The organism is Halogeometricum pallidum JCM 14848 (assembly GCF_000337095.1).
GTDB classification, from domain to species: domain Archaea; phylum Halobacteriota; class Halobacteria; order Halobacteriales; family Haloferacaceae; genus Halogeometricum; species Halogeometricum pallidum.
The window spans coordinates 1-57,671 of sequence record NZ_AOIV01000040.1 but is presented as its reverse complement, the minus strand read 5'-3'; the positions used below and the strand labels follow the sequence as shown (position 1 = coordinate 57,671).

46 protein-coding genes and 3 pseudogenes (1 of these 49 running past the window's edge) are annotated in these 57,671 nt (G+C 66.5%); 21 read left to right on the top strand and 28 right to left on the bottom strand.

Features of this window, described 5'->3' with window-relative positions:
• Positions 1 to 769, bottom strand: partial view of a Phenylacetic acid catabolic protein gene (locus tag C474_RS16340; protein ID WP_049917117.1) — the 5' portion only. It extends 155 nt beyond the left edge of the window; the window shows 769 of its 924 coding nt (coding positions 1–769); its start codon is at positions 767 to 769; its stop codon lies beyond the left edge, outside the window.
• A gap of 274 nt (positions 770 to 1,043) precedes the next feature.
• Between C474_RS16340 and C474_RS16335 the strand changes: the two genes are divergently transcribed.
• Positions 1,044 to 1,526 carry a GNAT family N-acetyltransferase gene (locus tag C474_RS16335; RefSeq protein WP_008388797.1) on the top strand — a complete coding sequence of 161 codons (483 nt, stop codon included), beginning with the start codon at positions 1,044 to 1,046 and terminating at the stop codon, positions 1,524 to 1,526.
• Positions 1,526 to 1,810, top strand: coding sequence for a 2Fe-2S iron-sulfur cluster-binding protein (locus tag C474_RS16330; RefSeq protein ID WP_049917116.1), 285 nt, complete (start codon positions 1,526 to 1,528; stop codon positions 1,808 to 1,810). Before C474_RS16335 ends, C474_RS16330 begins: the two co-directional genes overlap by 1 nt.
• Before the next feature lie 309 nt (positions 1,811 to 2,119).
• Here C474_RS16330 and C474_RS16325 read toward each other — a convergent pair whose 3' ends face one another.
• The 8 genes from C474_RS16325 to C474_RS16290 all read right to left on the bottom strand — a co-directional run bounded on the left by C474_RS16325 (position 2,120) and on the right by C474_RS16290 (position 10,808).
• Positions 2,120 to 3,073, bottom strand: a complete 954-nt coding sequence (locus tag C474_RS16325) for an MBL fold metallo-hydrolase (RefSeq protein WP_008388793.1) — start codon at positions 3,071 to 3,073, stop codon at positions 2,120 to 2,122.
• Complete coding sequence (locus C474_RS16320; RefSeq protein ID WP_008388790.1) at positions 3,066 to 4,493, bottom strand: UbiD family decarboxylase domain-containing protein; 1,428 nt, start codon at positions 4,491 to 4,493, stop codon at positions 3,066 to 3,068. The genes C474_RS16325 and C474_RS16320 overlap by 8 nt, the downstream gene beginning before the upstream one ends.
• Positions 4,493 to 6,046, bottom strand: coding sequence for a UbiD family decarboxylase (locus C474_RS16315; RefSeq protein WP_008388789.1), 1,554 nt, complete (start codon positions 6,044 to 6,046; stop codon positions 4,493 to 4,495). Before C474_RS16315 ends, C474_RS16320 begins: the two co-directional genes overlap by 1 nt.
• Complete coding sequence (locus C474_RS16310; RefSeq protein ID WP_008388788.1) at positions 6,043 to 6,543, bottom strand: hypothetical protein; 501 nt, start codon at positions 6,541 to 6,543, stop codon at positions 6,043 to 6,045. The genes C474_RS16315 and C474_RS16310 overlap by 4 nt, the downstream gene beginning before the upstream one ends.
• A 172-nt stretch (positions 6,544 to 6,715) precedes the next feature.
• Positions 6,716 to 7,177, bottom strand: a complete 462-nt coding sequence (locus tag C474_RS16305) for a MaoC family dehydratase (RefSeq protein WP_008388785.1) — start codon at positions 7,175 to 7,177, stop codon at positions 6,716 to 6,718.
• Between the two features lie 136 nt (positions 7,178 to 7,313).
• Positions 7,314 to 8,984, bottom strand: coding sequence for an acyl-CoA synthetase (locus C474_RS16300; protein WP_008388783.1), 1,671 nt, complete (start codon positions 8,982 to 8,984; stop codon positions 7,314 to 7,316).
• Positions 8,985 to 9,124: 140 nt separating this feature from the next.
• The gene (locus C474_RS16295; RefSeq protein ID WP_008388782.1) at positions 9,125 to 9,925 is read right to left on the bottom strand and encodes a CoA-transferase subunit beta; all 801 of its coding nucleotides are present in this window, start codon (positions 9,923 to 9,925) and stop codon (positions 9,125 to 9,127) included.
• The gene (locus tag C474_RS16290) at positions 9,915 to 10,808 is read right to left on the bottom strand and encodes a CoA transferase subunit A (protein ID WP_204366102.1); all 894 of its coding nucleotides are present in this window, start codon (positions 10,806 to 10,808) and stop codon (positions 9,915 to 9,917) included. Before C474_RS16290 ends, C474_RS16295 begins: the two co-directional genes overlap by 11 nt.
• Before the next feature lie 216 nt (positions 10,809 to 11,024).
• Here C474_RS16290 and C474_RS16285 point away from each other — a divergent pair, with 216 nt between their 5' ends.
• The 3 genes from C474_RS16285 to C474_RS16275 all read left to right on the top strand — a co-directional run bounded on the left by C474_RS16285 (position 11,025) and on the right by C474_RS16275 (position 14,299).
• The gene (locus C474_RS16285; RefSeq protein WP_008388777.1) at positions 11,025 to 12,314 is read left to right on the top strand and encodes an ABC transporter substrate-binding protein; all 1,290 of its coding nucleotides are present in this window, start codon (positions 11,025 to 11,027) and stop codon (positions 12,312 to 12,314) included.
• Between the two features lie 93 nt (positions 12,315 to 12,407).
• A complete protein-coding gene (locus C474_RS16280; protein ID WP_008388775.1) occupies positions 12,408 to 13,268 on the top strand; it encodes a branched-chain amino acid ABC transporter permease in 861 nt (286 codons plus the stop codon).
• Entirely contained in the window at positions 13,265 to 14,299 is a 1,035-nt protein-coding gene (locus C474_RS16275) for a branched-chain amino acid ABC transporter permease (protein WP_008388774.1), read from the top strand. Before C474_RS16280 ends, C474_RS16275 begins: the two co-directional genes overlap by 4 nt.
• Positions 14,300 to 14,391: 92 nt before the next feature.
• On the opposite strand, the gene C474_RS16270 is transcribed toward C474_RS16275, so the two are convergent.
• From C474_RS16270 to C474_RS16260, 3 genes are all read right to left on the bottom strand, one after another.
• Positions 14,392 to 15,084 carry an ABC transporter ATP-binding protein gene (locus C474_RS16270; protein ID WP_008388772.1) on the bottom strand — a complete coding sequence of 231 codons (693 nt, stop codon included), beginning with the start codon at positions 15,082 to 15,084 and terminating at the stop codon, positions 14,392 to 14,394.
• On the bottom strand, positions 15,081 to 15,806 hold the full coding sequence (locus C474_RS16265; protein ID WP_008388770.1) for an ABC transporter ATP-binding protein: 726 nt from the start codon (positions 15,804 to 15,806) through the stop codon (positions 15,081 to 15,083). The genes C474_RS16270 and C474_RS16265 overlap by 4 nt, the downstream gene beginning before the upstream one ends.
• Positions 15,807 to 15,890: 84 nt before the next feature.
• Positions 15,891 to 17,003, bottom strand: a complete 1,113-nt coding sequence (locus tag C474_RS16260; protein WP_008388768.1) for an NAD(P)-dependent alcohol dehydrogenase — start codon at positions 17,001 to 17,003, stop codon at positions 15,891 to 15,893.
• 147 nt (positions 17,004 to 17,150) lie between these two features.
• Here C474_RS16260 and C474_RS16255 point away from each other — a divergent pair.
• From C474_RS16255 to C474_RS16240, 4 genes and pseudogenes are all read left to right on the top strand, one after another.
• Positions 17,151 to 18,432: pseudogene (locus C474_RS16255) on the top strand (thiolase C-terminal domain-containing protein).
• Positions 18,429 to 19,850 carry a hydroxymethylglutaryl-CoA synthase family protein gene (locus C474_RS16250; RefSeq protein WP_008388767.1) on the top strand — a complete coding sequence of 474 codons (1,422 nt, stop codon included), beginning with the start codon at positions 18,429 to 18,431 and terminating at the stop codon, positions 19,848 to 19,850. The pseudogene C474_RS16255 and the gene C474_RS16250 overlap by 4 nt, the downstream one beginning before the upstream one ends.
• 103 nt (positions 19,851 to 19,953) lie before the next feature.
• Positions 19,954 to 20,844: a 3-hydroxyacyl-CoA dehydrogenase family protein gene (locus tag C474_RS16245; protein ID WP_049917115.1), complete on the top strand. Its 891-nt coding sequence runs from the start codon at positions 19,954 to 19,956 to the stop codon at positions 20,842 to 20,844.
• Positions 20,841 to 21,703: pseudogene (locus C474_RS16240) on the top strand (enoyl-CoA hydratase/isomerase family protein). The gene C474_RS16245 and the pseudogene C474_RS16240 overlap by 4 nt, the downstream one beginning before the upstream one ends.
• 22 nt (positions 21,704 to 21,725) lie before the next feature.
• Here the strand turns inward: C474_RS16240 and C474_RS16235 are convergent.
• Both C474_RS16235 and C474_RS16230 read right to left on the bottom strand, forming a co-directional pair.
• Positions 21,726 to 22,577: an enoyl-CoA hydratase/isomerase family protein gene (locus C474_RS16235; protein ID WP_008388763.1), complete on the bottom strand. Its 852-nt coding sequence runs from the start codon at positions 22,575 to 22,577 to the stop codon at positions 21,726 to 21,728.
• Positions 22,578 to 22,651: 74 nt separating this feature from the next.
• Positions 22,652 to 24,103, bottom strand: a complete 1,452-nt coding sequence (locus C474_RS16230) for an aldehyde dehydrogenase family protein (RefSeq protein ID WP_008388761.1) — start codon at positions 24,101 to 24,103, stop codon at positions 22,652 to 22,654.
• 632 nt (positions 24,104 to 24,735) lie between these two features.
• Here C474_RS16230 and C474_RS16225 point away from each other — a divergent pair.
• The gene (locus C474_RS16225; RefSeq protein WP_008388758.1) at positions 24,736 to 26,088 is read left to right on the top strand and encodes a methyl-accepting chemotaxis protein; all 1,353 of its coding nucleotides are present in this window, start codon (positions 24,736 to 24,738) and stop codon (positions 26,086 to 26,088) included.
• 519 nt (positions 26,089 to 26,607) lie between these two features.
• On the opposite strand, the gene C474_RS16220 is transcribed toward C474_RS16225, so the two are convergent.
• Positions 26,608 to 34,077, bottom strand: coding sequence for a malectin domain-containing carbohydrate-binding protein (locus C474_RS16220; protein ID WP_008388756.1), 7,470 nt, complete (start codon positions 34,075 to 34,077; stop codon positions 26,608 to 26,610).
• Positions 34,078 to 34,549: 472 nt separating this feature from the next.
• Between C474_RS16220 and C474_RS16215 the strand changes: the two genes are divergently transcribed.
• Entirely contained in the window at positions 34,550 to 35,167 is a 618-nt protein-coding gene (locus tag C474_RS16215) for a hypothetical protein (protein WP_152421694.1), read from the top strand.
• A 52-nt stretch (positions 35,168 to 35,219) separates the two neighbouring features.
• On the opposite strand, the gene C474_RS16210 is transcribed toward C474_RS16215, so the two are convergent.
• Positions 35,220 to 35,951, bottom strand: coding sequence for a helix-turn-helix domain-containing protein (locus C474_RS16210; protein ID WP_008388751.1), 732 nt, complete (start codon positions 35,949 to 35,951; stop codon positions 35,220 to 35,222).
• Positions 35,952 to 36,092: 141 nt separating this feature from the next.
• Here C474_RS16210 and C474_RS16205 point away from each other — a divergent pair, with 141 nt between their 5' ends.
• The gene (locus tag C474_RS16205; RefSeq protein WP_049917114.1) at positions 36,093 to 37,103 is read left to right on the top strand and encodes a proline racemase family protein; all 1,011 of its coding nucleotides are present in this window, start codon (positions 36,093 to 36,095) and stop codon (positions 37,101 to 37,103) included.
• Between the two features lie 15 nt (positions 37,104 to 37,118).
• On the opposite strand, the gene C474_RS22200 is transcribed toward C474_RS16205, so the two are convergent.
• A complete protein-coding gene (locus tag C474_RS22200; protein WP_008388748.1) occupies positions 37,119 to 37,421 on the bottom strand; it encodes a MarR family transcriptional regulator in 303 nt (100 codons plus the stop codon).
• A gap of 1 nt (position 37,422) precedes the next feature.
• Positions 37,423 to 37,563, bottom strand: a complete 141-nt coding sequence (locus C474_RS22415) for a hypothetical protein (protein ID WP_160166847.1) — start codon at positions 37,561 to 37,563, stop codon at positions 37,423 to 37,425.
• 204 nt (positions 37,564 to 37,767) lie between these two features.
• On the opposite strand from C474_RS22415, the gene C474_RS16195 reads away from it, so the two are divergent.
• Together C474_RS16195 and C474_RS16190 are read left to right on the top strand one after the other, a co-directional pair.
• Positions 37,768 to 39,231 (top strand): sodium-dependent transporter, encoded by a 1,464-nt coding sequence (locus tag C474_RS16195; RefSeq protein ID WP_008388747.1) that lies wholly within the window; start codon positions 37,768 to 37,770, stop codon positions 39,229 to 39,231.
• A gap of 1 nt (position 39,232) precedes the next feature.
• Complete coding sequence (locus C474_RS16190; protein ID WP_008388745.1) at positions 39,233 to 39,556, top strand: hypothetical protein; 324 nt, start codon at positions 39,233 to 39,235, stop codon at positions 39,554 to 39,556.
• A 21-nt stretch (positions 39,557 to 39,577) separates the two neighbouring features.
• Here the strand turns inward: C474_RS16190 and C474_RS21755 are convergent.
• Positions 39,578 to 39,739 (bottom strand): annotated as a pseudogene (locus C474_RS21755) (Glu/Leu/Phe/Val dehydrogenase dimerization domain-containing protein); the annotation flags it as partial.
• Between the two features lie 348 nt (positions 39,740 to 40,087).
• Between C474_RS21755 and C474_RS16185 the strand changes: the two are divergent.
• Genes C474_RS16185 through C474_RS16165 form a run of 5 tightly spaced genes read left to right on the top strand, consistent with a single transcriptional unit; the run spans position 40,088 to position 45,006 of the window.
• Positions 40,088 to 41,443: an ABC transporter substrate-binding protein gene (locus C474_RS16185; RefSeq protein WP_152421693.1), complete on the top strand. Its 1,356-nt coding sequence runs from the start codon at positions 40,088 to 40,090 to the stop codon at positions 41,441 to 41,443.
• Between the two features lie 3 nt (positions 41,444 to 41,446).
• Positions 41,447 to 42,361, top strand: a complete 915-nt coding sequence (locus C474_RS16180) for a branched-chain amino acid ABC transporter permease (protein WP_008388740.1) — start codon at positions 41,447 to 41,449, stop codon at positions 42,359 to 42,361.
• Entirely contained in the window at positions 42,358 to 43,407 is a 1,050-nt protein-coding gene (locus C474_RS16175; RefSeq protein WP_008388738.1) for a branched-chain amino acid ABC transporter permease, read from the top strand. Before C474_RS16180 ends, C474_RS16175 begins: the two co-directional genes overlap by 4 nt.
• The gene (locus C474_RS16170; RefSeq protein ID WP_008388736.1) at positions 43,404 to 44,159 is read left to right on the top strand and encodes an ABC transporter ATP-binding protein; all 756 of its coding nucleotides are present in this window, start codon (positions 43,404 to 43,406) and stop codon (positions 44,157 to 44,159) included. Before C474_RS16175 ends, C474_RS16170 begins: the two co-directional genes overlap by 4 nt.
• Positions 44,160 to 44,211: 52 nt before the next feature.
• A complete protein-coding gene (locus C474_RS16165) occupies positions 44,212 to 45,006 on the top strand; it encodes an ABC transporter ATP-binding protein (protein WP_008388734.1) in 795 nt (264 codons plus the stop codon).
• Positions 45,007 to 45,066: 60 nt separating this feature from the next.
• Here the strand turns inward: C474_RS16165 and C474_RS16160 are convergent, their stop codons facing one another.
• The 5 genes from C474_RS16160 to C474_RS16140 all read right to left on the bottom strand — a co-directional run bounded on the left by C474_RS16160 (position 45,067) and on the right by C474_RS16140 (position 50,727).
• The gene (locus C474_RS16160; RefSeq protein ID WP_008388732.1) at positions 45,067 to 46,164 is read right to left on the bottom strand and encodes a CNNM domain-containing protein; all 1,098 of its coding nucleotides are present in this window, start codon (positions 46,162 to 46,164) and stop codon (positions 45,067 to 45,069) included.
• Between the two features lie 211 nt (positions 46,165 to 46,375).
• On the bottom strand, positions 46,376 to 47,530 hold the full coding sequence (locus tag C474_RS16155; protein ID WP_008388731.1) for a cobalamin-independent methionine synthase II family protein: 1,155 nt from the start codon (positions 47,528 to 47,530) through the stop codon (positions 46,376 to 46,378).
• Positions 47,531 to 47,917: 387 nt separating this feature from the next.
• On the bottom strand, positions 47,918 to 48,718 hold the full coding sequence (locus C474_RS16150; protein WP_008388729.1) for an SDR family NAD(P)-dependent oxidoreductase: 801 nt from the start codon (positions 48,716 to 48,718) through the stop codon (positions 47,918 to 47,920).
• A gap of 356 nt (positions 48,719 to 49,074) precedes the next feature.
• A complete protein-coding gene (locus C474_RS16145) occupies positions 49,075 to 50,340 on the bottom strand; it encodes an MFS transporter (protein ID WP_008388727.1) in 1,266 nt (421 codons plus the stop codon).
• A 150-nt stretch (positions 50,341 to 50,490) separates the two neighbouring features.
• Positions 50,491 to 50,727: a hypothetical protein gene (locus C474_RS16140; RefSeq protein ID WP_008388725.1), complete on the bottom strand. Its 237-nt coding sequence runs from the start codon at positions 50,725 to 50,727 to the stop codon at positions 50,491 to 50,493.
• 190 nt (positions 50,728 to 50,917) lie between these two features.
• On the opposite strand from C474_RS16140, the gene C474_RS16135 reads away from it, so the two are divergent.
• Positions 50,918 to 51,610, top strand: a complete 693-nt coding sequence (locus tag C474_RS16135; RefSeq protein ID WP_008388723.1) for a rhamnogalacturonan acetylesterase — start codon at positions 50,918 to 50,920, stop codon at positions 51,608 to 51,610.
• A 33-nt stretch (positions 51,611 to 51,643) separates the two neighbouring features.
• Here the strand turns inward: C474_RS16135 and C474_RS16130 are convergent, their stop codons facing one another.
• The gene (locus C474_RS16130; RefSeq protein ID WP_008388721.1) at positions 51,644 to 52,297 is read right to left on the bottom strand and encodes a ribonuclease HI family protein; all 654 of its coding nucleotides are present in this window, start codon (positions 52,295 to 52,297) and stop codon (positions 51,644 to 51,646) included.
• Between the two features lie 643 nt (positions 52,298 to 52,940).
• On the opposite strand from C474_RS16130, the gene C474_RS16125 reads away from it, so the two are divergent.
• The gene (locus C474_RS16125; RefSeq protein ID WP_008388719.1) at positions 52,941 to 53,789 is read left to right on the top strand and encodes a DMT family transporter; all 849 of its coding nucleotides are present in this window, start codon (positions 52,941 to 52,943) and stop codon (positions 53,787 to 53,789) included.
• A 409-nt stretch (positions 53,790 to 54,198) separates the two neighbouring features.
• Here the strand turns inward: C474_RS16125 and C474_RS16120 are convergent, their stop codons facing one another.
• The 3 genes from C474_RS16120 to C474_RS16110 all read right to left on the bottom strand — a co-directional run.
• Positions 54,199 to 54,966, bottom strand: a complete 768-nt coding sequence (locus C474_RS16120; RefSeq protein WP_008388717.1) for an IclR family transcriptional regulator — start codon at positions 54,964 to 54,966, stop codon at positions 54,199 to 54,201.
• Positions 54,967 to 55,132: 166 nt separating this feature from the next.
• Entirely contained in the window at positions 55,133 to 56,239 is a 1,107-nt protein-coding gene (locus C474_RS16115) for a Gfo/Idh/MocA family protein (protein WP_008388715.1), read from the bottom strand.
• Between the two features lie 101 nt (positions 56,240 to 56,340).
• Positions 56,341 to 57,671 (bottom strand): pectate lyase family protein (locus C474_RS16110; protein WP_008388714.1); only part of this gene is annotated, 1,331 nt, incomplete at its 5' end.

Genomic DNA, 57,671 nt, shown 5'->3' with positions numbered 1-57,671 from the left:
TCTCGTACTCGACGACGTACTCGTCGGCTTCCTCGTCGTAGTGGGCGGGCACGTCGATGTCCATCTGGTTGCAGACGGGGACGGCGCTGTCCATCCACTTCTGCCGGAGTTCGTCGTTGCTCAGGCCCTTGATGCGGTAGGCGAGTTGGTCGTCGTGCTTCTTCTTGTCGTCCGGCAGTCCGAACCACTCCAGGGCGATGGGGAACATCCAGTCAACGGCGTCCTGTACCTTCTGTTTCGTCTTGTCGTTCTTGTTGGAGAGGCGGCGCATCCACGTCTCGCCGTGGCGGAGGTGGAACTGCTCTTCCTTCCCGACTTTCGTCAGCGCCCGCTTCCACGGGGCGTAGGAGGTGTTCTCGTGGATGTCCGAGAGCAGGGCGATGCCCGCGCGGTCCCACAGACCGTGGGCGGTCACCAACTCCGCGAAGTTGTCGAGGTGCTGGTCGAAGCCATACGTGTTGCGGAACTCGTGCGGTTCGCGCCCGTGGATGAGGTACTCGCGGTCGTACCCCAGGTCCTCGAGCAGTCGGTACGCGATGTGGCCGTGACCGAGTTCGTCCTGGATGACGCTGATGCAGGAGGCGCGCGCGTTGACGCTCGGCGCGTTCAACGACGGGCCGTAGTAGGCGGGGGCGCTCATCAGTTCGGTGTCCCCGGACACGAGGAGCGTCTGCGTCAGCGCCTTCTTGTAGTCCTCGGTCATCTCCGCCTCGGACTCTATCATCTTCCCGTCTTGCAGCTGCTGCTTTAGCTTCTTATCGGTCACCATGCTCGTGTCTCTCGTTGCCGTNTATCAGTTCGGTGTCCCCGGACACGAGGAGCGTCTGCGTCAGCGCCTTCTTGTAGTCCTCGGTCATCTCCGCCTCGGACTCTATCATCTTCCCGTCTTGCAGCTGCTGCTTTAGCTTCTTGTCGGTCACCATACTCGTGTCTCATCTTCCCGTCCACTCCTATTAATTGTTTGCATCACGCGAGTCTCGAACGACGGACGGCACCCCACCCCTCCGATACACCTTTTTGCTCGCGGGTCCGCATGGGTTGACATGGACGTTGAAATCCGGCGGGCGACCACCGAGGACGGACCGGCCCTGCTCGACCTCTGGCACGGTTTCACCGAGCATCTCTCGGAGTACGACGAGCGGTATCAACACAAAGAGGACGCCGACGACCGGTGGCTCCAGTACTTCGAGAACCAACTCGTCGACTCGAAGTACGGCGCGGTGTTCATCGCCGTTGCGGACGACGACATCGTCGGCGTCATCGAGGCCCGACTCACGGGCGACCACCCCATCTTCCGCCTCTCCGACCACGGCTACATCAACGGCCACTACGTGGCCGAATCGTACCGCGACGAAGGCGTCGGCGACGCCCTCGTCGAGGCCGCCGTCGACTGGTTCGCGGAGTCCGACCGCGATATCTCCTTCTGTCGCGTCGACGTCATCGAAGGGGACGACCAAGGCCGGAAGGCGTACGAACGAATGGGGTTCTCTCCGGTCGAACACGTGTACGAGCGACAGGTGGAATGATGACAGAAACGTACGAGGTGGAATTCGTGAACGAGGGACGCACTATCGAGGTGCCCGCGGATCAGCCGATTCTCGAAGCGGCCGAGGAGGCCGGCCTTGACCTCCCCTATCAGTGCCGGATGGGCGTCTGCGGCGTCTGTAGCGCCATCCGCGTCGTCGACGGCGACGTCGAGCAGACGGAGGGGATGTTCCTCTCCGGGAGCGAGAAAGAGGAGGGGTACGTGCTCACGTGCGTCGCGCGGGCGCGGTCGGACCTGAAACTCGAATCGAACTCCGGTCCGTAACCTCGCTTTCCGTCTTCTTCTCCGCCGGTCTTCGACCCCAACCGAGACGCGTTTCAATTCGCTGTTTACAAATCTGCTTACGGAATCTGCGAACTCGACGGTGAAGATTCATGAACGTTCGGTCCCTCCCTGTCGGGGTGATGTGGTGCGGGGAGCGAAAAAATAACGAACGAATCTAACGATGTAACGGATAACGTTCGCCGGACGCGCTCGACGAGTGGACGGTCGAGATGTTGACAATATTGTAAACGGACGACTGCAGGCGAACTCGGGGTCGGATGGAGCGACTAGCTGAAAACGGGACCGCGGTCACTCGAAGAGCGATGCGGGAACCGCTCCGTCCGAGGAACCGTCGAGAGCGTAGCGTTCGGGGTCGGACCCGACGCGCGAGACGGCGGACTCCGCGGCCAGCGCTCTGAGGTGTGCGGCCGCCTCTCCGGCGCCGAACTTGACGTGGACGCCCCGCATCTCGCCGAACAGGTCGACCGCAATCTCCCACGGCGTCCCCTCGCCCCGCCCGTCCACGCGTTCCGCGACGCGTTCGGCCCGCTCTCGGTGGTGCGCCCGAATCGTCTCGACGCGCTCCGGGAGCGACAGACCCTCGCCGTGGCCCGGGTAGCACTCGCCGTCGTGCCGGAGTAACCGTCGGAGCGTCCGGAGATAGTCGGGGAGGGGATTCTCCGCGCGGGTGTCGCTCCCGCCGACGTTCGGCGTGTACGTCGGCAGGACGGTGTCACCGACGAACAGGGCGCCGTCGCACCTGAAGGCGAGGTGCCCCTCGGTGTGTCCCGGCGTGTGCAGGAGTTCGCCGCCGGCGACGGCGTCGCCGCCCTCGTGGGCGACGACCGGGGTCCGGTCGGGAAGCGCCGAGGGAGCGTCTCGCTTTCGCACCTCCTCGATGCGCTCTGCGGGGACGCCCCACCGAGCGAGCACCGCCGCGTCCCGGCGCGTCCGTCGTCGCCGCGCCTCGCGGTACTCCGCGAGCAACGGCGCGTCCCGCCAGTGCATGTGAATCGTCGCGTCGGCCGCGTCGGCGAGTCGCGGGGCCAGACCGACGTGGTCGGCGTGCCAGTGCGTGAGGACGACGTGCTCCACGTCGGTTGAGGCGAGTCCGGCCGCCTCGATGCCCGCCCGCAACCGCTCGAAGTCGTCGTCGCCGGGCGGCCCGGGGTCGACCACCACGCCGCGGTCCGGGAGCACGTAGGCGCTGTTGGACCCCTCGGGCGAACCCTCGTTGACGGCGATTCGGTGCGGTTCAGTCACCGCTGTCCTCCCCTCCTTCGTCGTCGCTTCGTTCCTCCGCGTCGTCACCGTCGAACCCCAACTCCGCCCACCGCTCTTCGACCGTCCGCCGAACCTCCGGGGGGTACATCAACTCGAAGTTCACCTCCGGCGCGATGAACTCCTCGTCCCAGCGGGGGTCCCACGCGGCGTTGACGAACAGCCTCGACCCCGTCTGTCCGTCCCGCCGGTACGCCGGCGCGGCCGCCGCGGGCGCGGCCGCCTCGCTGAACACCCAGTCGTGCGAGGGATGCGCCTTCACCCAGATGTCGTCCAGCGCCCGCGCGAGGTCTTCGAACGCCGCGTCCGCGTCGAGAACGACGACCTTGTCGAACGACGTGGCGAAGGAGAACAGCGTGTTCGCCAACTGCCACTCGAACCCGGCGTACAGTATCTCGCTCGCGACGAAGCAGACGCCGAGCTGCGCCTCGACCGGCAGGCCGATCCAACTGACCGGCGAGACGCCCCAGTAGCCGTTCACGCGGGCTTGGAGGCGCGCGCCCTCGACGAGGCTCGTCTGGTGGATGTCGTCCCCGAGCGGTTCGCCGACCGGGGCGAGGGGGACGAGCGGGTCCGACCGGGTCGCCACGCGGTCGACCGAGACGGTCACCGCCGCGGCGTCCGCGACGCTCTCCCACGCCGCCCGGGGTCCGGCGGCCGGTTCGTCGGCGGGAGCGACCGTTCCATCGAGGACGACTTCCGCGCTGGCCGGGACGAGGCCGCCGGCGTGCGGCGCGACGGGGACGTCGTCCAGGGCGGCGGCTATCTCCGGCGCGGTCCACGCTCGCCACGGGTGCGTCCGGGCGCACGAGAGGTGCGCGGCCATCAGCGCCGCCGTCGGCACGCCCAGCGCCACCGTGGCCGACCCCGGTTCGACGCGGCTCGCGACGGTGTCCGGGACGTGGAGGCGGAGCGTCGTCCGCCCGCGGACGTCGCCGCGAACGGGCGCCCAGAACTGCCGCCCGTCGACTTCGACCGCGAGCAGCCCTTCGGAGACGAGCGGTCGGTCGCTCGACGACACCGTCGGCAGACAGAGCGCCGAAGCGTCCCGCTCGTGCCCGCTCGCCGCGGCGGCGCGACGCCGCAACGATGGACGCTCCTCCGGAGCGGTCGACAGCACGTCGAGCATCGTCTCGTACGTCGCGTCGCCCGGCAGACCGAGTCCGAGCGCGATTCGGCTCCACGGTAGCCGTCGCCGTCGGACCATCCGGTCGGGGCCGCCCCGCACGCCGCAGGCGAGTCGTCCGACGCCCGGCACGTCCGTCAGCAACATCGCGGGGCCGTTCGACCGCGCGCTCTCGGCCGCGACGGCGAACGCGAGGTCGGGGTCCTCGACCGGTTCGTCGACCGTCAGGAGGTCCTCGGCCGCCGCCAACGCGTCGACGGTCTCTCGGAACTCCATCAGCGCTCGCCCTCCGAGTCCGAAGCGTCAGCCGCGCGGTCCGTCTCCCGCCGGGGCGTCGCCGCGACGCCGGCCGTCGCGAGCAGTTCCCGCGCGCGGTCCCGACTCGACTCGGAGACGACCGGCGGTCGCGCCCCCTCCGAACCGGTCGCGTCGATGTACGCCTTCGCGGTCTTCGCCTTCGAGGTGCCGGTCTGCGCGTCGCCCTTCTCGTCCGGCGTCTGGTAGATGTTCAGCGGGACCTTCGGCATCGTCTCCACGCCGAACTGGTGGAAGTCGGCGTCGGGGTCGGCGTGCAGGGCGATGGCCTCGAACACCTCCCTCGTGTCTAGAGGGTCGACGCAGGCGTCGACGAAGATGAAGAAGTCGATGTGGAGCATCCCCCACGTCGTGAAGATGAAGTTCGCCAGTTCGTGGAGCGTCCCGGGGTCGTCCGTCGCCGTCGCCACCACGTACGCCGTCCGCGGCGTGAACTGCCACGGCACGCAGCGGACCACGTCGAACCCCGCCGCGCGCAGGCCGAGCGTCGCGTCCGGACCGACACAGCCCACCTCCATCGAACTCGTCGTGTTCTCGGTGTAGCCCGCGCCCGTCCCCTCGACGCAGAACGGGATGATGGGCGACTCGCGGTGCGTGATGGCGTCGACCCTGAACGCGGGCATCGACCGTCGGGGGCCGTGCATGTAGCCGAAGTAGTCGCCGAACGGCCCCTCGTCGAGTCGCTCCTCGGGGAGGAGGTGCCCCTCGACGACGAGTTCCGCGTTGGCCGGGACGCGGAGGTCGTTTGTCTCGCACTCGACGAGTTCGACCGGCGCCCCGCGGAGGCCGCCCGCGTACCGCGCCTCGTCGCTCCCGGTCGGAATCCACATCACAGACGTGCACTGAACGGCCGGTTCGGCGCCGACGACGATGGCGGCGGGCATCGGTTCGTCGCGTCGCTCGTACTTGTAGTAGTAGAGGTTCGGCGTCTGCTCGCCCGCGAGCAACAGGACGCTGCTCTGCCGGTCGTCGTGTATCATCATCCGGTGGGTCGACCAGTCGACCCACTCGGAGTCGGGGTCCGGGGCGACCAGCGTGTGGAGGTTCGAGTAGCGCCCGCCGTCGCCCGAGTGGATGTACGGCCACGGCAGCGACAGCAGTCGCGCCTCCTCGCCCGTTCGGACCACCTCCTTGCACGGCGCGGCCTCGGGCGTCGCGTCGACCGTCACCGGGTCGACGGGGTCGGTCAACCGATCCAGCATCGCGTCGTAGTACGCTTCGCTGTCCGCGTCCGCCGGGAGGCCGAGCGCCGTCGCGATGCGGTCCCACGGCCTGCGCTGCGACCCGCGATACGGGTCGCCGACCAACCGCGCGCCGGGGACGTCGCTCCCCCGCACGTGCTCGAACAGCGGTATCGGGCCGTCTCGGTCGCCGGCGCGCATGGCGACGGCGCTCGCTTCGAGGTCCCACGACAACTCCTCGGTCACCCGGACGAGTTCCCCCCGCGCGTCGAGCGCGTCGAGATACGACCGCAGACTGGGTTCGGAAACGACCCGTCGGTCGGATTCGCTCACCGGTCCTCCCCTCGGAATGCGGCCGCGACGGACTCTCGCTCCAGTGCGGTCCGGAGGTCGACGTACTCCTCGACCAGTTCCGGATACTCCCGCGAGAGCTGCGCCGACAGCAGCGACCGGACGGCGTCGGAGAGCGAGTCGTACTCGCCGGCGCGGACGAGATACTGGAGCATCGCCCGCAACTCCTCCGAGCGCGCGTTCATCAGGTCGGACCCGTCGCGCGCCTCGCGGAGACACTCCCGAAGGAGTTCCTCGTCGACGTGCCCTTCGCCTATCTCCGTCTCGATGAAGTCGATGTACCACTGCTCCTGTGTGTTCTCGTGCGGCCCCTTGACGACCGTCAGCGGGACCGCGTCCGAGAGGTCGTCGGGGTCGCGGGAGACCCGCGCCCGCGTCCGGAATATCTCCCGGGATTCCGTGTCCGTCACCTGCAAGGTGATTTCCCCGTCCGTGTCCTCGGGGAGGTACTCTTCGGACGTGGTGTACGTTCGTGCCATGGGCGTTCGAACGACGGTCTCTGCCCATACCGCATAAATGTTCGCACAGAATTTGCAAAACGGACAGCGAAACGGCGAGTCGTTCGAGTTTACACCTCTGTAATCGATGGGGTGACCGATTACGGTTCGGTAACTAATACCAAGAATACCTAAACGAATCCCCGCTACGGACTCACGAGCGAGTCTCGCTGTCCGGTTTCCGAAGGAAGATGTTCGTCGCGCGCCAGTATATCACCTCGTCGCCGTCGCCGTTCGTCCCTTCGACCTCGGATTCGACGTAACCGCGGTCGTCCCGACTGGTCGATTCGGTCTTTCCGAGGATGCGCACCTCGACGTGCACGGTATCGCCCGGGTACACCGGGTTCCGCCAGCGGAGTTCGTCGGGTCCGAACGACCCCAGCGTCGCCGTCTCCGCGAGGAAGCCGTCCACCAGCAGTCGCATACAGGAACTCGCGGTGTGCCACCCGCTGGCGATGATTCCGCCGTACAGCGTCTCCGCCGCCGCGTCCGGGTCGACGTGGATGGGTTGGGGGTCGTACCGCTCGGCGAACGACAGGAGTTCCGTCCGGTCTGCGGTGTACGCGCCGATGTCGTGCGTTTCGTCGACGTCGATGTCCTCGTAGTAGCGTGGCACGAACGGTACGTCTCGCGGCCGCCCGATAAACGCTCGCGTCTGGGACGGCGACGGGGAGCGACGACGGTGACGGAGGACGAGACGGCGGGGCGACAGTACGGGCGGTGTCGGCGGTTTCGGGCGGACTTCGGACCGTTCAGCTCTGCTCTTGTTCGCGGAGTTTGATGCGCTGAATCTTTCCCGTCTCGGTGCGCGGGAGGTTCTCGACGAACTCGACGGCGCGCGGGTATTTGTACGGCGCGAGCGTGTTCTTCACGTGGGTCTGGAACTGCTCAACGAGGTCGTCGCTCGGTTCGTGGCCCGCTTCGAGGACGACGTACGCCTTCACGATCTGTCCGCGTTCCTCGTCCGGCGAACCGATGACGGCCACCTCCGAGACGGCCTCCAGTTCCTGAAGGACGTTCTCCACCTCCGGGCCGGGGATGTTGTACCCCGAGGAGATGATGAGGTCGTCGTGCCGCGATTTGTACTCCAGGCGGCCGTCCTTCCGGTGGACGTAGATATCCCCCGGGAGGCTCCAGCCGTCGACGACGGCCTCCTCCTGTTTGTCCTGCCGGCCCCAGTAGGCGATGCCGGTCGGTCCGCGCACGGCTAACAGCCCTGCCTCCCCGCGCGGCAACTCCTCTTCGGTGTCGGGGTCGATGACCTTGCACTCGTAGCCCGGCACCGGGAACCCGGTCGCGGTGGGGTCTACCTCGTCCGTGTGCCGGTGGCTGATGAAGATGTGGAGCATCTCCGTCGTCCCGATGCCGTCGAGGATGGTCACGCCGAACTCCTCTTTGAACGCGTCGAACGTGCTCGGCGCCAGCGGTTCGCCCGCGCTCATGCCCGCTCGGAGCGACGAGAGGTCGTACTCCTCGGCCGCGTTCGGGTGCGCCGACAGTATCTGGTTGAACGCCGTCGGGACCGTACAGAGGACGGTGATGCCGTGGTCTTCGACCGCCTGCAGGAGGTCCGCGGGTTTCGCGTCCTCAACGAGGCTCGTCGTCGCGCCGAACCGGAGCGGGAAGGTGACGAGGTCGCCGAATCCGTAGGCGAACGGGAGCGGCGGGTTACCGCCGAAGACGTCCTCGCGGGTGGGTTCGAGACAGTAGCGCGCGAACGTGTCCGCGGTCGCCAGCACCTGCCGGTGCGTGTGGATCGCCCCCTTCGGTTCCCCCGTGGTTCCGCTCGTGTACAGCATCAGCGCCAGGTCGTCGCGCTCGGTCTCGTAGGCGTCGAGGTCGTCGTCGGCGCCGTCGAGTAGTCCGTCGTAGTCGCGGTGGTCGTGTTCGACGCCCGCGCCGCGGTCGGCGACGACGACCTCTTCGAGCGTCTCCAACTCCGGCATCGCTTTCTCCACTTCCTCGAGCAGTTCGTCGTAGACTACACAGTGGCTCACGCCGGCGTCGTTGACGATCTTCTTCAGTTCGGCCGCTCGGAGGAGCTTCATCGACGGGAGCGCGACGGCGCCGATCTTCTGGGCGGCCAGACACGCGACGATGGCCTCCGGGCGGTTCGGGAAGCGGACGAGAACGCGACTCCCGGGTTCGACGCCGATATCGGAGAGCGCGTTCCCGAACCGGTTCACCCGCGACTGCAGGTCCGCGTACGAGATGACCCCCTTCTCGAAGCTGATGTCGGGGTTGTCGTCGTACCCGCTGAATCGGATGGCCGGGTCGCCCCCGTGTCCATCCTCGACGTGTCTGTCGACCAGTTCGCTGACCACGTTCACCGTCTCGGGATAGTGAGCCTCGGGAACCGCGTGGATGAGTTCCGGCCCCGTACCCGAGTCTGGAAGCTTCTCCGCTGGAACACGTGCTTGCATCTCAAGACGAATTGCGGGAGCGAGGGATATAGTAGTTCCTACTGATTCTTCGTGTTATAGTCACCCCCGCGAGACGTTCCCTACTGGGCCGCACGGCGTCGTGCGGCCGAACCGCACGCGATCGCGAGGGCGACTGTGGCTCAGTCGTCCGTCCAGAACCCGTCGGGGTCGAACTCGCGGACGAGCGAGAGCGCCTCATCGGTCGGTTCGGCCGTCTCGCCCACCGGGTCGCCCGTCACGTCCTCCCGCGTCCGCAGGTCCCAGGGGAAGTCCGCGGCGACGGCGTCGGCGTCCTCGCCGGGGTGGACGGTGCGCAAGTAGAGTTCGCCGTCGTCGAACCCGAACGTCGCCTTCGAGGTGACCAGCGCCGACGGGCCGCCGCCCGGCACCGACTGCTCCTCGCGCCAGTCGCCGCCCTCGCCGTGTCCGGGGCTGGTGACGTACTCGACGCGTTCGACGAACCGCCGCGGTTCGTGCGCCATGAGGATGACCGTCCGGTCGGACATGCAGGCGATGTCGCAGGCGCCGCCGCTGCCGGGGAGGCGAATCTCCCTGTCGCCGGCGTGGACGCGCGTCGTGTTGAGATTCCCGTAGCGGTCTATCTCGGCGCCGCCGAGAAAGCCCACGTCGATGTCGCCGCGGGCGAGTCGCCCCATCACGTCGAGCATCCCCGTCGTCGAGACGGCCCGGTCGAGGTTCGGGAGGTCGCACATCGTGTGCAGGAAGCCGTCCGCGGGGTCGTCGCGGACGACGCCGCTCTCGAAGACCGACATCGCGTTCGGCGCGTGGGTGCTGACCGCCACCTGGAACGCGATGAGGGGGAGGCGCATCCCGACGAACGCCGTGTCGCCGTCCTCTATCTCGCGGGCGGCCGCGCTCACCATCATCTCGCGGGCGGTGTAACCGCCCGCGCCGCCCGTGCCGTCCGCTTCACTTGCCATAAGTCACCTCCGCGGCCGTCGTCGGCTCCTGCACTGAGAGATCACGTTCCACCTTCTCGCGATACTCCTCCCGACCGTTGACGCCGTACACCCACTCGTCGGCCCACGCGTCGAACCCGTCGGCGTCGCGGGTCGCGTCGGCGTACGCGAGGAAGTACTCGTTGTCGCGGTTGTACCGCCCGGCCACCGGCGAGGGGTGCGCGCCGAACGGTGCCTCGACGACGGCGTCGACCTGTTCGCGGGTGATTCTCGTCCTGCTCGGGTCGCTCTTTATCACGTCGAGGTCGACTACCTCCTCGGTCGTGACGAGGACGTGTTCGGCGGCCCGGACGGCCTGGTACGTGACGCCGGTGTTGCCCCAGAGGTGCGCGTCGCCCGTCGGCGCGGCGCGTTGGACGTGGACGAACGCCCAATCGGGAGCGATGGCGGGGACCTGCACGATACGCTGGCCCTCGAAGGGGTCCTCCGTCACCCGGAACTGCGGTTCCTCGGCGATGTCGCTGCCGAGCAGCGACCGGGTCGGCAGGTAGGGGACGCCCAGCGCCGCCGCCTGCAACGCGAGGGCGACGGAGAAGTTCGAGTGGTTCTCGACCGAGAGGTCGCCCCCCTCGACGGCCCGTCGGAAGTTGTAGCCGCTGCCGGCGCTGACGTTCCCGGCCCACGCCGCCCGGACGCGAGACGCTACACCCGCACCCACGAGTTGGTCGAACAGCACGTCGCTGATGGGACCGACGAGCGTCAAGTCGCCGATTCCCTGCCGCGCGAGTTCGTGACCGGCCGCGAACGGGATGGCGTGTTCCAACGCCAACCCTGCCGCGACGGTGCTCCCGGGGTCGATTCGGCTGATAGCCTCGGCCATGCTGGTCGTCTTGTCCGCTGGCATACGGGAGACACCTCCGCCGCCGAGCATAAATCCACGCCTCCCCGCGCCCGACTGCCGAGTTCGGTCCCGGGTCGCGGTTCGACGCCCGAACGCGTCGTGCGGTCCGCGGCGGGCGAACCGACGCCGGTCGCGTTCGGACGACGTGTTAGCGTCTAATGTTCACAGATGAGAATACACTACAAAGCTATTTATGCTCCGTGAATAATTGTGACACTCATGGTTGAACGAAAACCGTTTCGGCGACGAAGTTTCCTGAAAGCGGGCGGTGTCGCGGGTGTCGGACTCCTCGCGGGGTGCTCGGGCGGCGGGTCGGGGTCCGGCGGCGAGTCCGAGACGAGCGAGGGCGACGACGGCGGAAGCGACGGTGGAACCAGCCAGAGCGGCGGTTCCGGCGGGAGTTCGGGTGATCCGGTCGTCATCGGCTCGCTCCAGCCGCTCTCGGGCTCGTTCACCCCGTGGGGGAACGCCCACCGCGCCGGTCTGGCGTTCGCCGTCCAAGAGGTGAACGACGACGGCGGCGTCTTAGGCGGCCGACAGCTAAAAATCGTAGAGGCGGACACGAAGAGCGACGCCGGGCAGGCCGACTCCATCTTCAGGCGGTTCGTCGAACAGGAGAACGCGGTGGCGACGGTCGGTCCCGTCTCCTCGGACGTGGGTATCCGAACCGCCCGCACCGCCCAGGAACTCGAAGTTCCGATGCTCTTGCACATGTCGGGGACGAACAAGGCCATCACGCCCGACACGACGTACACGTTCCGCGTGGGGCTCCTCCCGGCGGCCACGACGATGCAGGCGCAGGCGAACCTCGTCGCCGACGCGGGTTACTCGAAAGTCGGGGCCATCATCGGCGACTACGCGTGGGGCCGGTCCGTCGAGGCGGGGATTCAACAGCACTTCGACGTGGACGTGAACGTGCAGGCCGCACCGGTCGGCGCGAGCGACTTCAAGTCGTTCATCCGGAAGTACCCGCAGGACCTCGAGATGATGGTCGCGACGGGCCACCCGCCGGGCTCTCTCACCATCGCGAGCCAGATGAACGAACTCGGCTACTCGCCGGAGGTCATCACCGGTCCGAGCTTCCCCCCGGGCGTCATCGCCGGCGCCCTCGGCGACTTGGCCTTCAAGGGCGGGTTCACCCACGTCCACAACACGGACGTCTACAGCGACGAGTTCGCGCAGGTCGCCAAGCGGTTCGGCGAGGCGCAAGGCGAGCAGTTCGACACGCACAGCGCCTACGGGTACGTCTCCGGGAAGATGCTGGCGCAGGCCGTCGAGGACGCCGGGTCCGCGGATCCGACGGCCATCGCAGACGCCGTCCGCAGCATCAAGTTCGATACGCTGTTCGCCAATCCCATCGAGTACACGAAGAACGGCGAACTGAAGAACCAGGTGCAGATATACAGCCAACTGACGTCGGAGGCGCCGTCGTACTTCCCCGACGGGAAGTTCGGCTTCGAGGAGCAGTTCCGAACCGACGCGCTGCCCGCCCTCCCCGCAGACCAGTGACCGCGCGTCTCACGCGGGGAGCCGTCGACGCACCGCTCGACCCCCTCGGTATCGGGGGCGTCGACCGTCCGCTCGGCGCCGCAGGTGTCTCTCATGGTGGCGGTTAGCACGCTTCTCGGCGTCGCCGTCGACGGCCTCGCCTTCGGCGTGTTCCTCGCACTGCTCGGCGTCGGTATCACGCTCGTCTTCGGGCTGGGAGAGGTGCTCAACCTCGCCATCGGCACGTTCGCCGTGATGGCGGTGCTCGTGGCGACGGTCGTCGTCGAGAGCGGGATGGGTCTCATCGTCGCGGCGGCGGTTGCGCTCGCCGCCGTCGCGGCGTTCGGACTGGTCGTCGACCGGACCATCCTCTCGCTCGTCTACCGCTCGGAGGGCGAAGAGCGCATCCTCCTCGGCATCTTCACGACGCTCGGACTGACGGTGTTCCTCGACGGTGTCCTCATCAACTACTTCCCGTCGCGGTACACGCTCCCGCTGAACGTCGGGACCGTCTCGGTCGGCGGCGCGACGCTCACCGGCGGGTCGCTCATCATCATCGCCGTCGGGGTCGTCGTCCTCGCGATTCTGTTCGGGTTCCTCCGCGGGACGTTCCTCGGGAAGGCCACCCGCACGGTGTTCCAGGACGAACGCGGCGCGCGCCTCGTCGGCGTCAACCCGCGGCGCATCCGGACGCTCATCTTCGTCCTCTCGGCCGCCGTCGCGGGCCTCGGCGGTCTGGTGTTCGCGGCCGGGTCGGCCGTCGCCGTGTCGAACGGCTTCCAGTTCACGACGTTCGCGCTCATCATCTCCATCGTGGGCGGCGTCAGGAGCCTCGTCGGCGCCGTCACCGCCGGCGTCCTCCTCGGCCTCGTCAACCAGTTCGCCAACTTCTTCGTGGGGTCGTACATCGCCACCATCATCCTGTTCGTGACGGCCATCGTCGTGCTCCTCGCGCGACCGGAGGCGATATCATGAGTGCCAGACCCTCCCTCGGGACGGAGGCGCGGAACGTCGCCGTCGTGGCGGTGCTGTTCGCGCTCGCCCCGCTGGCGGTGCTCGGCAGCAGTTACTACGAGAGCGTGCTCGCGCACCTGCTGATCGTCGCGCTGTTCGCCGTGGCGCTCAACATCGTCTTCGGCCACACCGACCAACTGTTCCTGTTCGTGGGCGGACTGGCGGGCGTCGGCGCCTACACGACGGCGCTGCTGGCGGACGCGCTGTCCATCTCGGCGTGGGTGACGCTCCCCGTCGCGGCGCTCGTCTGCGGGCTCATCGGCCTCCTCGTCAGCTACGTCTCCGCCAAGCGCAAGTTCACGGTCGTACTCATCTCCATCCTCACGCTGAACCTCCAACTCGTGTTCAGCGAGGTGTTCGTCGGCGCCCGCGACCTCACGGGCGGGTCGACCGGCTTCCCCTACGAGTACTTCGAACTCGGCGTGGTCGCCGACGCCCTCGGCGTCGGGGAGAAACTCGTCCTCTACTACCTCGTGTTGCTCCTCTTGGTGGCGACGCTCGGTCTCTACCTCAAGCTGGTGCACTCGAAGTACGGCGTCGCCTTCGACGCCATCCGCGAGGACGAAATCGCCGCCGAATCAATCGGTATCGACGTGGTCCGCTACAAGACTATCGCGGGGTTCGTCGCCGCGTTCATCATCGGCGTCGTCGGGGCGTTCTTCGCCCGGGAGTCCGGCTACATCCTCCCCGGCGGGTTCACGTTCCTCGCCGTCGACGTCGTCGTCCTCATCGTCCTCGTGGTCGGCGGTCTGCGGACCACGCTCGGCCCCATCGTCGGCGCTATCATCGTCGTCGGCGTTGAGGAGTTCCTGAGTTCCGCACAGAGCCTCCAGTCGTGGCAGTCGGCCATCTTCGGCGCGCTTCTCATCGTGCTGTTCCTCTACTTCCGTCGGGGGGTGGTGCGCTCTGCCCGCGAGGTGCTCGACGACGCCGGCCTCACCGGCGAACGGGGGGGCGGCGGAACCGAAGCCGACGCCGACGGCGGCCGATAGGCCGTCGAGGCGGCACCGTTCACTTCGCTCTCTGCACTCTCTTTTACGGCTCGAAGAAGGCACAAACGGAACCCGTCCGAACGCCGCCCGTCTCAGAGGTACGCTTCCTTCACGTGCTCGGACTCCAACAGCGCCGGGCCGCTGTCCTCCGTGACGAACTCCCCGTTCTCCAGGAGGTAGGCTCGGTCGGCGAGTCGGAGCGCTTTGTGGACGTGCTGTTCGACCAACAGCACGGTCACCTCCTCGCTTATCTCGTCTATCTTCTCGAACACCCGGTTGGTTATCTGCGGGGCGAGCCCCTCGGAGGGTTCGTCGAGGGCCAGAATCTTCGGTCTGGCCATCAGTCCGCGGCCGATGGCGAGCATCTGCTGTTGGCCGCCGCTCATCGACTCGGCGCGCTGGTCCTCGCGCTCTTCGAGGATGGGGAAGAGCTCGAACACCTCGCGCATCGTCTCTTCGAGGGTGTCGCGACGCGTGTACGCGCCCATCTCCAGGTTTTCCCGGACGGTCATATCGCCGAAGAGGTTCCGCTCCTCGGAGACGTGGACGAACCCGCGCTTGACGACCTCGGAGGGGTCGAGCGTCGCCACGTCCGCGCCCCACGCGGTCACGGTGCCGTCGTCGACGGGGTGGAGTCCGGACATGACGCGCAGGAGCGTCGACTTCCCGGCGCCGTTCGGGCCGACGATGGAGACGACGCGGTCCTCCTCGGAGATGTGAAACGACAGGTCCCACAGCACCTGAATGGACCCGTAGGAGACGTCTATCTCATCGACTTCGATCATGCTTCGTCCCCCAGGTAGGCCTCGACGACCGATTCGTCGTTGCGTATCTCTTCCGGCGTCCCCTCGGCCAACTTCCGACCGCTGTTCAGCACGATGACGCGGTCGGCGACGCTCATCACGGCGTCCATAATGTGCTCGATCCAGAAGACGGAGATGTCGCGTTCGTCTCTAAGACGGCGAATCGTGTCGGTGAGGTCGTCTATCTCGCCCGGCGTGAGTCCGCTCGCTATCTCGTCCAACAGGAGTAATCGGGGGCGAGACGCCAGCGCCCGCGCCAGTTCGAGCTGTTTTTTCTGCGCGATTGGGAGGTTCCCGGTCGACAGGTCGGCCTTGTCGGAGAGGCCGATGAACGCCAACGCGTCGCGGGCGCGCTCTTCGGCCTCCTCCCGGGAGATGGACTCCTCGGTGCCGAACAGCGCGCCCGTCAGCACGTTCTCCAACACGGTCATCTCGTCGAACACGCGGACGATCTGGAACGTCCGGACCAATCCCCTCCGAGCGATGTCGTGCGTCTCCAACGCGACGATGTCGGTTCCGTCGAACTCGACGCCGCTTCCGTCCTCCGGCGTGAGGACGCCGGTGATGCTGTTGAAAAGGGTGGTCTTGCCGGCGCCGTTCGGGCCGATGAGTCCCACTATCTCCCCGTCGCCTATCTCGAACGTCACGTCGTCGACCGCGACCAATCCGCCGAACTCCTTCCGGAGGTCGGATACTGCTAACATAGTTCGTTAACGACTGTCCATCATTATAACGTTTTCTCGTGTGTGCGCCGTCGAAGAGGGGATTCGCGGCGCGGTTCGGCGCGCTCAGGCGTCGCTCATCCGGAGGACAGGTTTGATAGTGTCACCGCGCTCGGAATCTTCGACCGCCCGTTCGATGTCCTCGAAGTCGTAGTAGGTGACGAGTTCGTCGAACGGGAACCGTCCCTGTCTGTACAGTTCGACGAGGTCCGGGATGAACTGCTGGGGGTCGGAATCCCCCTCCACGATACCGGTGATGCTGCGCCCGCCCAGGATGAGATTGTTCACGTCGTAGCCGGCCTCGGTCCCGAGTGCGGGTGCACCGATAATACCGAGCGTTCCCCGCTGTGCGAGGGTCTCGGTGGCCTGTTCTGCGACGGCGGGGACGCCCGTCGTCTCCAGCGCGTAGTCGACGCCGCCGCCGGCGACCTCTCGCACCGTCTCGACCACGTCGTCCACCTCGTCGGGGTTCACCGTCGCCGTCGCGCCGAGTTCCGACGCCTTCTCCAGCCGGTTCGGCTTGAGGTCGACGGAGACGACTTCGGTGCAACCCTTGATTCCGGCGGCCATGACGGCCGACAGCCCGACGGAGCCGGCGCCGAAGACGGCGATGGACGAACCGGCCTGCGGGTTCAGCGAGTTGATGACGCCGCCCGCGCCCGTCTGGATACCGCACCCGAGCGGTCCGAGCAGTTCCAGCGGCACGTCGTCTTCGACGGGGACGACGTTCCGCTCGGTCGCTATCGAGTGCGTCGCGAACGAGGACTGCCCGAAGAAGCGACCGCTGATCGTCTCGCCGTCCCGCGAGATGGGCGAGGTATCGTCCTCCGGTCGGGATCCGCCGAAGTTGTGCGCGAAGAAGTCCGAACAGAACGCGGGGTGGCCGTCCCGGCAACTCGGACAGGTCCCGTCGTAGTCGAAGCTCATCACGACGTGGTCGCCGGGTTCGACCCGCGTCACGTCCGAACCCACCGCCTCGACGACGCCGGATCCCTCGTGACCGAGCACCGCCGGCAGCGGCGTCGGGTACATCTGGTCGCGGACGATCATGTCCGTGTGACAGACGCCGGCTCCGACGACGCGGACGAGCACCTCGTTCGACTGTGGTTCTTCGAGGTGCACGCTCTCTATCTCGAACGATCCGCCCTCCTCGCGCATCACCGCGGCCTGTATGTCCATCGGTAGTCAACCACACGATTAGTGTGGGAGAATACACGTATAGCTTCCGGTGTACCGCCTCGCGACGCGTCGAGATGCGCCTCCCGTCCGGCCGTCGCTCCGGCGTCCCGCATCCTTTTCTACGGGGGCGCCGACAGACGAATAACGATGAGTGAGGCGTACATCGTCGGAGCCGGGCAGTCGCCGTTCGGGTCCTTCCCAGAGGAGACGTACCGTTCGCTGTTCGATACCGCGTTCGACCGGACGCTTTCGAGCGTCGACGACGGGGTCGACGCGGCGGACATCGAGGAGGCGTTCCTCGGAACGCTCGGCGTCGGCGGCCGACAGATCGGGTTGAGCGCACCCGCGGTCACAGAGCACGTCGGACTGCACGGTATCCCGACGACGCGCGTCGAGAACGCCTGTGCGTCGAGCGGGTACGCGCTCCGGAACGCCGTGGCAACGGTCCGGGCGGGGATGGCGGACCTCGTCCTCGCCGGCGGCTACGAGGTGATGACGGACACGAGTTCTGACAACACGAAGTGGTGGCTCGGCGTCTCCGGGGAGACGGAGTGGGAGCGGCTCTCGGGGACGACGTTCGCGGGCGTCTACGCGCAGATGGCGTCNGACAACACGAAGTGGTGGCTCGGCGTCTCCGGGGAGACGGAGTGGGAGCGGCTCTCGGGGACGACGTTCGCGGGCGTCTACGCGCAGATGGCGTCGGCACACATGGACGAGCACGGTACGACGGTCGAGGACCTCTCGCGCGTCGCCGTGAAGAACCACGGGAACGGCGCGAAGAACCCCGACGCGCACCTCGGCTTCGAGTGCTCGCTGGAGGACGCGGTGAACGCGCCGGAGGTGGCCGACCCGCTCAACCTGTACCACTGCTGTCCGACGACGGACGGCGCGAGCGCGGTGCTCGTCGCGAGCGAGGACGTCGCCTTCGACCTGACGGATGACCCGATTCGCGTCGCCGGCGTCGGTGCCGCGAGCGGGCGGGTCGGCCTGTTTCAACGCCCGTCGCTCACCTCCATCCCGGCGACCCGGACGGCGGCCGAGCGAGCCTACGAGATNCTACGAGATGGCGGGCGTCGGTCCGGACGACCTCGATTTCGCGGAGGTGCACGACTGCTTCGCCATCGCGGAACTGCTCGCCTACGAGGACCTCGGCTTCTGCGACCCCGGCGAAGCCGGCCGATTACTCCGTGAGGGCCGGACGGACCCCGACGGCGACCTGCCCGTGAACACCTCGGGCGGCCTGAAGTCGAAGGGTCACCCCATCGGCGCGACGGGGACGGGGCAGGTGGTCGAGGCGTTCAAGCAACTGCGCGGGAAGGCGTCGGTGCAGACGGACGACCCCGTCCGCGGATTGACGCACAACGTCGGCGGGTCGGGTGGCGGCGTCACCGTCCACGTGTTCGAGCGGAGTTCGGAGGCGGAGCCATGAGCGACCGCGGCATCGCCGCGGCGGGCGTCTACGTCCCGCGCGGCCGCGTGAGCGCCGACGACGTGGCCGAGGCGTGGGGGACGTTCGACGGCCGCGGCGTCGAGTCGACGGCCGTCCCGGCGGGCGACGAGGACGCGGTGACGATGGCCGTCGCCGCCGCCCGGCGCGCCCTCGACAACGCCGGCGCGGACCCCGCTGACGTCGACGCCGTCGCCCTCGCCACGACCACGCCGCCGCTGGCCGAAGAGGAACTCGTTCCCCGACTCGTCCGCGCGCTCGGACTCCCCGAAGCGACGCGCGCGTGGCACCACGGGCAGAGCGCGGCCGCCGGCGCGGACGCCCTGGAGACGGCGCTGAACGCCGAGGGAACGGCTCTGGCCGTCGCCGCCGATGCGCCGACCGGTGACCTCGCCGGCGACGACCACGCCTTCGGGGCCGGCGCCGCGGCGTTCGTCGTCGGCGACGGCGCTCCTGTCTCGGTCGAGGGCGTCGCCGCGGCGACGGACGAGTCGCCGGGCGTCCGCTTCCGCGAGGCCGGCAGCGAGGAGGTGACCTCGCTCGACATCACGGGCTACGAGCGCGCGGCGGTGCGGGAGACGACGCGGAGCGCCGTCGCGGGACTCGGCCTCGACGCCGACGATATCGGCGCCGCGTCGCTGCACCAGCCGAACGGATCGATGCCGTACCGAATCGCCGGGGAGGGCGTCGTCTCCAACGAGGCCGTCGCCGCGGGCGTCGTGGTCGACCGCATCGGCGACGCCGGGGCGGCGACGGTCCCCGTCGGTCTGGTCGCCGCGTTGGAATCCGACACCGAGGGGAACGTCCTCGCCGCCTTCTTCGGGAGCGGCGGGAGCGCCGTCGCGTTCGCTCTCTCCGGGCGACTCGACACCGACGAGGCGGCGGCGGTCGACGGCGGCGAGGCGGTGAGCTACGTCGAGTCGCTCAGAAAGCGCGGCCTGGTCGTCGACGGCGAGGTGGCCGGCGGCGGCGCGAACGTCTCGCTGCCGACGTGGCGACGGACGCTCGACAGCCGCTACGCGCTGACCGCGGGCCGATGTCCGGAGTGCGGCGCGCTGTCGTTCCCCGGCGAGGGGGCGTGCGACGAGTGCTTCGAGCGGGTCGAGTTCGAGCGGGCGCCCCTCTCTCCGGCGGGAACCGTCGCCGCCCGAACCGTCATCGGGCAGGGCGGCGCACCGCCGGAGTTCGTCGAACTTCAGGAGCGCGAGGGGGCGTACGGCGCCGTCCTCGTCCGAGTCGACGCCGCCGACGGAGAGGGGTCGGCGCTCATGCCGGCGCAGTTGACCGACTGCGACCCCGAAACCGTCGAGGTGGGCGACGCGGTTCGGCGGACGGTCCGGCGAATCTACGTGCAGGAGGGCGTCCCCCGCTACGGCGCGAAGTTCGCGCCGGTCGAGTAGTCGGGGCGGCGCGCGGGCACCGACGCCGTCCCCGACGCGCGGGCGTCCGTCGGTGACGGCCGAGCAGTAGGTTTTTTACCGCTGTCGGACCGTATCGGGAGACATGCACGTGTGTGTACTCGGTGCCGGGACCATGGGTCACGGCATCGCGCAGGTGACCGCGACGGCGGGGCACGACGTCCGCCTCCGGGACGTCGAACGGGAGTTCGTCGACGACGGACTCGACGCGATTCGCTCGAACCTCGACGGCGGCGTCGAACGGGAGAAACTGACCGCGGCGGCGGCCGACGCGGCGTTCGACCGGATCGAGGGCCACACCGACCTCGCCGATGCGGTGTCGGGCGCGGACCTCGTCGTCGAGGCCGTCCCCGAAGATATCGACATCAAACAGGAGACGTTTCGGGACGTGGAGGAACACGCGGCCGACGACGCGGTCATCGCCTCGAACACGTCGTCGCTGTCGGTGACGGAGATAGCGAGCGTCCTCTCGGACCCCTCGCGCGCGGTCGGACTGCACTTTTTCAACCCGGTCCACATCATGGGCCTCGTCGAAATCGTCGTCGCCGAGCAGACCGGCGAGACCACCCGCGAGTTCGCCCGCGAGTTCGTCTCCGACATCGACAAGACGGCCGTCGAAGTCACCGACTCGCCCGGCTTCGCCTCCTCCAGACTGGGCGTGGCGCTCGGATGCGAGGCGATTCGGATGGTCGAGACGGGCGTGGCGACTGCCGAGGACATCGACGCGGCGATGGAACTCGGCTACCGGCACCCGATGGGACCGCTCGAACTGACGGACGTGGTCGGACTCGACGTCCGCCTCGACATCTTAGAGTACCTCCGCGAGGAGTTGGGCGAGCGGTTCCGCCCGCCGCAGGTGCTCAAACGGAAGGTGCGGGCGGGCAACCTCGGGAAAAAGAGCGGAGAGGGGTTCTACGTCTGGGAGGACGGCGAGGCGGTCCGCCCTGCCGATTCCTCCGAGGAGGGTCGCCCGTGACGGCGCCGCACGCCGACGACTGCGAGTTCGTCCGCGTCTCGGCGGACGAACACGTCGTCACCGTCACCATCGATAGACCGGACGCGCGGAACGCGCTGAACGGACAGGTGCGGACGGAGTTGAAGCGCGTCGTCGAACGCATCGCCGACAGCGACGCCCGCGTCGTCGTCCTCACGGGGTCAGACGAGGCGAAGGCGTTCGTCGCCGGCGCCGACGTCTCCGAACTGCGGGAGCGAGACACGTTCGAACAGCGCGAAGCGAGCCGCCGCCCCCGCGTGTACGAGGCCGTCGCGGACCTCCNGACACGTTCGAACAGCGCGAAGCGAGCCGCCGCCCCCGCGTGTACGAGGCCGTCGCGGACCTCCCGCAACCGGTCATCGCCCGCGTCAACGGGCACGCCCTCGGCGGTGGGTGCGAACTCGCGCAGGCGTGCGACATCCGCGTCGCCCACGAGCGAGCCAAACTCGGCCAGCCCGAGATCAACTTGGGACTCATCCCCGGCGGCGGCGGCACCCAGCGACTGCCGCGCCTCGTCGGCGAGGGGCAGGCGATGCGTCTCATCCTGACCGGCGAACTCGTCGACGCGCGCGAGGCGGCCGACATCGGCCTCGTCGATATCGTCTGCTCGGACGAGGCGTTCGACGACCGGGTCGACGAACTGGCCGCCGCCATGGCCGAGAAGTCGCCGCTCGCGCTCGAACTCGGGAAGGAGGCCGTGCGAGCGAGCAGTCGACTCGGACTGGACGACGGCCTCGACTACGAGGCGAACCTGTTCGTCCAACTGTTCGCCGCCGAGGACAAAGACGAGGGCATCGACGCGTTCTTCGAAGAACGCGACCCCGAGTGGCGCGGGCGGTAGGGTCGACCGCTCCTCTCTCCCTTCACTCGAACTCGGGCCGTCGGTTCTCCAGAAACGCGTTCACTCCCTCCTCGTGGGCGTCGGTGTCGTAAGCGAGCGTCTGCGCCTGCGCCTCGCGTTCGAGGCCGTCGCGCCACGACCGCCCGAGGTTCGCGTGGATGACCTCCTTCGCGAGGCCGATGCTCTCCGTCGGGCGCTTCGAGAGCGTCTCGACCGTCTCGTCGACGGCCGCGTCGAGTTCGTCGGCGGGCGCGACGCCGTTGAGGAGGCCGAGTTCGTCCGCCTCAGCGGCCGGTATCAGTTTTCCAGTAAAGGCGAGTTCCTTCGCGGCGCGGAGGCCGACGAGTCGGGAGAGCGTCACCGTCCCGCCGAGGTCGGGGACNATCAGTTTTCCAGTAAAGGCGAGTTCCTTCGCGGCGCGGAGGCCGACGAGTCGGGAGAGCGTCACCGTCCCGCCGAGGTCGGGGACGAGACCGACGTTGACGAAGGAGGCGGCGAACCGGGCGTCCTCGGCGGCGTAGGCGAAGTCGCAGGCGGCGACGAGCGATAGTCCCGCGCCGGTGGCGTCGCCGTTCACGCGCGCGACGACGGGCACCGGCGCGGTGAGGAGGGCCTCCGCCACGCGCCCGAGCGTTTCGCGAACTCGTCCGTAGGCCTCGTGGGCTGTCTCCTCGCGTTCGGCCATCGCCTCGATGTCGCCGCCGGCGCAGAACGCGTCGCCGGCGCCCGTCAGCACCGCGGCGTCGTGCGTCTCCGCGGAGAGTTCTTCGACGGCCGCGGCGAGTTCGCGGGCCGCGTCCGCGGTGAGCGCGTTCTTTACCTCCGGTCGGTCGAACGTCAGACGGCGCACGCCGTCCGCGTCTTCGATTCGCATACCGGCGCGTACGGGGAGACGGTACAAAACGTTAGTCGAGAGCGGTCGGCGTCGAAGGCGACGCGGGCGCTCCCTTACTCCAGTTTGACGTTGACGTTCTTCGTCTGCGTGTACTCGCCGACGGCTTCGAGACCCTGCTCGCGGCCGTGTCCGCTCTCTTTCGTCCCGCCGAACGGCGTCTGCGGGAACGTCACGGGGTACTCGTTGACGCTAACCATGCCGTAGTCGAGGCGGTCCGCGACCTGGTGCGCCCGCGAGAGGTCGTTCGTCCAGATGCCCGACAGCAGACCGTACGGGGAGTCGTTGGCTATCTCCAGGGCCTCCTCCTCGTCGGAGAACTCGATGACGACGAGGACGGGCCCGAATATCTCCTCGCGGGCGACCGTCATGTCGTTCGTCACGTCGGTGAGGACGGTCGGTTCGACGAAGTAGCCGGTGTCTTTGTCCTCCGGGACGCCGCCGCCGCAGGCGACGGTGGCCCCCTCCTCTTTGCCGGTCTCGATGTAGTCGAGCACCGTCTCTCGCTGGTCTTTGCTGACCATCGGTCCCATGCGGCCGTCGTCGTCGATGCCGGACCCGAGCGGCGTCGACTCCGCGCCCTGCACGACGCGTTCGACCACCTCGTCGGCGATATCCTCGTGGACGAGCAGGCGCGACCCGGCCCAGCACATCTGGCCGGCGTTCATGAAGATGCCGTAGTGGACGCCCTTGGCGGCGGCGTCGAGGTCCGCGTCGGGGAAGACGAGTTGCGGGCCCTTCCCACCGAGTTCGAGCGTCACGCCCGTCACGTTCTGCGCCGCATCGGCCATGACGCCCTTGCCTATCTCCGTGCTGCCAGTGAAGGCGATGTGCGCCACGTCGGGGTGCTGTGCGAGCGTCGCGCCCGCGCCCGACCCCGATCCGGGGAGGACGTTCACGACGCCCTCGGGAAGATCGGCCTCCTCGGCGGCCACCGCGTAGTACAGCGCCGACAGCGGCGTCTCGCTCGACGGCTTCACGACGGCGGTGTTGCCGCACGCGAGGGCCGGCGCGAGCGACCGCCCGGCGAGTTGGAACGGGTAGTTCCACGGGACGATATGTCCCGTCACGCCGAGCGGTTCCCGCGACGTGTAGTTCAAGCGCTCGCCGGGCACGGGGTTGTGCTCGCCGGTCAGTTTGTCGGTCCACCCGGCGAAGTAACGGAACGTGTCGATGACCATCTGGACCTCGATGCCCGCCTCGAACGGCGTCTTGCCGTTGTCGTGCGACTCGACGAGCGATATCTCGTCTTTGCGCTCCTCGATGGCGTCGGCCATCCGCCGCAGGGCCGCCCCGCGGTCGCCGGGGTCCATCTCGCGCCACTCGCTCCCGCGTTCCGCCGCGCGGGACGCCGCGTCGACGGCGCGGTTCACGTCCTCCGCGCCGGCCGTCGCAACGGTGGCGTACTCCGTCTCGGTCGCCGGGTCGAGCGTTCGAAGCGTCTCGCCGGACGCCGCGTCCGTCCACTGTCCGTCTACGTACAACTGTGTGGGGCCGCTGTACTCCATTCGATATCCCCCACGTAGCCCGAATTATTAATGATTCGTGTTCGTGTCGACTTCGATTCCGGGGAGGTGCAGTCCCCCACAACCCCCTCAGCTAAGGACGACCGCCACCCCGTTTGTTGCCTGTTTACAATTCTGTGTACCCATTCGACGCGCTCGATTCCATGTCTGATGCTTGCCCCGGTTCCGCTCGCTCGCGGACTGCGCCTCCCCGCGCGTTCGTTCACGGCGTCAAAATACGTTGTTATCGTTATTAAATGATAGATTATGGTTATATGCGTCGTTTCCTCTTGTATACATATTTGTATTCGCTAGGCCCCGTCGTCCACGTTACAGACTTAGACTTGTTAGGCTCCGCGGTACCGACTGGAGCGCGGCCGACTCGTTATCAAAAATCTGATTGCCGACGGTTCAGGTCAGGAATGCATCGACGTGCTGGTTGCTCCCCCCCCAGTCTCTCTAGAGCGAAACGCGGATGTTATGCGACTCAGAGGCCGATAAGACGAGCAAACAAACGTGTTTTCATCACCTTCGGACCGGTTCGGTCCGTCTGGTAGAACGTCCGCGAAGACGACGATTTCTACTATTGATAATGAAGGCCGTACATTCATAAGGGAATCGGTCGCTCCGAGAGTATGAGCAAAACGGCAACGCGGGATGGGAACCCCACCGAACCCGACGCGTTGTATACGCCACCGGCCGGTGCGACGGAGACTGAACGGCTCCGCCACGAGCGGGATTTCTGGCGACACCAGTTCGAAGAGCTCGTCGACCGCTTCCCCGAACCCGCCATGGTCGTCGACGGCCGCGGCGACCTCACTCACTGGAACGACCGGATGGCCGACCTCATCGACCGGTCGGCGGCGGAGGTGGTCGGGAAGCCGTCCCGAGAGGTCATCGGCACCGACGGCGTCGAGGAGATACTGGCCGAGACGGTGGTCCGGACCGGCGAGGTCATCCGCGAAGACGAGGTCCGCTCCGGCACCGACGCCGACGGCGCGCCGTGGGACGTTCGAGCCGCGGGGCAGCCGCTGACGGCGACCGACGGAACCGTCGTCGGCGCGTTCGAGTTCGTCAGTCGCGTGACGGCGCTGGTCGAACAGCGCAAGGCGGTCGAACGGGTTGGGAGACAGATCGAAGAGGAGGTCGAGGGCAGCGTCGAGGACCTGCTCTCGACCTCCCGTCGGGTCGCCGACCGAAGCCGGGAGATAGACGACGCCGCCGACGACCAGGCCGAGCATCTGGGCGCAGTGCAGGCCGAGGTCGAATCGCTCAGCGCGACGGTCGAGGAAATAGCCTCCAGCACCGACGAGGTCAGCCGTCGGGTCCGAAACGCCGGCGAACGCGCCGAGGCGTCCGAGGACGCCGCCGAGGAGGTGTTGGACCTGATGCACGAGGTGGCCGCGGCGAGTCGCACGCTGAGCGAAGACCACGAGGAACTCCAGTCGTGGGTCGACGACATCGACTCCATCGTCGACGTCATCGACTCCATCGTCGGCCAGATCAACCTCCTGGCGCTGAACGCCTCAATCGAGGCTGCCCGCGCCGGCGTCGAGGGGAACGGCTTCGCCGTCGTCGCCGACGAGATAAAACGGCTCGCCGACCAATCGAAGACGGAGGTAAAGGACGTGGAGACGGTCGTCGCCCGTGTCACGGAGAATACCTCCGAGACGACCGAGAGCGTCGCGGTGACGACCGACCGCGTCGAACGGGCAGTCGAGCGCGTCGAGTCGCTGAGCGACAATCAAAGCGACATCAGAGAGACGGTCCAGGTGACCTCCACGAGCGTCGACGAGATAGCCCGCGCGACCGACGAACAGGCCAGCAGCGCAGAGGAGGTCGTGAGCATGCTCAACGCGACGGTCGACGGCGTCGACGTCGTCGCCGACGAGGTGCGGGCGCTCACCGGCGACAACGAGGAACTGGCGACCCAAGTCGTGGAGGTCCGGGACGTAGTGCGCGAACTCGGTGCGAGCATCAATCGGTGACGAGGTCGTTCGGGCCGAACTCGTCGGTCACGTCGACGGTCCTCCTCCGCGCCGTCGCCGCGAGGGAAGTCTGATTTCGGATTCGGTCGTTCTACTCTCCACCGAACACGAGGTGGCTCTTTCCCGTTCGTCCATACGTTCGTATCGGCCGGCTACTGGCGTCTCCCCGACGTTCCCGACGGCCGGTTCGACTCCCGAATCCGCCTCTCCCGAGCGAAGCGTCTACTCTCCGAGCTAACGCCTCTCGCACGCGGTTCTCACCCGCGTCAGTGGATCTCTATCGGTTCAATCGAGATACGCCTGACGCGCGGTCACGAGCAAAAAACCGATACTCGAACCGAACAGATACTACTGCGATGATTCTCGAATGAAACCGCCATAACCGAAGCTTGAACGGCCCGATACGATATTCAACCTGATGACCCTCACGAAAACACCGAGACGAGAGAGCGACCGTCCGCAGAACGGGGCGCCGATACTGCGCCCCGTTCATTGTCGTCCGTCCGTGTTGTCGTGCGTCTACGTCGCGGTCTCGTTCGCGTCGACGACTTCGATGGCGTTGACCAGCGGGTTGTCTACCGCCCCTTGCTCGAAGGTGACCGTGACGGTGCCGTCGCCGTCGTCGGTCGCGGTGAACGTCTTCATCGTCCCGGTCGCGTGGCCGACGTCCGCGACGGGGTCGTAGTTCGAGAGGACCTGCGACCCCTCGACGGAGACGTTGAACTCACGCTCTCCCGGTTCGCTCGTCCCCGGGTAGGAGTTCGCGACGAAGAGGCGGACGTCGACCTGCTGGCCGGCCTCCACCGGGAACTCCCACGTCATGGTACCGTAGCGCTCGCAGTCGAACACCGCGTCGGGCGTCGAAGCGGGAACCGTGCCGTCGGGCGTGACCGCGTCGCCGGTGCAGTAGTTGTTCCCGCTCGCGCTCGCGAGGTACTGCGACCCCGTACCCGTGACGCCGGTCCAGTTCTGCCCGCCGTCGACGGCGGCGACCGTTCCGCCGCCCGCGTTCACGCGGTGAAACACCCCCTGCGTCGTCGACGACTCCGAGTGCTCGTACTTCAGCACGACCACGTTCGAGGTCAGACCGGTGTCGCCGTCGCCGTCCTGCACGGCGGCGACGAAGTAGTTGAAGCCGCCTTCGGCGTCGCTCGCCGACGTGTTGGTGAGCGTCACGTCGACGGTCGCCTCGCCGTCGCTGCCGAGGTCGACGGTCTGGTAGTCGACGTTCTCGGCGGTGTTGGCCTCGTACGGCTCGATCTGGTAGCCGTCGGCGTCGTTCGCGAGTTGAAGCTGCCCCTCGACGTGCAGCAGTTCGACGGTCGCGCCCTCCGGACCGGAGAGCGTTATCGTCTGGTCGGCCGACCCGACCGTCGCCGCGCCGTGATAGGAGTCGAGCGCGTTCCCGTCGAGCGAGACGCCGTCGACGCCGAGCAGCGGCGCGTTCGCCGGGTTCGCCGTCGCGGCGGCCTCGGCACCGCCGACGCTCCCGTCACCGAACAGGGCCGTCGTCTGCGTCGACCCGTCGGCGTACTCAACGGTCACGGTCGCCCCGGACAGCTCCAGTCCGGAGACCGACCCCGCGGCGCCCGAACCGGCCCCGCCTTTGATGCTCGTCGGGTCGATGTCCGTCGAGAAGGCGAACGTCTCGCCGCTCTCGAAGTCGCCGAACGTCGCCGTCAGTTCGTCGTACCCGTCGTCGCCGTCCTGTCCGTTGTGCGGCGCGTCGAACGACCCGCCTTCGAGACCGGTCACGCTCGACCCGCTATCGGCCACGAACCCTTTCGCGGTTGAGTCGCCGGCCGTTCCGTTCGGGTCGAACACCACGTCGGGGAACACCGACGACCCGAGGTCGTAGGTGACGGACGTTATCTGCGTATCGCCAGTGTTCGTTATCTCGATCGTCCCGCTGCCGTAGGTGCTCGCGTCGATACCCGCACCCGCGGTGACGGCGAAACTCGATTCGCTGACGGTGGACGACCCGACGGTGAGTTGGAAGCTCTCCGTCGTGGTACCGCCGTTGCCGTCGGAGGCGGTCACATCGACCGTGTACGTCCCTTCGTCGCCGGATTGCGGGGCGATGGTGAGTTCGCTGTTCGAGAGGGTGACGAAGTCGGGGCCGCTCACCGACAGCGACACCGTATCGCCGTCCGGGTCGCTCGCGTTCACCGGAACGGTCGTCGATTCGTTTTCCGTAACGGTCTGGTCGGCTATCGGCTCTATCGTCGGTGCGCTGTTGTCGCTCGTCGTGTTGGACTGCACGACCTTGATGGCCGATATCTTCGCGTTGTCCGCAGACGAACTCAGGTCGACGTTTAGCGTTCCGTCGGTGACCTCGACCGTGGTGGTCGTATCGGTCGCCGTCAGGGCGCCGACGTCCGCGTAGATGTCGTAGTCCGAGAGCACCTGCTGGCCCTCGACCGTCGCGCCGAACACGCGGTCGCCGACGCCGCCGTCGGGGTTGCCGCTCGCACCGTGGTAAATCTCCGCGAACTTGAGCGTCACTTCGTAGGTGCCGCTCTCGCTGACGGGGATATCGTAGCCGAACGACGTTCCGTATCGCTCGGTCTGATAGAGTTGGTCGTCGGTCGTGCCCGCGATGGCGTCGTCGACCGAGAACGTACTCCCCGAACTGCTCGTGTCCGCTTGATACACTGTTCCGTCCGAGGCGGTGTACTCCGATCCGCCCGCGTTGATAGCTGCGACTACCTCACCGCTTCCGCCCGAATCCGCCGTTTCGACGGTGAGTTGGAAGCTCTCAGTGGTCGTACCGCCGTTGCCGTCGGAGGCGGTCACGTCGACAGCGTAGGTGCCCGCGTCGCCGGACTGCGGGGCGACGGCGAGTTCGCTGTTCGAGAGGGTGACGAAGTCGGGTCCGCTCACCGACAGCGACACCGCGTCTCCGTCCGGGTCGGTGGCGTTCACCGGGACGGTCGTCGATTCGTTTTCCGTGACGGTCTGGTCGGCTATCGGCTCTATCGTCGGCGCGCCGTTGTCGCTCGTCGTGTTCGTCTGTACGACCTTGATGGCCGATATCTTCGCGTTGTCGGTAGACGGGTCCAGTGCGACGTTCAGCGTCCCGTCGGTGACCTCGACCGTGGTGGTCGTATCGGTCGCCGTCAGGGCGCCGACGTCCGCGTAGATGTCGTAGTCCGAGAGCACCTGTTGGCCCTCGACCGTCGCGCCGAACACGCGGTCGCCGACGCCGCCGTCGGGGTTGCCGTCCGCACCGTGATAAATTTCCGCGAACTTGAGCGTCACCTCGTAAGTGCCGCTCTCGCTGACCGGAATGACGTACGTGACCGGGTCGCCGTATCGTTCGGTCTGGTAGAGTTCGTCGTCGGTCGTGCCGGCGATGGCGTCGTCGACCGAGAACGTGCTCCCCGAACTGCTCGTGTCCGCTTGATACACCGTTCCGTCCGAGGCGGTGTACTCCGAACCCCCCGCGTTGATGGCCGCGACCACCTCGCCGCTGCCGCCCGAGTCCGCCGTCTCGACGGTGAGTTGGAAGCTCTCGGTGGTCGTGCTGCCGTTGTTGTCGTCGGCGGTCACGTCGACTGCGTAGGTGCCCGCGTCGCCGGACTGCGGGGCGATGGTGAGTTCGCTATTCGAGAGGGTGACGAAGTCGGGGCCGCTCACCGACAGCGACACCGTATCGCCGTCCGGGTCGCTCGCGTTCACCGGAACGGTCGCCGACTCGTTTTCCGTGACGGTCTGGTCGGCTATCGGCTCTATCGTCGGCGCGCCGTTGTCGCCCGTGTCGTTGCCGACCGCGACGATCTCGATCGCGTTGACCTTCGGGTTCTCCTGCTCGCGCGCGAACGCGATGTTCAGCGTGTCGTCCGAGGGCGTCACCTGGACCGACTCCATCGCGCCCACGTCGTGGCCGTACTGCTCGTAGATATCGTAGTCGTTCAGCACGGTCTCTCCCTCGACCGCGGTGTCGAACACGCGCGGACCGGCGTCGTTCGACTCCGTGATGAATATCTCCGCGAAGTAGAGGCGGACCTCGTACGTCGTCCCCTGCTCGACGCCGAACGACCACTGCATCTCCGACCCCGTCGGGGGGTCGTACCGCTCGCTCTGGAAGAGGCTGGTCGGCGTCCCGTTCGGGACCGACCCGTCGAGCGTGATCGAATCGCTCGTGCTGAACGTGTCGCCCGTGTTCACGTAGGTCGAGGGGTTCGCGCTCGTGTCGGCGCTCCACGCCGGACCGCCGTCGGACGCGTCGACCTGCGAACCGCCGGCGTTCACGCGGTAGACCACCTCGCCGTCGGTAGCGGGGTCGCCGCTCCCGTCCGTGTCGAATACCGTCACGTTCACCTCGTCGGTGTCGGTGTTCCCGTCGCCGTCGGCGACAGTGACCTCGAAGGTGAATGCAGACTCGTTATCGACGTTGGGCGCCGTGAACGAGACCTGCTCGCCGGTCGTGGCGTTCAGCACGTCGGGGCTTCCCGCCGTCTGCGTCCACGTGTAGTCGAGCGTCGCGTCGTCCGGGTCGGTCGACCCCGAGGCGTCGAGCGTCACCATCGACTCCTCGTCGACCGTCTGGTCGGTGCCCGCGTCGGCAATCGGCGGCCCCTCCACCGAACTCACCGAGATGTCCGTCCACGTGGCCGTGAACGTCTCGTTGGCACCGTTGGAGGTGGAGATGATGCCGACCGCGAGACCGCTTCCGTCGCTGGTGTCAAGCCAACTCGCTGGCATCGCGCCGGTGGCCACCTCGGTCCGGTTGACGCCGTCGGTGGCGTACTCCGCGGTGACCGCCACCTCGTCCTGCCCGTTGTTCGGGTTCGGGTCAGTCGTCGGGTCGACGACCAAGTAGAGGTCGGTGTTCGTCCCCGCTCCGGTGACGTTGCTGTCGGTCTCAGTCGCGATGGTCTGGAAGTTGCCGTTCGTCTCCTTCGCGAACTGGACTCCGCCGGTTCCGTCGGTCGCCGAGGAGACGAGTTTGACGTAGTTGTCCTGATCGCCGGTGCCGACGTAGACGCCGGCCGCTTGGGAGGGTTCGGGGTTCTCCGGAAGCCCGTTCACCGTCGTCTCGACGACGAACGGTTCCGACGGCGGATTCACGCCGAACTGGAACGCGTACTGCTGGTCGTTCTCGACTGCGGTGCCCGTCGGGACGTTCTCGACGGTGAGCACCTCCGCCGCGCCGCCGACCGTCATCGACGAGACGTTGTAGAGGCTCTGGTAGTCCGCGCTCCCGTTCGTCATCAGGCCGGTCCAGCCCTGGTCGAACAGCGAGAGTTCGGAGAGGTCGTGCGTGACCGGCACCGACGTCGTCGTCCCATCGTCCGGGTCGACCGCGAACGGGTCCTCCGTGTCGGGCGACCCGTCGTTGTCGTCGTCGGGGTCGTTCAGGTTCGAGGTGCCGTCGTCGTCGAAGTCGGCGGGCGTCGACGCCGAGGAACAGGGGTCGGTCCCCGCGTCCAGTTCGTCGGCGTTGTCGTAGCCGTCGCCGTCCTCGTCGAGGGAGGCGTCGTCGTCGCCAGTGCAGACGTCGCCGCTCCCGCCCCCGTAGTCGTTCGGTTCGACCGCGGTGATGCCGCCGTCTCCGTGGTCGGCGGTCCAGATAGTCCCGGGGAACACCTCGTCGTCGCCCTGCGCGGCGACGCCCAAGGGACCGTTCGTGTTGAAGATGGTCGAGACGTCCGTGACCGTCGTGCCGTCGGCGTTCAACTGGACCCGCTTGACCTCGCCGTACAGTTCGACTTGGATGAGGTCGCCCTCCATCGTCCCGGCGAAGTTGGAGGCGGTGTACTCGTCTATCGCGCCCGTGGGCGCGAACGTCACGGCGTCCCCGTTCTGGTCAGTTATCATCGCCTCGGCGCTCCCGGCCGGCGCTCCCGGGTCGTCGACGTCCTCGGGCGGCGTCGTCGGCGAGATGTAGTCGGCCTCCTCGGGGTTAATCGCGCTCTCCGGAACCGGCGAGTTCGCCGACGTGATATTGTATATCACGGCTCCGGTTTCGTTGTAGATGTCGGCGTTCGTCGGGTTGGCGCGGAAGGGGTTCGGGTGGCCCGCGTAGTCGCCTTCGTCGACCTTCATCAGGGCGTCTTGGACCTCGAAGCTGGCGTTCTCGTTCGGGTGGTTCGTGACGTTCTCGGCCGTCGCCACGAGGTTTCCGTCCGCGTCGACCGCCGGTCCGCCCCACCCGCCGTTGGCGCCGTGGTCGGCGGCGTAAATCTGACCGCTCTCGGTGAGCACGAGGTCGTAGGGGTTGCGGAACCCGGGTCCGTACACCTGCACCGGACCGTTCTCGACGATCTTCGCCTGGTTGATGCCGTCGTTCCCGCCGAACGGCAGGTCGTCGCCGTCCGTGTCGTCGTCGTTCTGAATCGTCGGGATGCCGTAGTAGAACTCTAGGTTGGGGTACGACTGGTTGCTCTCCTGGGCGTCGTAGTTCTCGAAGTTCTTCGCCTCGAAGCTTTCTATCTGATCGAGGTCCACCGAGAGTATCGCCGCCGACAGCGCGTACTCGGGGGTCTGCCCGAAGTTGTTACTGGGAGCGCCCTTGTTCGTGTTCCCGCCCTGCGCGACGTACAGCGTGCTGCCGTCGTCGGTGAGTTCGAGACCGTTCGTCGCGTGGTTCTCCTCGGACCGGGGCAGGCCGATGACCAATACTTCGTGGTCTATTTCGCTCTGCTGAATCACGCCGTCGCTCCCCGGCGAGATGGTCAGTCGAGAGATGGTCCCGGAGTTGGTGTCGGTGTCGTCGTCGTCCTGCCCGACGTCGATGGAGGGGTCGCTCGAGGAGACGTAGACGACCGGTTGGCTCGCGGTGCCGCCGACCGTCAGCCCCGTGATCTGCCGGTTGTTCTCACCGGGGTTGTAGTCGCCCGTGTCGTTGTGGTTGGGGATGTTCTTTATCCCGTTGATGGTCACCTCGTCGGTCACCTGATAGCTGTTCTCCGCCGTGCGCTCGACTTCGAGCGCGTAGACCGTTCCGCCCTGCGTGGAGACGTAGAGCCGTCCGTCGGGTCCGAAATCGAGCGCCGTCGGCTCCGTGGCGTTGAAGCCCTGCAGCGTGCTCTTGGAGAACCCGACCGGCGGCGCCACGCCCTCGCCCGCCAGTTCGACGGTCGTCGGGGAGTCGCTTCCGGAGTGATTAACCGACAGCGTGCCGCTCGCCGAACCCAGTTCTTCGGGGCTGTACTCGACGGGGACGTCCGTCGACTCCCCCGGCGCGAGCGTGACGCCGCCCGCGAAGTCGGTCGAGAAGGAGGCGTTCCCCGAGACGGTCGCTCCGTCCAGCGTGATGTCGGGGTCGCCGGACTCGCCGAGGTTGGTCACCGTGACCGACTCCGTCTCGGTGTTCCCGACCGCCATCGGACCGAAATCGGCGCCCAGCGGACTGTCGAGCGTATTCGCCTGCGGACCGGTCTGAACGATTTCGATGGCCGATATCTTCGGGTTGTTCGTCGAGGCGAGGAGGTCGACGGTGATGTTGCCGTCCGAGGGCGTCACCCGGTACGCCTTCATCAGACCCGAGTCGTGGCCGACCTCCTCGTAGATGTCGAAGTCGGTCAGCACTTGGTCGCCCTCGACGGCCACGTCGAACACCCGGTTGCCGGCCGTCTGGTGGAACGTCTCGGCGAAGTAGAGCCGAACCTCGTACTGCTGGCCGCTCTGGACGTTGTCCGAGAACGTCCACGTCTGCTCGCCGTACACCTCCGACTGGAACAGGCTCTCAGGCGTCCCGTCCGGCGCGGACGGACCGACCGTTATCGAATCGCTCGTCGTCGTCGTTGCGTCGCTCCCGGCGTGGTACTGCTGCCAATCGCCGGTCCAGTCGCCATCGCTCGCGGATACGGTCCCCCCGCCCGCGTTCACGCGATAGACGATATCGCTCGGATCCGGATTCGCTATCGCCGCGGCGGCGTCCCCGTCCGTCACCGCCGCGACGCTCTCTCCGCTGTCACCCGCCGAAGGGGGAGTGACCGCCGCCGCGAACCCCGTGGGGGCGGCGACGACCGAGAGTAGCATGAGCGTTACCGAAAAAAGTGTCAGTATCGTCTTCCGCCGCGATCTCCCACTCATATATGTACACGATAGCATACACTTCTTTGGTATTGTTATGACCCCGTTGGGAGAAGTTCACTGAAAATATTGAATAATTAACAGACCGACAGATCCAACAACATATCGATACCGTCGCTTAACAAACTTATAATTGGCTGTAATTCACCTCTGGAGAATACTCCTCTCTGTAGGTAACGTCGGTTGACACCGCGATTAACGCGTCCCTGTCCCTCGATATCTAACTCGCGTGCTCCCGTAACGGTCGGTGTCCCCCACAGCCCGTCTCCCGGAGACTCGGTCAGCGGGTCGGAAAACGGAGCGACCGTCTCCCAGAGAGTCCGGCGTCGGCTTCAGCCTCTCCGTCGCAGTGGCCCTGACGGCTCTGTCGATGTTCTGTCTTCCCCGCCTCTCACCCGGCGTCCCCGCCGAATCGCTGATGAGCGGGTCCATACTGCTCGGCCTGGTCGCTGGGGCGGCCGTCGAACAGGTCCCGAGTCGGGTGGACGAACTGGTGGTCCGGGGCGGTCACGTCGTCCTCGCCGTCGCTACCGTACTGCCGGCCGTCCTGCCGGGTGCAACTCGGGCATTCGACGGCGTGCGAACAGGTCCCGAGTCGGACGCACTCCCCGTCTTCGGATTGCTGTTCACGGGCGATCTGGTGTGGGCTGCCGGAAGGATTCGAACGGCGCGTGTACGTCTCGAACGCGAGACGACTCACCTCGCGCGCTCCACGGCGGAGTCGCTCTCTCACCGCCTCGTCTTCGACGCCGTGGCGGTTCTGGGCGGTCTCCTCCTCGCGGCGGTCGGGTTCGTTCTCTCGACGCCCAGAGCGGTTCGACTGACCGAGCTGGACTCCGGACTGGTCGTCAATTCCGGCGGTCCGTTCGGGGAGAAGTTCCTTCCGTGGAGGGGAGTCCGCAGAATCGAGACCGGCGGCGACTCCGTTCGCGTTCGGTGCCGCTCCCCCCACCCAACGAGCTACCGCATCGACTCGCACGTCGCCGACGAACAGCGGCAAATCGTCGTCACGCTCCGACGCTGTCGCAGGTGGTGACGGTCGCGACAGCAGCGCGATGGCGCCGCGCGCAGCGCACGCTGTCCGCGCGTCACTGCACGCGCTCGGGTGAGAGGAGTTCGGCTTCGGCCTTGCGGAGGTGTTCGAGAAACGTCGTCTTCGTGATGTCCAGTTCCTCGGCCATCTCGCGCGTCGTCGTCTCCCGAGGCCACGAGTAGTACCCCATATCGCAGGCGAGCAAGAACGCTTCCCGTTGGCGCTTCGAGAGTCCCTCCGAGGCGGCCGAGTCCGCCATCCCGAACTCGGGGTCGGACACGATTCGGGTGACCGCTATCTCGGCATCTTTCTCCTCGCGCAGGAAGTCGAGACGGCGGCTGATGGCCTCGCGGTCGGCGCTGACGAACACCGGCCAGTACTCGTAGCCGTCGTGGACGCGGACGGGGGCGTCGTGTATGAATCCCTTCGACAGGAGTGCGTCGCTCATGCTGTTTCGGGGGTCGTACTCCACGAACAGTTCGAGCGAGGTGTTGCCGAGACGCGAGTCGCGTTCGGAGAAGTCGTGGCGCTTGTTCATCGCCACGACCGACTCCGTGAGATCGAGGCCTCGGGCCACCTCGATCAGTTCTTCGATGTCGTCGGTCTCGTCGGCGTAAGCGGTGAAGTGACCCTTGACGGCGTCGCCGGGCGAGTTGTAGACCGTGTGGGCGATCAGTCCACAGTCCGTCTGCTCGGTCGCTTTCAGCGTCCAGCAGTTCGGATGCTGGATCTCTAGCGTCAAGCGCGTCGCGTCCTGTTTCTCCGGCTCATTGCCAACGATTGCCATATACTGTGAATACGAAACGGACACTAAAAGCTACTCCCGTCCATGACGGGGACCCGTCGTTCGCTCCCGCGACCGACCGCTCTTCACCCTCCCATGGAAGCGAACCGAATGATACCGTTCGGTCGTTTCTCCGTTAGTACCATGGATTTCGACCCCTTCGCCGAGTGCGTCGACACCCACACTGCGGGCGAACCGACTCGGATACTCACCGGCGGGTTCGACGTGGGAGAACTGGACGGACAAAGCGCCGAAGCCAGCCGCGATTTGTTCGCCGAACGACACGACTGGCTCCGGAAGCTCCTGGTCCGCGAACCGCGCGGACACGAAAACATGTTCGGCGCCGTTCCGCTGTTCGAGGTGGCCGACGACGCGGACCTCGGTCTGTTCTTCTTCGATAACGGCGGATACCTCGATATGTGCGGACACGGGACTATCGGTGTCGTCACGGCACTGATAGAGACGGGTCGACTACCCGAGCGGTCGTCGTACGAGATAGCGACGCCCGCGGGAACGGTGACGGCGGAACCGACGACGGAGGACGGTCGGGTTCGGTCGGTTCAGATCGACAACGTCCCCTCCTACGTGCTCGGCGAGACGACGGTCGATCTCCCCGGAACGGGACCGGTCGACGTCGATATCGTCTACTCCGGAAACGTCGTCGCCCTCGTGGACGCCGCGCAGTTCGAGTTCGAACTCGAACAGTCGGATCTCGACCGGATTCGGGAGTGCGGTCGCGCGCTGAAGCGACGGCTCAACGCGGACGGCTCGCCGCTGGCCGAGGAGGCGCTTCCGGCGGCGGTCTCGGTGGTGGAGTTCTACGAGCGCCGTCCCGACGTCGACCGGAACGTGGTCGTCTTCGGAAACGGCTCCATCGACCGGTCCCCCTGCGGCACGGGGACGTGCGCGAAGATAACGCTGCTCTACGAGGAGGGCGAACTCCCCGTCGGGACGCCCTATCGGTACCAGAGCATCCTCGGTGGGGAGTTCACCGCAACCGTCAAAAACGTGGAGGACGGGGAAGACGGCGTGGTCGTTCACCCGGTCGTACGAGGCTCTGCGTACGTCACCGGGATGCACCAGTTCGTCCGCGACCCGGAGGACGAACTCGGGAGCTTCCACCTCGGTTCCGGAGCGACGGAACTCGAACAGTAGTCTCGGAGCGAGAAATTAGCGAGGTCGCTCGGTCGGTTGGGCGACCGTGTCCGCTCCGTCGCCGGTGGACTCCTCCGCCGCCTCCACTGGGAGGAGGGAATGATAATCTCGACGCGGGTCCTCGGGGTCGCGCCTCGACTCGACGATGTTCTCTTCCCGGAGTCGGGAGAGCGCGTAGGTCACCGTCCGCGCGGGGAGAAGGGACTCCTCTTTGAGTTCTCCCTGAGTGAGCGGTCCGTGCAGTTCGAGCATCTTACACACCAGTTTGGCGCTCGGCGGTTCCTCCGTCAGTCGCTCGTACCGCTCGGCGGCGTCCATCTCAGTCGGCGCCCCATCGCTCCTGCCACCCGCAGTGCGGACAGCGCGCGACCGGATTCGGGTCCGCGATGCGGTGTTCGCACGCGAAACAGCGGATAGCGTCTGCGGCGAGTCGATTCTCGGTCGTCGGTTGCTCACCCATAGTGAGTACCAGCCGCTCCCATCACATGTACCTACGACCGCCCATAGTCGGGATTGACGCCGACGTTCGACGGTCGCACCGTTTCTCGCGGGGCGAGATCAACATATGTTCGTCACGGTGACAGTACGGAGTCTATAGAGATTCCCTTCCATGGGAGGGCGCCGATATAACCGCCATCTCCCGAACACAGTGGGTAGAGATATCATGGCAGACTCAGAGGCAAGAACGGCGAGAGAGGAGTGGGGGAGTCGGTTCGGCTTCCTCATGGCGATGCTCGGGGCGATGGTGGGGGCCGGGAACATCTGGCGCATGCCGTTCACGACGGGGCAGAACGGCGGCGGGGCGTTCTTGATCGCTTACATCCTCCTGTTGTACGTCATCGCGGTGCCCGGCCTCATGGCCGAGACGATGGTCGGCCGGTACACGAACCACGGGGTCATCGGGGCGTTCAAACGGCTCACCGAGAGCAAGCGCGCGCGGGGACTCGGTCTCGTCGTCCTCGTCGTCAACATCGCGCTGATGTCGTACTACGCGCCGATCATCGGGTGGGCGCTCTACTACGCGGGTCACTCACTGCTCGCGACGTTCACCCAACCCGGTTTCCAACCGCAGGCGTTCTGGGACGGGTTCATCTCCAACCCGGCGCTGGTCATCGGGATGCACACGGTGACCATGGCAGGACTCGCCGGCGTTCTCGTCTTCGGCATCCGCCGCGGCATCGAGCGGGTGGTAAAGTGGATGATTCCGCTGCTCGTCGTCGCCCTGCTCGCGGTGGCGGTGCGCGGCGTCACCCTCCCCGGCGGGATGGACGGACTGGCGTTCGTGTTCACGCCCGATTGGACGTACCTCACCCGCGGGAGCACCTGGATCGCGGCGCTCAGTCAGGCGCTGTTCTCGACGGGGTTGGGGTGGGGTATCGCGCTCACCTACGGGAGCTACCTCGGTCGGTACGACGACGTTCCGCTCGGCGGGGGTCTGTTCACCGCCATCGGGAACACGAGCATCGGACTGCTCGCGGTGTTCGCGACGTTCCCCGTCGTCTTCGCGTTCGGACTCGAACCGAGCGCGGGGTCCAATCTGCTGTTCATCTCGCTGGCTCGCGTGTTCCCCGAGTTGTTCGGCGGTGCGCTGTGGGCCGTCGTGTTCTTCGTCTCCTTTTTCTTCGCGACGTTCACCTCCGGCCTCGGCATCACCGAAGTCGGCGTGACCTCCGTCTCCGAAGAGACGCGTCTCTCCCGCACCGGGTCGGTGCTCGCGGTCTGCGGGGCCATCTGGTTGTTCGGGCTTCCGAGCGCCTACTCGTCGTCGTTCCTCGGTCAGATGGACTTCATCATCGGGAGTTTCGGACTCCCGCTGGCGACGCTGTCCATCATCGCGCTCGTCGCGTGGAAGTTCGGTCCGGAGCGCGCCCGCGTCATCGACCTCAACCGCAACGCCGGCATCTACATCGGTAGTTGGTGGAATCCGGTCGTCAAGTACGTCATCCCCATCGTGATGGTATTCATCGTCGGTTACGGCGTCGTCGGTAGCATCGGGACGGAGAACCAGACGCTGATGATACTGGGCGTCGCGCTCATGGCCGCTCTCGTCGCCGTGAGCATGGCCGTGATGGGCGTCATGGACGGGATGGGCGATACTCCGGACCCCGCGTCCAAGGGGGGTGACTGAAATGGCGCTCTCGACTCTCGCCTGGGTGACGATGCTCCTCTCGCTGCTCGTGCTCCCCGGCGTCGCGAGCGTCGCCCTCGTCAGGTCGCTTCGGACCGAAGAGCGGAAGCTCGAACTGCTCAGAGCGCAGGGGAGCGTCGACAGCTACTCCCCGCGCGCGCTGGCGGACCTCCGAGAGTGGGTTCAGGCGCACCCGAACGACCCCTACGCGACCGACGCACGAGAGCGGCACAACGAGTGCGTGCGGACGCTGCGAGAGATAGACGAACCGTACTACGACTGGTCCCCCGAGCAGATAGAGAACCTGGAGACTATCGACCGATAGGGCGGACGACGGGATATCCGCCACCGCACGTTTCCGCGTCATCCGCATCGTGAGTTCCGCGTGCTCCTCGCCGTTGACGTCTGAGTGATAGCGGAGGCCACCCTTCTCCGGACGACGGCCGTCGTCGTGCTGAGCGCGACAACCGAAGAGCACGTCCACGCAGTCGTCCCGTTCTAGCGGAATCGACGCGCCTTTCCCGAACTACGGGGCTCTGACGTGCTCGCATACGAACACACGTATTCGAGAGACGAACTCCCTTCCCGAAAAGACGGACCGATGTTGGTAGGATGACCGATACGAACGGCCAGTGCGTCGCCCCGTCCGGATGGCTCGCTTCTTGACGGATTCGACCGAATCCCGCGGATTGCACTTCGGTTGACAATTTCGAACGCTTGCCCGATTTGAACTAGCATCGTGACATTATCGAACGAAACAGGCGAAGAGCGGTGACGATTTTTCACTACCGTGACATCTGTCCGTCCATGGTCGGGAGGGGTTATAGGACCCGTTGTGGATGTGTGACAATCACATATGGCGAGCGATAACGGCAAGACGACGCGGAGAGCAGTTCTCAAAGGTGTGGGAGCGGGCGGTCTCGTGGGGATGGCAGGCTGTCTCGGCGTCGAAGGGGGTGGCGAGGGAGGAACCGAAGGGAGCGGCGAAGGCACCGGAACGACCGGAGGGTCGACGAGCGGGGGCGGTTCACCGGATAGCATCGTGTTCGGACAACCCGCCGCGCAGACGGGTCAGTGGGACTTCTTGCAACCCGGCGTCTCGCAAGCGACGGACGCCGCACTCCAGAACATCAACGACGCCGGGGGTCCGCTGGACACCGAGGTAGAACTCGTGCGCCGTGACACCGGAGTCAACCCGCAGGAGGCCCGCACAGTGGTCACCCAACTCGTCGAGAACGACGGCGCGTCGGCGATTCTGGGGCTGTTCTCCAGCGAGATAAACCCGCTCTGGGACTTCCTGCAGGAGCAGCGAACGCCCGTCGTCACCCCGTGGCCGGGGTCGACGTTCCTCGACACGCGCGGCGGGGACAAGGGGACGCCCGAGAACCTCGACGACGACGAGTGGGTGTGGCGGACCGTCGTCGGCGACACCGTGCACACCGCCGGGAACGCCAAGCGAACGCTCGACGAGGGCTACGAAACCATCGGCGTCATCAACGGAAACACCGAGGGGGAGCGAAGCTACGTCGAGGGATTCCTCGCGCCGTACGAGGCGGAGGGCGGGAGCGTCGCTCAGCGCGTGGAGGTCGGTCTCGGGGAGTCGAGCTACCAATCCGCGCTCGAACGCCTGTTCGGGGCCGACTTCGACGCGTTCCTCGTCAGCCTCCCGCAGGAATCCGCCATCACGATGCTGAGCGACTGGGCCGACGGCGGCTACGGCGGTCAGCCCGTCCTCTCGGACACGCTCGGCACGCAGGCGGTCATCGACCAGGTCGGCGACGCGCTGAACGGCGCGTGGGCCGCCTCCCCGGGCCAGTCGGGGCCGAACTACGACACGTTCGAGCAGGCGTTCCAGAGCGCCGGCGACGCGGAGGTCAACGCCTGGTCGCCGCCGGCGTGGGACGCGATGCACGTGGTCGCACTCGCCATCGAACGCGCCGGCGAGGCGACGCCGGAGGCCATCGAACGGAACCTCGGACCGGTGAGCGGCGGGGAGGGAACCGCCGTGTCGACGTTCGCCGAGGGAAAGGAGGCGCTCGCGAACGGCGAGGAGGTCAACTTCGAGGGCGCGGCCACCCCGACGAACTTCACCCGACACGGCAACGTCTTCGGCTCCGTGACCATCAGCGTCGCTAAGAACGGCGAGTTCACCGAGGCGGAGGTCATCCCGGCCGAGGACGTCCGCGGGTTCGTCGAGGAGGGAGAGTACTGAGCGATGGGCCTCCTCCAAAACGTCATCTTCGGCCTCGTGACGGGGTCGTACATCGCCGTCGCCGCCATCGGGTTCACGCTCGTCTACGGTATCGTGAACATGATCAACTTCGCGTACGGCGAGTATCTCACCGTCGGCGCGTTCGTGGGGTTGCTCACCGCGGGGACGCTTCCCGTTCCGCTTCCCGTCGCGGTGCTGGTGGCGATGGTCGGCGGCGGCGTCGCTAGTCTGGTGCTCGCCCGCCTCTTTTTCACCCCGATCAACCACACCGGCCCGGTGCCGATGCTTCTCACCTCCATCGGGTTGGGAATCGCGCTCCGCAACCTCATCCGACTCGTGGCCGGGCGGAACGCCCGCTACTTCGACACCGAGACGGCGACGTTTCGGCTCACGGGCGTCCCCGACGTATCGGTCGGACCGTTCGACCTGCTCGGCGACTTCTTCGTCACCTCCGAGCACCTCGTCGTCGTCGGCTGTGCGGTTGGCGTGTTCCTCGCTCTCCACGGCCTCCTGACCCGGACGGACGTCGGTATCGCCATGCGGGCGATGGGCGACGACGAGGACCTCGCGCGCGTTCGCGGCGTCGACACCCAGCGGATTCGAGACAGCGTCTGGGTGCTGGCGGGCGTGCTCGCCGGACTGGCGGGCGTGCTCGTCGCGATTCAGACGAACGTCAGCGCCGGGACGGGCTACAGCCACATCCTCCAGATTCTCGCGGCCGCCATCCTCGGCGGCGCCGGGAGCCCCTACGGCGCCATCGCGGGGTCGTACATCATCGGGTTAGTGCTGTCGCTCTCGACGGCGTTTCTCCCCGGCGGGATGGCCGAACTCTCCTCGGCGATGGCGTTTCTCATCCTCGTCGTCGTTCTCCTCGTGAAGCCGAGCGGACTCGCCGCGCGGGAGGTGCGCGAGGCGTGAGCGTCGCCGATAGACTCCCGCTCGGAGACGCCGCGGGGAACGGTGCGCTCCTCCTCGGCGCCGTCTGCGTGCTCCTCGCGGCGGTGTTCGCGCTGACGCCGCTGGTCGTCTCGCTTCCGGGGTCGCTGTACGTGTTCTTCGAGGTGGCCATCCTCTTCGCCGTCTACGGCGTGTTGGTGCTCGGGTTGGACCTCCAGTACGGCCACACCGGCCTCGTGAACTTCGGGCACGTCGCGTTCTTCGCCGTCGGCGCGTACGCCGTCGCGATGCTGTCCGCGCGGGACAGTTTCGCCGGCGTCAGCCTCGGACTGCCGTGGCCCGTCGCGCTCGCCGGCGGCGTCGTCGTCGCCGCCCTGTTGGGCGCCGCCGTCGGCGCGACGTCCGTCCGACTCCGCGACGACTTCCTCGCCGTCGCCACGCTGGCGACGGCCGAAATCGTCCACTCGCTGTTCGTCAGCTTCGAGGGCGTCTTCGGCGGTAACGTCGGCATCGGCAGCGTCCCGCAACCCGTCTCGGACCTCGCCGGCGACGCCGACACCGCGATGCTGGCGACGCTCCTCCTGTTCGGCGGCGTGACGCTGTTCACGCTCGCGGCGGTGACGCGACTGACCGAGGCGCCCTACGGCCGCGTTTTGCGGGCGATTCGGGCGGACGAACTCGTCACGCGTTCGGTCGGGAAGTCGGTGCTCACCTACAAGATGCAGTCGTTCGTGTACGGCGCGGCGCTCGCGGGCCTGGCCGGGGGGCTGTTCGCCCTCTACACGGGCGCGGTCGCGCCGGGCTACTTCACCATCCAGGTGACGGTGACGGTGTGGATAGGAATGCTGCTCGGCGGTGCGGCGAACCACCGCGGCGTGCTGGCCGGTCTCGCCGTCATCATGGGACTGCGCCTGCTCTCGCGGTTCGCCCTCGGCGTGATGCCGCTGTCCGCCGACGCGTTCGCGTCGGTTCGCCTCGTCGTCGTCGGCCTGATACTGGTCGCCGTCATCCGCTACCGGCCGGCGGGTCTCTGGGGCGACGCCGAGGAGTTGGGGGTGGACACGTGAGCCTGCTCGCCGTCGAGAACCTCGGAAAGGAGTTCGGCGGCCTCCGCGCGCTGGACGACCTCTCCGTCTCGGTCGACCGCGGCGAACTGGTCGGCGTGATGGGGCCGAACGGCGCCGGCAAGTCGACGTTCTTCAACTGCGTCAGCGGCGTCGTGACGCCCGACGAGGGCCGCGTCCTGCTGGACGATGCGGACGTGACCGGCGACTCGCCGGAAGCGTTGGCGCGGGCCGGCATGGTTCGGACGTTCCAACACACCCGCGAGTTGGAGACGATGACCGTCCGCGACAACGTGCGCCTGGCGGCGCCTGGCCAACCCGGCGAGCGCACCCTCCCCGCGCTGCTCCGAACGGGGTCGATGCGCGACCGGGAACGCGAGGTCCGCGAACGGGCGGACGAACTCGTCGAGGCGTTCGAACTCGACCATCTCGCCGACGAGTACAGCGGGAGCCTCTCGGGCGGGCAGCGCAAACTGCTGGAACTCGCCCGCGTGCTGATGCTCGACCCGGACCTGCTCCTGCTGGACGAACCGTTCGCGGGCGTCAACCCGACGCTCACGCGGGAGATAGCCGAGCGCATCCGCGCGCTCAACGACGACGGGATGACCGTCGTCGTCATCGAACACGAACTGGAGACGCTGACCGAACTGGTCGACCGACTGGTCGTCCTCCAACAGGGGTCGCTCCTCGTCGAGGGCGACCCGGAGACCGTCCTGTCGGACGAACGCGTCATCGAGGCCTACCTCGGAGAATAACCGTGATACGAACACCACACTTTGACGAACACGCACGCCCGGAGGGGAGCGCGTGACGCTCCTCGACGTGTCGGCGCTGGACGCCGGCTACGGTGACCTGCGAGTGCTCTCGAGCGTCGACCTGCGGGTCGACCCCGGAGAGTACGTCGCCATCGTCGGCCCGAACGGCGCGGGCAAGTCGACGGCGATGAAGGCCGTCTTCGGCCTCGCCGACCGACAGGGGGGCAGCATCACCTTCGACGGGACGGACATCACGAACTTACCGCCCGAATCAGTCATCCGCGAGGGGTTGAGCTACGTCCCGCAGGTCGACAACGTGTTCCCCTCGCTGACCGTCGCGGAGAACCTGCGTCTCGGGGCGTACATCCTCGACGAGCAACCGGAGGCGCGCCGCGAGGCCGTCTTCGAGCGTTTCCCCGTCCTCCGCGATAAACTCGACGCCAACGCGGGGACGCTGTCGGGCGGCCAACAGCAGATGCTCGCGATGGGCTGTGCGCTGATGCTCGACCCGGACCTGCTCCTGTTGGACGAACCGTCCGCCGGCCTCTCGCCGGACCTCGTCACCGAGATGTTCGACCGCGTCGACGCCGTCAACGAGGCCGGCACCGCGGTGCTGATGGTCGAACAGAACGCCAAGGAGGCGCTCAGACGCTGCGACCGCGGCTACGTCCTCGCCAACGGCGAGAACCGNGGCACCGCGGTGCTGATGGTCGAACAGAACGCCAAGGAGGCGCTCAGACGCTGCGACCGCGGCTACGTCCTCGCCAACGGCGAGAACCGATACGAGGGCTCCGGCGACGACCTGCTCGACGACGAGGAGGTGCGCCGGCAGTTCCTCGGCGGCTGAGCCACGGCGACGACGGGGCGGACCGTCTCCCTTCGAGGCCGCTCCGCTATCGATCTCGAATCACTCTGCGCTCCGATCGAGCGGGTCCTCCAACTGACCCGTGATAGCCTCGAACGCGTCTGTCGCGGTAACCAGTCCGATCGTCCGTCCGTCCTCCACGACGAGCGCCAACTCCTGATCGGTCTCTTGGAACTCGTCGATCAGGTCGCTGATCGGGAGGTCCGGCGCGACGGTCAGCGGAGGCGAAGAGATGTCGGTGAAGTCGGCGTCCCCCGATTCGAGGTCGTCCCGCGAGCGGACGAACGACGGGAGGTAGACCACGCCGACGACGTCGTCGAGGCTCTCCCCGACGAGCGGGAAGCGGGTGAGGGGACTCGACTGAATCGTCTCGATGTTCTCCGCGACGGACCGCTCGGTCGAGAGCGAGATGATATCGTCGCGGTCGACCATCACGTCCGACGCCTGGATGCGATCGATGGCGATGGCGTTGATGATTTCCTCGCGCCGGTCCTCGGGGACGTCGAGGTTCCCGAGGGTGTCGCCCATCCGGGTCATGAGTTCACCCCGGGAGTACGTCCCCTCCTCCCCGTCTTCTCGCTCCTCTTCGGCCCACGAGCGGGTCATCTCGATGCCGAACGCCGAGAGGATGGCCTTCGCCAGCCAGTCGGCCAGTCGGATGACCGGCGAGAAGATGCGCGTCCACCAGTAGAGACCGGGAGCCCCGTACTTCGCAACCTGCTTGGACCGCTCGATACCGAGGTACGTCGGCGCTTGCTCGCCCACCGTCAGGTGAAGCAGGTTGATGATGGCGAGCGCTATCACCGCCGCGAGCGCGGTGTGACCGCCGCTCCCCGGTCCGAGTAGCCCGCCGATTCCTAACGCGGTGAGCGCCGGGTCGAGTAGCGCCGCCAGCGCGGGTTCGGCGACGACGCCGAGCCCGACGCTACAGATAGTGATTCCAAGCTGACATCCGGAGAGGAATATCTCCAACCGTTCGGTCATCTCCCAGGCGCGTTCGAGTCCCCGGGAGCCTTGGAACTCCGATTCGTCGAACTGCCGGACCCGAGTCATCGCGAACTCGACCGTGACGAAGTACCCGTTACCGAATAACAGCGCCAGGCCGGCAGCTAACTGTCCGATCGTCGAGACCGTAACCATTCTTCTTCGTACAAGCTACCAACGAAGGGTAAAGATTGTTGCCGCCGAGTCGGTGTTCGACCGTGTAAATCCCGCGAGGGCGGCCACCAAGGCCGCAGGTGGCTTCGAGAGAATCGAGGGGGTGCGGGGCGAACCGGGACAGGCAGATACCCCCTCGTCTGGTCGGTAGGGACGACCGTCGGATAGTTCTACTCGCCGAACCTCGGCCCCGTCAGTACAGCCGTTCGGTCGCGATGTCGGCGCCCTCGACGAGAGCCTCCAGTTTCGCCCACGCTATCTCGGGGTCGACCATCCCGATTCCCGCCTGCGTGCCGAACCCGCAGTCCGGCGCGGCCACCAGCGGCGTCGAGTCGTCGACCGCGTCCGCGACCCGCTCTAAGCGGTCCGCGATGGTCTCGGGGTGGTCGATGATGTTGGTCTTCACGTCGACGACGCCGGGCATCAGCGTCCATCCGTCCGGAACCGGGTGTTCGTCGAACGCGCGGTACTCGTGTTGGTGGCGAGGGTTAGCCTGTTCGATGCTGAGTCCGGTGATGTCGGCCTCGTATATTTCCGGGAGCATCTCGACTAAATCCGTGTCGAGGTGGTGCGGGCCCTCGTAGCTCCCCCAACAGGTGTGGAGGCGGACCTGCTCTTCGGGAACGCTCGACAGCGCCTCGTTGAGCGCCTCGACGTGGAGACGCGTGGCGCCCTTGACGTCCTCGAGGGATTCGTCGGCGTACGCCGCCGTCTGACCGACCGTCAGGAGTTCGGGGGCGTCTATCTGGAGGGTCATCCCGGTGTCGGCGACGAGTTCGTACTCCTCGGCCATCGCGTCCGCGACGGCGAAGAGGAACTCCTCGTAGGAGTCGTAGTGGTCGTTGGCGTGCGTTGCGGTGACGACGCTGGGGGACGCCGAGGTGACGAACGTGTCCTCGAAGTCGGCGTCGGCGGCTTCGAGTGCGTCGAGGAACGCCGCGAGTTCGGCCTCGGCGTCGTCGTGACCGGTGTACTCGACGGCGTCGGCGACGACGGGGTGCATCGAGAGGTCCATGACGTCCGTCTTGAACGTCTCTTCGGCGTAATCGGGGAATTCCTGGAGGTCCGCCCAGAGCTCCTGTTCGCGCTTTCCTTCGATGCCGCTGAGTCGGTCCGCGACGTACCAGTTGAACGAGACGCGGGACTGCTCGCCGTTGTTGGCGGCGTCGATACCGACGTCGGCCTGCCGTTCGACGACGCGCCGCGTGGCGTCCGCGACGGTCTCGTTCCACTCGTCGTCGTCGACCGCCTCGTCCTCCTGCCGCTTCTTGAGGAGGTCGAGCAGTTCCGGCGGGCGGGGGAGACTTCCGATGTGCGTCGTACGGATTCGGTCGTCGTTCGCTGTCATTGAGTACTCGTCTGGGTAATAGTTCGTGCGAGCAATATAACCTGTGGTATTCAAGAATCGGCGGACTACCGAACGAAACGACGACTCGGAGTCGGTTCGAACGCGTTCGCTCTCCTTGGAATCGAACTCCGACTACGATATCTGATATCCATACTCCGGTTTGCAACCAAATACTATCTCCACATCTCGAAATACATACCCAAAGATACAGCATACATTTCTACTATACCACAATATGTGAAATAGGACCCCGTCAACTCGAATTCGGCGGCCAGATTTTGCAGATGAACTCACTCGACTTTCGTATCCCCACCGCGCGTACTCTCCTCTCCGGGATTAGGACGCCGCGAAGTCGGTCTCACGTCCCGAATCCAAAACGGTGCCGACCTACAACACAGCGTACCCGCCGTCGACGTAGAGTAAGTGGCCCGTGACGTAGGACGCGTCCTCGCTGGCGAGGAACAGGTAGTTCCCGGCGACTTCTTCGGGGTTTCCCGGGCGGCCCATCGGGATATCTTTTCGGGGGTTCTGCCACCCCGTCTTAGGAGGTTCCGACCGATTCGGACCCGACGACCCTATCTGCGTGTCGATGCTTCCCGGTGCGACGGCGTTGACCCGGATGCCGCTCTGCGCCAGTTCGAGAGCGGCGACCCGCGTGAGCATCATCACCGCGCCCTTGGTCGCGTCGTAGGCCGCGTGGTTCGCCTGCCCGAACTCCGAACTGATCGACGCGGTGTTCAGTATCGTCCCCTCCGCGTCTCGATCCAGCATGTCCCGCGCGGCCGCCCGTATCCCGATGAGGACGCTTCGGACGTTGACCCCGTACAGTTCGTCGAGCGTCTCACTCTCCGTTCGGAGAAGCGGCGCGCCGCGGAATATACCGGCGTTGTTGACCATCACGTCGACCCCGCCGAACTCGCGGGCGGCCTCGACGACCGATTCGAGTTGCGCGGGGTCCGAAACGTCCGTCTCGACGAACGACGCCGTCCCGCCGCTTCGACGGATGCGGGTGTGCGTCGGTATTCGTTCGTCCGGTCCTCCGGCCCCCTTCGGAGCCTCTTTGACGTCCGCGACGACGACGTTCGCCCCGGCGTCGCCGAACCGCAGTGCGACCGCCCGCCCGATACCCGAACTGCCGCCGGTGACGACGACGGTTTCGCCGTCGAACGAGTAGTTGACTCTGCCCATACGGTCTCCGGACGGGAGCGATACTTGTATGTATGCACGGGAATCCCCGCGGGTCCCGTCCCGTTCCTGGGTCGACCTCTCGCCCGGATGAACTGCGAAACAAAAGCCGTCCGACGACTCCGGACGAAGCGGCGAGTTCTCCGAGCTACAGATTTGTGGGGTTCAATCCGGCGTCGGGGCCGTCACCGAAGCGGATTCGAGTTTGGTTTTCTCACAGAACCACCCCATACATCAAATTCAAAACCTATCTAATTTCTCTTTTTTCTTTCAAAGTAATAAAAGAACTCCGCGGGTCGTCGATGGACACGAGTGCTCGATTTTGTGTCTGCTTTTCGGTCCCGTAGCCCCGCAGACGGTCAGTCGACCGACGCACCACCGGCCGAGTCGACAGACTCCGCCTGTGCCGGTTCGTCCATGACGTATCCGACCACCGCCGTGAGGAGACTGCCCGCCGCCAACGCGACCAACGCCGGTTCGAACGTCCCCGTCCGGTCGTAGACGACGCCGACGGTGAACGGGCCGAGAAAGCCGCCGACTTCGCCGACGGTGAAGATGAGGCCCGTCGCGACGGCGGTGAGGCCGGGTCCGATACCGTCCATCTCGATGGGAATCGCGCGGACGAGGGGGGCGAGTCCGCCGATGACGAACACGCCGACCAACGCGAGCGACGCCGACAGCGTCCAGACGGACCCGCCGAGGAGCAGTCCGACCATCCCGACGGTTCCGACGACGCCGCACGCCATGATCGGCAGGCGACGCGTCGAAAACCGGTCGGAGAGTGCGGGGATGCCGATGATTCCGATGATTCGCACGAAGACGAACAGACTCGCCAGCGTCCCCGCCAGCGCCGGCGCCATCCCGCGCGTTTGGAGTATCGCGACGAGCCAGTTCGACAGCCCGTGGCTGATGAACAACTGCATCGTCCCGACGACGACGAGCAGCAACAGGCCGCGATGGGTCAGCACGCGTCTGAGGTCGCCGGTGACGGAGGCCAGCGCGAACGTCCGACCGTCGTCGTCGCCGAACCGGTCGACGCGGCCCCAGAGACCCCACGAGACGCCGAACCAGAGCAGGGCGAAGGCGACGACGGACGCGCCGGTGTAGGTGAAGAACTGCCGCCACCCGGTCACCAGCGGGTCGACGAGGGGTTGTGCGATTGCGAACACGGTCGCGCTTCCCAGCGTCGAGCCGATGGTGTACACCGAGGACATCGTGCCGGCGCGTTCGGCGGGAAACAGTTCGGAGACGAGTTTGGGGAGACCGAACGTGACTGCGGTGCCGCCGACGCCGAGGAGGAGCGTCGGCGCGACGAGGGTCGCGAACCCGGTGGCGGACCCCCGGAGGACGTGGGCGACGCCGATTACGAGCAGTCCGACGCCGAGCGAGACCCGCGACCCCATCCGATCGATGACGAGTCCGGAGACGAGCGCCAACGGAATGTAGCTGAGTTGGACGGCGCCGGTGACGACGCCGGCTTCCGTCCCCGACAGACCGAGCGTGTCGATGACGGGAACGAGGTACGCGGCGAGCGAGAACCACGAGAACGTGTACAGGAAGTAGCCGAGCGTAGCGAGCGCGAGCAGCACGTAGGATTCGGTCGAGACGCCGCCGTTCTCGGTCATACGGGTACGAATACACCCCGGCTCCACGTACATGGAGCTGACTGAACCGGCGGCGGTAGCCGTCGCTTCCGGCCGGGAGCGCACCCTTCGACCCCGAAGGCGGATTCGATCTCGAGCGGTGAATCACCCGAGACCCGACGAACCGAGGGGCTAGAACCGGTATCCGTCCTTCGAGGGACGCTCGGTGTAGTCCGCCTGCAAGCCGAGCGTTCCCCGAACGGCGTCTTGGAACGTGACCTCCTGTATCTCGACGCCGGCCTGTGCGCCGTACACAGCCATCATCGACGTTCCCTGTTGCCGCCGGAGACCGGCGAGAAGGCCGAGGAACAGAACCGCCGGAGCGACGCTGAGAACGACCATCGTGAGTATCGCGTGGAGTACAGACACACTCTCGGATTCGAGGCGTATTCTGTAAGGATACTAACTAGGAGTATAGTAGGCCATCGAGCGCGGGGCTAGTCGGGTACGCATCGAGTCGAGTCCCGGGGTTCGAGGTAGCCCGTTCGGGGGGACGATTCGTCCGGGCCCGGGCGGGGCACCGGTGACTCTATGTCCCACCCCGAGTATCGCTACCGAAATGGCGTCCGAGCCGATAACCGTTCACCTGATCGGAGACTCCACCATGGCCGAGAAAGCGCCGAGCGAGCGGCCCGAGACGGGTTGGGGAACCCCGTTCTCCGAACGCGTCGACGACTCGGTGACGGTGGAGAACCACGCCCGCAACGGGCGCAGCACGCGCACCTTCCTGGAAGAGGGACGCTGGCACCCCGTCGTACGCGATTTGGAGACGGGTGACTACGTTTTCGTCCAGTTCGGTCACAACGACGAGGTTCCCTCGAAAGAACAGTACACGCCCGAAGCGGAGTTCGAGAGCAACCTCGAACGGTTCGTCGCGGAGACGCGCGAACGCGGGGCGGAGGCGGTGCTACTCACGCCCATCGCGCGCCGTCACTTCGACGGTGATGGCAACCCGAAGGACACGCATCGGGTCTACTCGGAACTCACGCGAGACGCCGCACGGTCGCGCGACGTACCGCTCATCGACGCGGACGAGCGGAGCCGGTCCCTCCTGCGCGAACTGGGTCCGGAGGAGTCGAAGTCCCTCTACAATCATCTGTCACCGGGCGAGCACCCGAACTACCCCGACGGCGTGACCGACGACACGCACTTCAGCGAGTACGGCGCCCGTCGGATGGCCGAGTTGGTACTCGACGGGGTCGAAGAGCTGAATCTCGGGCTGACGACCCGTCTCGAACGGAGCCCCCGATAGTCTGCTCACTTCGAGGAGATGTATGATGGCGGACTATCCGGGCCCGAGCGCGGCGATATCGGCGCCCACCGTCGCTAATGCGTCGGCGGGGTTGGGGTCGCTGTCCGCCAAGTGGGTATATCGGTGCTGCGGGACGTCCGCCAGCGCCGCCGCGATAGCTTCGCTGTACGCCTCGACGCCTGACTCCGTCGGGTCGTCGCCGCCCCAGACGTCTCGAACGACCGTCATCGAGTCGATACGCACCTCCAGACTCCGCGGCTCGTAGCGAGCCAGCAGTTCGGAGAGTCCGAGTTGGAGGGCGACGTACTCGGCGACGTTGTTTCCGGTTCGAGAGCCGGCGGGACGGCCGAGACGGGCGAGTTGGGTCTCCTCCGCGTCCATGATGACGGCCCCCGCTCCCGCGGGGCCGGGATTGCCGCGCGAACTGCCGTCGACGTAGAGAACGAAGGCGTCGCCCGCCGGTTCGGTGACGGGTGGCCGGGCGAGTTCCGCCGTCGACAGGTCTTCGAGCGCCCGCCGCAACTCCGAGGGCGTGGTCGCCGGGTCGAAGAGGCCACCGTAACCGGGGACGGCGTCGTCGATATTCTCGGTAGCGGCCGCCATCTCGTAGCCGACGCCCGCGAGGACTTCGTCGACGCGTGCGGCGAGTGGCGAGAGATACTCGACCGGGAGGGCCTCGTCGGTCACGACGACGGTCCCTCCTGGCCGCGGTTTCGAGCCGTCTCGCCCTCCGCTCCGAGCGACTTCGTCGACCGATGGCACCACTGCATACCGGTTATCGGTCGGCGAGCGGGATAACCCCTCAGGTGGCTCTCGTCCCGGGTTAGTGCCCCTACCCATTCGCTCAGACGCTCGGACGTGGCGAGGTCCAGACCTGTCGAGTAACATTTCACACCCGTATCCGTGTTCAAACCCCTATTCTTGGATGCATTTGCTAGTAAATGTTCTACCATCTCATATAGTGGTTTCATATTCGAATATCCATCACTATATACCATAATAAACTAAATTATGTATCTATCGGTCTTATTTTTGAATTTAAATACTATCTTATAGTATTGGTTTAGCGTATTACGAATCCTTTATATGTAGTATGGGCCTGGACGCTCTCCTAAATCCCGAATTCGAGATTATATGCTTGAATTGACGGGCAAATCCCCGGTGCCGTTCGCGACTCCTCCCGTAGAGCCATCGGGAGACGCTGCTGACCGACACACCGAGTCGAGAGAGTTCGGCGGCATCCCACACTCTTAACAAGCGGGTCGCCGTCCCTTCGGTCGTGAGTACTGGCGTCGTCCCCCGACTCAAGCGCAGGTTGCCCCCGATTCCGATGATCGCACTCGCGGTCCTCGCGGTCAGCACCAGCGCGATTCTGGTGCGCTACAGTTCGGCGCCGAGCCTCGTCGTCGCGCTCTACCGCGTTTTATTCACGACCGTTCTGTTGGTTCCGTTCGCGGTCGGGCGGCACCGAGACGCATTTCGCCGACTCTCGGGTTCGGACTGGATCGTCGCGAGTGCCGGCGGTGTCGCACTCGCCCTCCACTTCGCGTTGTGGTTCGAGAGTCTGGCGTGGACCAGCGTCGCCGCCTCGGTTACCATCGTACAGGCGCAGGTTCTCTTCGTCGCCGCCGGCGCGGCGGTCTTTCTCTCGGAACGCGTCACGCGCGGCACCGTGCTCGGTGTCGCATTCGCGCTCTGCGGCATCGCGCTGATGTCGCTCGGGGATACGGTCGCAGGCGTGGCCGTCACGGGACGGGCGCCGCTCTACGGCAACGCCCTGGCGCTCGTTGCCGCCGTATGTATGGCCGGCTACCTCCTCACCGGACGCTCGCTGCGTCAACGCATCCCGCTTCTCCCCTACGCCGTCGTGGTCTACTCCGTCTGCGTGGTCGTGTTGTTCGCACTCGTCTCCGTCGCCGGGGAGCCTCTGGTCGACTATCCACCGCACGAGTGGCTGCTCTTTGTCGGGATGGCAGTCGGCCCCGGCGTCTTCGGTCACACCGTCTTAAACTGGGCGCTGGCGCACGTTGACTCCAGCGTGGTCAGCGTTTCGCTGCTCGCCGAACCCATCGGCAGCACCGTACTGGCGTTCGTGCTATTGGGGGAGGTTCCGACGGAACTCACCGTGGCCGGCGGCGCGGTCGTCCTCGCCGGCATCGCTCTCACCACCCGAGAGTGACTCTGACCGGTCCGAACGCGGTATTGATCTCAGCTCTCGCCGTTGCGTTACAGAGTTAGTGTTGTAATTCCAAGTCCGCTCGCACTGCACTCGTTCGCCCGGGAGGAGCGTACTCGCCGCGGGCGATTTTGGGGACTTCGTATCCTCTCCGTCGATACGAATGAACGTTCGACGCTAAGTTGGAGGCGCCCTCCCCAGACGAAACACAGCGTCCCACTCGCCGTTCTTCCCCTCTCCATCTTCGACCTGGCTGATATAGTTTGACAATGTCGAACGCCCTCCCCGGTTCCGTTCCTCCGGACGCCGAATTCGGTTCAGCGCCACGGTGGTAGCTTTATCATCGAGTCGGAACGACGGGTTCGATTCGAGATATGCGAACGGGAACGACGAGCGACCGCGTCGCCGGCGGCTACGCGAGGGAGAGTTCCAACTCGAACTCCGTGACGGCGTCCCTGACCGTGCGCGCCAGTTCGGCCTCCTGGTCCGGGTCGGTCACCGCGTGCGCCGGGCCGGTGACGCTGAATCCGCCGACGACGTCGCCCGGTTTTCGCGTCGCCGCGACGCCGATACCGTAGAGTTCGTCGAAGTTCTCCGCTCGGTTGACCGCGTACCCCCGTTCGCGTATCCGCGACAACTCGGCGGTCAGAGCCTCGCGGTCCGTGATGGAGTTCTCCGTCTCGCCGGGGAGACCCCACCGCTCGACTATCTGTTCGACGCGCCGTTCGGGGAGTTCGGCGAGTATCGCCTTTCCCACGGCGGTGTTGTGCAGGTACAGTCGGTTTCCGAGTTGTTCGTGCGCCCACCCCATCTTCTCCCCTGAGACGGTGTAGAGGAAGACGGCCCGGCCTCCCATCTCCACCGCGAAGACGGAGCGGAGCCCAGCCTCCTCGAACAGGCGCTCGGTGAACGTGCGGGCCAGCACGTACCCAGTATCGCGCGTTCTGACCTTATTTCCCAGTCGGAGTAGCTCCGGGCCGAGCGAGTAGAAATCACCCTCCTGCACCACGAACTGCTCGCGCTTGAGGGTCGCGAGGTGTCCGTGAATCGTGCTCTTGGGTTTGTCCATCCGCTCGGCGAGTTCGGAGACTCTGGCTCCGTCGTGCTCTTCGAGCAGTTTGAGCACCGCTATCGACGTGGCCGTCGTCTTCAACCCCGCCGGTTCGTCGTCGTCTGTCATACCTCTCGACTGACGCCCACCTACATAAAATTCGGGATAATCGAACGGTCGGTGTCCACTCTGTCGATTCGCCCTTCGGTACTCGACGTCCCGGGCGAAGGACCGTACGGAAATCGAGAACCGGGAGTCGAGAGCGGAAACGACGTCCGAGGAAGCGAGGTCGGGTTCAGTCTGCGACGTCGACCCACCCGCCGCGTTCGCCGGACTCGTAGGCCGCATCGAGCACGCGGAGGAGTTGAAGCGCGTCGTCGACTGTCGCGGGCACGTCGCCCGTCTCGTAGCCCGCGAAGTAGTCCTCGAAGTAGTCCTGCACGAAGTCGCCCCACGCCGGGAACCGGTCGTAGGTGAACTCGAACTCGACGGTCCGCTTCGGCGCCGCCGTCCAGTCGGGGTGTTCGGACGTGATGTCGAGCGGAACCGTCGGTTCGTGCTGGAGTGAGTCGTGATGAAGCGGCGTCAACGCCTGCGCGTCGGTCCCGTAGAGGCCGAAGTGCGTGTCCTTCCCCCGGTCGCTCAGGTAGTAACCCGTGTGGTAGGTGCCGAGCGTGCCGTCCTCCGTCTCGAACTGTAGGACCGCGCCCGCCTCGACGTCGGCCTCCTCGGCCTCGTGAAATTGGGCGTTCACCCGGGCGATGGGGTCGTCGAGTATCCACGGCATCATGTCGACCCAGTGGGGGCCGACCCACTGAAGGGCCCCGCCGCGACTCGTCTCGCGGTCGTAGATGTAGTGGTCGGTGTCGCGGAACGAGAGTTGGCTGGCGTTGAACCGCCCGTCGACGGTCCACACGTCGCCGAAGAAGCCCTCGGAAACCCGGTCGCGAAGTTCCATCGCGACGGGGTTCCGCCGGTAGTACATCGTCGGCGAGACGGTCACCCCCGCCTCCTTGGCCCGTTCGGCGACGGCCGCTAAGTCGTCGGCGGTCCGCGCGATGGGCTTCTCGCTGATGACGTGGACGCCGTTCTCGACGGCGCTCTCGATGATGGCCGGCGTCTCGTCGCTCCGGTAGGTGATCCATACCACGTCGACCGTCTCGTCGGCGACGAGTTCGTGGGGGTCCTCGTACACTGCCGCCCCGGCGACGAGTTCGGAGGCGTCCTGTCCCTCCGTCGTCACCTCGTCCGGCCGGTCGTCCATCGCAGCGATGTTCGCCACGTCGACTCTGCGTCCCGGTTCGCAGACCGCGGTGACCGTGGCGTCCAGTTGACTTGCGACGGCGAAGTACGGGTCGCGGTGGTGGTGGTCGATACCGACGTATCCGATGTTCACACCCATACACGATGTTCACAGAATACCATATAAAAATGTGTTGTTCAAGGCGGTTCGGTTTCCGCCGTCTCTCGCTGCCGGACCGCGGCCGCTCGCACCGCGCGGCGTTACCGTTCCGTCTCCACCCGGCGGGTCATCGACCCCAGCCACGCCCGAGTGCCGCCGTTGGGCACGCTGAGTTCGCGCGATTCGACCGGCAGGTCGGGGTACCCGCCGACCTGCTCCTGACTGTCGATGAGGTACTGTTTCCCCTCCTCGACGTTCGCGAGGATGCGCTCGTCGGTCGCCGTCCGGTCGGCCGGGCGGGCGCCGACGTTCGCGAGGTTGTGGTCGAGGGTGTCCTCCGGCGGCATCGTCTCCAGGTCGTCGGGCCACAGCGGTGGTTCGTCGACCTGCGTCACGTCGTCGTCGACCATCGGTACGTGACCATCAGTGATGCTGTCCTCGACGTAGGCGACGGCCGTCTCGACGCCGTCCTCGGCGAAGACGTTCGCCTCCTCGGTGTTGGGGTTGAGGTAGGCGTTTCCGACGACGCTCGCCTCCGTGTCGGGGTCCATCCAGGTGCCGTCCTCGAAGTCGTACATGACGTTGTTGGCGACGACGCTCTCGGTGCCCTCCTTGAGTCGGGGGTGCCGGTCGGTGTTGAACGCCCAGACGTTCCCGAGCAGGGCGACGTTCTTCGCGTCGTTCCCGATCAGCGACCCGTAGCCGTGCTCGCCCTTCGGGTGCACCGAGTCGTTCAGTGCCTCCGCGACGAGGCAGTTCGAGACGGTCGTCTCCGACGTCTCGTACCCGACCGAGAGACACTCGTCGACGCTCCACGACGCGGAGACGTGGTCGATGACGTTGTTCTGCGTCCCGTCGGCCGTGTTGACCGCGTCGAGCGCCCAGTCCTCGTTCGCTTCCTCGAAACCCGCGTCTCCAAGTCGCACACGGACGTGCTGGAGCACGCAGTCGTCGGCCACCACGTTCACTCGGCCCTTGATCAGCGTGACCCCCGGCGACGGCGCGGTCTGCCCCGCGACGTAGCATTTATCGTACTCGACCGGAAGGTCGCGCGTGTCGAGGTCGACCGTACCGCTGGTCTCGAAGACGACCAGACGCTCGCCGTCGACGTTGACCGCCCTCTCGAGTTGACTGCGCGTCGGTTCGGTGATTTTGATGACGGGCGTATCGTCGTCGAGCCACGGCGCCGGTTCGGCGAACCCGTCGCCCGGGTCCACGCGGGACGCGCTGTCGGGACCGGCGTGGTCGGGCGTCTTCGCGTTCGACGGGTTCGGAGTGCTGAACACCGTGCTCGCCCCCCGCACGGTGTCGCCGTCGCTGGTGTCCGCCACCGCGCGAACCTCGTAGTAGCGCCGCCCGATCAATCCCTCGACGTCGACGCCGAACGACCCGGGCGAGGTGAGCGTCGTCGACTCGGTGGTCTCCCACGACT

What these genes read in the sequence shown, in the direction of transcription:
- C474_RS16335 (WP_008388797.1), top strand. Translation starts at nt 1,044, where the DNA reads ATGGACGTTGAAATCCGGCGGGCGACCACCGAGGACGGACCGGCCCTG.
- C474_RS16330 (WP_049917116.1), top strand. Translation starts at nt 1,526, where the DNA reads ATGACAGAAACGTACGAGGTGGAATTCGTGAACGAGGGACGCACTATC.
- C474_RS16320 (WP_008388790.1), bottom strand. Translation starts at nt 4,493, where the DNA reads ATGGAGTTCCGAGAGACCGTCGACGCGTTGGCGGCGGCCGAGGACCTC.
- C474_RS16310 (WP_008388788.1), bottom strand. Translation starts at nt 6,543, where the DNA reads ATGGCACGAACGTACACCACGTCCGAAGAGTACCTCCCCGAGGACACG.
- C474_RS16300 (WP_008388783.1), bottom strand. Translation starts at nt 8,984, where the DNA reads ATGCAAGCACGTGTTCCAGCGGAGAAGCTTCCAGACTCGGGTACGGGG.
- C474_RS16295 (WP_008388782.1), bottom strand. Translation starts at nt 9,925, where the DNA reads ATGGCAAGTGAAGCGGACGGCACGGGCGGCGCGGGCGGTTACACCGCC.
- C474_RS16290 (WP_204366102.1), bottom strand. Translation starts at nt 10,808, where the DNA reads ATGCCAGCGGACAAGACGACCAGCATGGCCGAGGCTATCAGCCGAATC.
- C474_RS16285 (WP_008388777.1), top strand. Translation starts at nt 11,025, where the DNA reads ATGGTTGAACGAAAACCGTTTCGGCGACGAAGTTTCCTGAAAGCGGGC.
- C474_RS16280 (WP_008388775.1), top strand. Translation starts at nt 12,408, where the DNA reads ATGGTGGCGGTTAGCACGCTTCTCGGCGTCGCCGTCGACGGCCTCGCC.
- C474_RS16275 (WP_008388774.1), top strand. Translation starts at nt 13,265, where the DNA reads ATGAGTGCCAGACCCTCCCTCGGGACGGAGGCGCGGAACGTCGCCGTC.
- C474_RS16270 (WP_008388772.1), bottom strand. Translation starts at nt 15,084, where the DNA reads ATGATCGAAGTCGATGAGATAGACGTCTCCTACGGGTCCATTCAGGTG.
- C474_RS16265 (WP_008388770.1), bottom strand. Translation starts at nt 15,806, where the DNA reads ATGTTAGCAGTATCCGACCTCCGGAAGGAGTTCGGCGGATTGGTCGCG.
- C474_RS16260 (WP_008388768.1), bottom strand. Translation starts at nt 17,003, where the DNA reads ATGGACATACAGGCCGCGGTGATGCGCGAGGAGGGCGGATCGTTCGAG.
- C474_RS16250 (WP_008388767.1), top strand. Translation starts at nt 18,429, where the DNA reads ATGAGCGACCGCGGCATCGCCGCGGCGGGCGTCTACGTCCCGCGCGGC.
- C474_RS16245 (WP_049917115.1), top strand. Translation starts at nt 19,954, where the DNA reads ATGCACGTGTGTGTACTCGGTGCCGGGACCATGGGTCACGGCATCGCG.
- C474_RS16230 (WP_008388761.1), bottom strand. Translation starts at nt 24,103, where the DNA reads ATGGAGTACAGCGGCCCCACACAGTTGTACGTAGACGGACAGTGGACG.
- C474_RS16225 (WP_008388758.1), top strand. Translation starts at nt 24,736, where the DNA reads ATGAGCAAAACGGCAACGCGGGATGGGAACCCCACCGAACCCGACGCG.
- C474_RS16220 (WP_008388756.1), bottom strand. Translation starts at nt 34,077, where the DNA reads ATGCTACTCTCGGTCGTCGCCGCCCCCACGGGGTTCGCGGCGGCGGTC.
- C474_RS16215 (WP_152421694.1), top strand. Translation starts at nt 34,550, where the DNA reads ATGAGCGGGTCCATACTGCTCGGCCTGGTCGCTGGGGCGGCCGTCGAA.
- C474_RS16210 (WP_008388751.1), bottom strand. Translation starts at nt 35,951, where the DNA reads ATGGCAATCGTTGGCAATGAGCCGGAGAAACAGGACGCGACGCGCTTG.
- C474_RS16205 (WP_049917114.1), top strand. Translation starts at nt 36,093, where the DNA reads ATGGATTTCGACCCCTTCGCCGAGTGCGTCGACACCCACACTGCGGGC.
- C474_RS22200 (WP_008388748.1), bottom strand. Translation starts at nt 37,421, where the DNA reads ATGGACGCCGCCGAGCGGTACGAGCGACTGACGGAGGAACCGCCGAGC.
- C474_RS22415 (WP_160166847.1), bottom strand. Translation starts at nt 37,563, where the DNA reads ATGGGTGAGCAACCGACGACCGAGAATCGACTCGCCGCAGACGCTATC.
- C474_RS16195 (WP_008388747.1), top strand. Translation starts at nt 37,768, where the DNA reads ATGGCAGACTCAGAGGCAAGAACGGCGAGAGAGGAGTGGGGGAGTCGG.
- C474_RS16190 (WP_008388745.1), top strand. Translation starts at nt 39,233, where the DNA reads ATGGCGCTCTCGACTCTCGCCTGGGTGACGATGCTCCTCTCGCTGCTC.
- C474_RS16185 (WP_152421693.1), top strand. Translation starts at nt 40,088, where the DNA reads ATGGCGAGCGATAACGGCAAGACGACGCGGAGAGCAGTTCTCAAAGGT.
- C474_RS16180 (WP_008388740.1), top strand. Translation starts at nt 41,447, where the DNA reads ATGGGCCTCCTCCAAAACGTCATCTTCGGCCTCGTGACGGGGTCGTAC.
- C474_RS16160 (WP_008388732.1), bottom strand. Translation starts at nt 46,164, where the DNA reads ATGGTTACGGTCTCGACGATCGGACAGTTAGCTGCCGGCCTGGCGCTG.
- C474_RS16155 (WP_008388731.1), bottom strand. Translation starts at nt 47,530, where the DNA reads ATGACAGCGAACGACGACCGAATCCGTACGACGCACATCGGAAGTCTC.
- C474_RS16150 (WP_008388729.1), bottom strand. Translation starts at nt 48,718, where the DNA reads ATGGGCAGAGTCAACTACTCGTTCGACGGCGAAACCGTCGTCGTCACC.
- C474_RS16145 (WP_008388727.1), bottom strand. Translation starts at nt 50,340, where the DNA reads ATGACCGAGAACGGCGGCGTCTCGACCGAATCCTACGTGCTGCTCGCG.
- C474_RS16135 (WP_008388723.1), top strand. Translation starts at nt 50,918, where the DNA reads ATGGCGTCCGAGCCGATAACCGTTCACCTGATCGGAGACTCCACCATG.
- C474_RS16125 (WP_008388719.1), top strand. Translation starts at nt 52,941, where the DNA reads ATGATCGCACTCGCGGTCCTCGCGGTCAGCACCAGCGCGATTCTGGTG.
- C474_RS16120 (WP_008388717.1), bottom strand. Translation starts at nt 54,966, where the DNA reads ATGACAGACGACGACGAACCGGCGGGGTTGAAGACGACGGCCACGTCG.
- C474_RS16115 (WP_008388715.1), bottom strand. Translation starts at nt 56,239, where the DNA reads ATGGGTGTGAACATCGGATACGTCGGTATCGACCACCACCACCGCGAC.